This is a genomic window from Pseudomonas fulva NBRC 16637 = DSM 17717 (genome assembly GCF_000730565.1).
Taxonomy (GTDB): Bacteria; Pseudomonadota; Gammaproteobacteria; order Pseudomonadales; family Pseudomonadaceae; genus Aquipseudomonas; species Aquipseudomonas fulva.
In genome coordinates this window covers 1-57671 of record NZ_BBIQ01000010.1, presented here as the reverse complement: position 1 = coordinate 57671, position 57671 = coordinate 1, and the positions used below count along the sequence as shown (strand labels likewise).

Below are 57671 nucleotides of genomic sequence, written 5' to 3'. Positions count from 1 at the left end.
GGGATAGACCTCGGCGTTGACCAGCGCGATCAGCGCGTCGATGACCTTGCGGCGAATACCGGAGAAGCCGCGGCTCAGGCTGTTGATCTTCAGCACCATGATCAATCGGACCAGCGCGTCATCGAGCGGCGCACCGATCCCGGCGGCATGCGACAGCACCAGCGAACGCTGCAGGTTTTCCAGGTCGTGGCTGGCGATACGGGTCGACGCCAGCAGTCCGAAACCGGTGTTGATGCCGTAGGCGGTACGGTCCTGCGCGATGATCTGCTCGACGCAGGCCACGCTGGCATCGATGGCCGGGCCGGCGCTGGCGTCGAGTTGAAGCCGTACAGGGCCTGCATGCACAGTGCGCAGTTGCGCCAGGGTCAGGCAGCCGGGCTTGAGGGTAAGTTCGGTCACGTTGCTACTCCAGTTCGCGAGGCATGACCGGCAGCGCCAGCCCGCCTCTTCTTGTTGTCGAGTATCACCCTTGTGGGGTGCGTTGCAGAGGGAGGTGATCAGCCGGTGATCATCGGCAGGTCCAGCCCCTGCGCTTGCGCGCACTCAATGGCGATAGCGTAACCGGCATCGGCGTGACGCATGACACCGGTGCCTGGGTCATTGGCCAGCACGCGAGCGATACGAGCCGCCGCCTCGTCGCTGCCGTCACAGACGATGACCATGCCCGAGTGCTGGGAGAAGCCCATGCCGACACCGCCGCCATGGTGCAGCGACACCCAGGTGGCACCACTGGCGGTATTGAGCAGGGCATTGAGCAATGGCCAGTCGGAGACCGCATCGGAGCCATCGCGCATGGCCTCGGTTTCGCGGTTGGGGCTGGCGACCGAGCCCGAATCGAGATGGTCGCGCCCGATCACGATCGGTGCCGACAGCTCGCCACTGCGCACCATTTCGTTGAACGCCAGGCCCAGCTTGGCCCGCAGCCCCAGCCCTACCCAACAGATGCGGGCCGGCAAGCCTTGGAAGCTGATGCGCTCGCGGGCCATGTCCAGCCAGCGGTGCAGGTGGGCGTCGTCGGGGATCAATTCCTTGACCTTGGCATCGGTCTTGTAGATGTCTTCGGCTTCGCCGGACAACGCTGCCCAGCGGAAGGGGCCGATGCCCCGGCAGAACAGTGGACGGATGTAAGCCGGCACGAAACCTGGGAAATCGAACGCATTGGCCACGCCTTCTTCCTTGGCCATCTGGCGAATGTTGTTGCCGTAGTCGAAGGTGGGCACGCCCTGCTGCTGAAAATCGAGCATGGCCTGTACATGCACGGCCATCGACTGCTTGGCAGCCTTGACCACGGCCACCGGGTCGGTCTGGGCGCGGTCGCGGTACTGCTCCCACGTCCAGCCGGCGGGCAGGTAGCCATTGAGCGGGTCATGCGCGCTAGTCTGGTCGGTGACCATGTCTGGCCGCACCCCGCGCCTGACCAACTCAGGCAACACGTCGGCCGCATTGCCATGCAAGGCAATGGAAATGGCCTTGCCTTCGGCGGTGTAACGGGCGATGCGCGCCAGGGCATCGTCCAGGTCAGTGGCCTGCTCATCGACGTAGCGGGTTTGCAGGCGGAAATCGATACGGCTTTGCTGGCACTCGATGTTCAGCGAACAAGCCCCGGCCAAGGTCGCGGCCAATGGCTGGGCCCCACCCATGCCACCCAGACCTGCGGTCAGCACCCACTTGCCCTTGAGGCTGCCGCCGTAGTGCTGGCGACCCGCCTCGACGAAGGTTTCGTAAGTGCCTTGGACGATGCCCTGGCTGCCGATGTAGATCCAGCTGCCAGCGGTCATCTGGCCATACATGGCCAGGCCTTTGGCGTCCAGCTCGTTGAAGTGCTCCCAGCTGGCCCAGTGAGGGACCAAGTTCGAGTTGGCGATCAGCACGCGTGGTGCGTTGCTGTGAGTCTTGAACACGCCGACCGGCTTGCCGGACTGGACCAGCAGGGTTTCGTCGTCTTCCAGACGGGTCAGGGTTTCGACGATCTTGTCGTAGCAGTCCCAGTTGCGCGCGGCCCGGCCGATGCCACCGTACACCACCAGTTCCTTGGGGTTCTCGGCGACCTGCGGGTCGAGGTTGTTCATCAACATGCGCAGTGGCGCTTCGGTCAGCCAGCTTTTGGCAGTGAGCGTATTGCCACGCGGGGCACGGATTTCAACGTCACGGTATTTGTTGTTGTCGGTCACGGGAATGTCCTTTGCGGTCGGCTGCAGCAGATGTGTCGTGGAACAATACAAACACATCCTTACTTGTATGTACAAGCATGGACAAGTGAAATTCGCAGACCTTGACGCCGCAAGCGATGCCAGCCCAGGGTCAGCTCAACGGGGATCGAGTTCGATCAGGCAGCACTGCCCCTGTACGTCCAACGCCAGCAACGCTTCGTTACCTTCCAGTTGCAGGCAGTCATGACGCCCCAATTGCAGGGCCTGGTGCCCCGCCGCCACTTCTACCGCTTGGCTGGCGGCAAACAGCAGCACGGTCGAGGCCGAGGTGTGCAGACGGCTGACACCCTCCAGCCACTGCAAGCGCGCCCGATAGCGCTGCGGTGCATAGATGAGGTTGAAATCACGAATCGGCCCGCCGATCAGTTGGCAATCGACCTCGCTTGCGCCGTCGAAGGCAAACCCGTCGAATGGCAGCAGCGGCCGGCTGAGTTGGCCGTCTACCCACAGACGCATGCCATCGCCCTGCAGCACGGTGATGATCCGCTGGTAGCCGGCGAAGCTCGAAAAAGCGCCCGACGCCTGGATATCGGCAATCGACAAGCGCCAGCCAAAACCGTCCAGGCCGTTGCCGTGGTCACGGGCGATTTCCTCGGTGAAGCCAGCGCCGTTTTTCCAGGGCATGCGCGGATAGTCCCGCGCCTGCAACACATGCAATCGGCTCATTTGCCAAAACGTCCTTCCAGGCGATGGCGCGAACCGGGGTGAATCAGGCGCGCGGCCGTGACCGGCTGGCGCCCGGACCAGGTACGGCGGCGGATCAGCAGGCATGGCTCGCCGCGTTCGATTTGCAGGAGCTGGCATTCTTCAGGCTCTGCCAGGATCGCCTCGACCACATGCTCGCCCTCTGTCAGCGGAGCTACCTGGGACAGATAGGCATAAGGCGTCTGACGGGTGAAGTCCTGCAGAAGGTATTCGGGCGCCACGGCCGCATTGACGTAGCGATCTTCGATCTGCACCGGGGTATCGTTCTCGAAATGCACGATCAGCGAATGAAATACCCGTTGACCTTCGCGCATGTTCAAGGCCAGCGCTCGCTCGGAACCTGCAGCTTCCTCGGCAAGCACCACGACCTGGCAGCTATGCCGGTGCCCGCGTGCGGCGATTTCGTCGGCGATGTTGTTCACTTCGAACAGCGCCGAGCGGCCTTTGGGCTCGGCTACGAAGGTGCCGACACCTTGCATGCGCACCAACAGCCCCTCGGCTGTGAGCTCGCGCAGGGCGCGATTGATGGTCATGCGGCTGAAGCCCAGTTGGCTGACCAGTTCGCTTTCCGAGGGCACACGGTGATGCGGCGGCCAGCTACCGTCGTCGATGTGCTGCTTGATCATCTGTTTGACCCGCGCGTACAGCGGCGCCGGGCCTTCGCCCATGGGGGCAACCAGCGCGTTGGCAGGAGGTGTCGGCACGGCCAGAAATCCTTGTGCATAAGAAATGAGCGTTAGCTTGCCGGAGTTTACCCGGCAGGCAAACGCCTGTATATGTATATACAAGCTAACAAGAACAGGAGCCTGCAATGCCCGCCTATTTTGCCCAACGCGCCTTGTTGCCTACGGGGTGGGCCCGAGACGTGCGCTTAGACGTCGGTACGGACGGGTTCCTGACACGCATTGAAGCCGGCGCTTGCGCCGGCGGCGCAGAGCGTCTGGCGGGCCCCCTACTTCCCGGTATGCCGAATGTGCACTCCCACGCGTTCCAGCGGGCCATGGCCGGGCTTGCCGAGGTCGTCGGCGACCCCAATGACAGCTTCTGGACCTGGCGCGACCTCATGTACCGGCTGGTCGGGCAGATCACGCCTGAGCAGCTGCAGGTCATCGCCCGCCAGCTCTACATCGAGATGCTCAAAGCGGGCTATACCGCGGTGGCGGAATTCCATTACGTGCACCATGACCAGGCAGGCAATGCGTATGCAGACCCGACCGAGTTGTCTCGCCGGATCAGCGCAGCGGCCACGCAGAGCGGCATCGGCCTGACCCTGCTGCCGGTACTCTACAGCCATGCAGGGTTTGGCGGCCAAACGCCAAGCGATGGCCAGCGCCGGTTCATCCAGTCCACCGACCACTACCTGCGTTTGCAGGCGCAATTGGCGCCGCTGCTGGCCGCGCAACCGGCGCAGGGGCTGGGCTTGTGCTTTCACTCGCTGCGGGCCGTGACGCCTGGGCAGATCGCCGGGGTATTGGCGGCCAGTGACGACAAATGCCCGGTGCACATTCATATTGCCGAGCAGCAACGGGAAGTCGATGACTGCCTGGCCTGGAGCGGCCTGCGACCCTTGCAATGGCTGTATGAGCACGTGGCCGTGGATGAGCGCTGGTGCCTGGTGCACGCCACACACGCCCAGCCGGACGAAGTGACAGCCATGGCCCGCAGCGGCGCCGTGGCGGGATTGTGCCTGACGACCGAAGCCAACCTGGGCGACGGCATTTTCCCGGCCACAGACTACCTGGCACAGGGCGGGCGCCTGGGGATTGGTTCGGACAGCCATGTCTCGCTAAGCGTGGTTGAAGAGCTGCGCTGGCTGGAGTACGGCCAGCGCCTGCGCGACCAGCGACGCAACCGCTTGCATCGCCGCGACCAACCGATGGTCGGGCGCACCTTGCTCGACGCTGCGTGGGCAGGGGGTGCACAGGCGCTGGGTCAGCCCATTGGCGAACTGGCTGTAGGCAAGCGCGCCGACTGGCTGGTGCTTGATGATCAGGACCCCTACATCGCCATGGCCGACGGTGATGGCATTCTCAATCGGTGGCTGTTTGCCGGCGGTGACCGGCAGGTTCGCGACGTGATGGTCAATGGCCAATGGGTGGTACGCCAAGGCCATCATCTGCAAGAGGAGCAAAGCCGCGCGGCATTCGCTCAGGTACTGCGGCAGCTTTTGGGATGACCCGACCAAGGCCGCTTAGCGGCGGCCGCGATTCGAGCTGAGGCGCTACAGCAGGCCCCGGGTAGGCATGACGTTCGCTTCCGCCCACCACGCCTGCAACCCACTCAGTGCATCTTGACGATCTGCTGGTCGGAAGCTCGCCAGATCAACCGGCTGGTGTCGTAGCCCTGCTGGCGGGCCTTGGCCAGCAAGTGTTCGCGCTCCCAGGCCGGCAAGCTGGGCGTGCGTGACAGAATCCACAAGTACTTGCGGTCCGGGCTGCCGACAACCGCGGTGCGGTAGCGCTCGTCCACATACAAGATCCAGTATTCGCCCCTGGCAACGCCGGGGACCAGGCGTGTGAACCAGTTGTCGAATTCCACCCACAGCCTGTCGGTATGCCCTGGCGCCTCGATGTAGGCATGGCCTTCGGCACGCAGCCACTCGTCACCCAGGGTGCGGCAGCGGTTCAGCAAACCGAATGACCCGTCGGGTTTGAGGTTGTAATGGGCCTCCGACTGTTCGCAGCCGGCCTGATAGCGCATGGGCAAGCGTGCAAGCTCGTACCACTTGCCCTGGTAACGCTTGAGATCCACCTGCCCTGCGGTCTTCGGTGCAAGCGGGTCGTTCATCGACCCCGCGCACCCGCCGAGCAAGAGGGTCAGGCACAGGCCCAACAGTAGCCCGGCAGCCCTCATTTGAGACCCTGCCCCGAATACATCAAGACCTTGTCCGACGCGTACTGCACGCTGATGAAGCTCCGCTCGTCCCCCCACGTGCAACTGCTCATGCCCAAGGCGCCAGAACACTCGGTCGGCGTGCCGAGCAATTGCTCGACCTCGGCCTTGCTCATGCCGGCTTTGAGTTTGGAATAGTTTTCCTGATTGATCTTGCTGCAGGCGGCGAGCACGACACACAGCGACAACAGGGCGAGGGAACGCAACGACATGAAGACACTCCTGAACGAGGGAGCAGGCGAGTGGCCTGCAGTGCCCTTCGACGGGAAAATGCCTCCCAGGTTCCCTGTTGGAACTGCCCAAGACCGCTACCGCTGATCGGGAAAATGACTTATTCGAATGAGCCGCCCGGGGCTTGGTGTGTTCAATATGGGGTTTTACGTGCCTGGGCCGGGTCTGAAACAGCAGACACTAATGGGGCCGCTGTGCGGCCCCAATGGTGTCAAGTCAATCGCATTAGCCCATGGAGGGCGGCCTCAGTCATTGGACGTAGAGGGCTGCTTCAGAACCTGGAACCCGGCTCGAGCAGAAAATCCATCTCTTCACTGGTACTGGGCCTGTCCAGCACGAGGTTGCGGTGCGGGAACCGGCCAAACCGCTCGATTACCCGCTGGTGTTGCTGGGCATAATCCAGGAAGCCTTCGAACAACCGACGGTTGGCTTCAGGTTGCTCGTCAAGCAGCACCTGGTAGCGCTCGACGGACATGTTCTGCCAGTCCAGCACTTCGGCATGCTCGAGCACCAGCAGCACGAATACCCGCTGGATCGGGAGCAACTGATAATCCCAGTCCTTCTGCAACCCCTGCAGGGCGACCACTTGCGCACGCCGATCACCCTCGAACGCACGTGGCGTGTCGCGGTAGATCATGCGTGGCAGCTGATCGAGCAGTAGCAGAAGCCCAAGCCAGCCCTGAGGGCTCTGCTGCCACTCGTCGAGCCCACCTGCCAAGGCCTGGTCGACAAGCTCACCGAACAGCGCCTGGGCCTCGGCGTCGTGATGCTTGCCGAACCATTGGGCGCTCTTCTCGTCAGCCACGGCCTGGGCGCTGGTGCCCCAACCGAACCACCATTCCAGCAAAGGCTGCCAAGGTGCGAGCATGACTTACTCCTTGTGGTAGGCGGTGACGCGCTCAACCTCTTCCTTCGAGCCCAGGATCACCGACACACGCTGGTGCAGGCTCTCTGGCTGAATGTCGAGGATGCGGTCGTAGCCGTTGGTGGACGCGCCACCGGCCTGTTCGATGATGAACGACATCGGGTTGGCTTCGTACATCAGGCGCAGCTTGCCCGGCTTGCTCGGCTCACGGGCATCGCGCGGGTACATGAACAGGCCGCCACGGGTGAGGATACGGTGTACGTCGGCCACCATCGAGGCGATCCAACGCATGTTGTAGTTCTTTTTCAGCGGGCCGGTCTCGCCTGCCAGCAGCTCGCCCACGTAGCGCTGTACCGGGGCTTCCCAGTGACGCTGGTTGGACATGTTGATGGCGAATTCGGCGGTGGTTTCCGGAATGCTGATGTTCTCGTGGGTCAGCACGAAGCTACCCAGTTCGCGGTCCAGGGTGAAGCCCTTGACGCCGTTGCCCAGGGTCAGAATCAGCATGGTCTGCGGGCCATAGATGGCGTAGCCGGCCGCAACCTGCTCGGTGCCCGGCTGCAGGAAGGCATTTTCGTTCAGGGTTTCGTTCTGGCTCAGGTACTCGTTAGGGCAACGCAGTACCGAGAAGATGGTACCGACCGACACGTTGACGTCGATGTTGGAGGAGCCGTCGAGCGGGTCGAAGACCAGCAGGTAGGCACCTTTGGGGTAGCGACCCGGAATCTGGTAGGCGTTGTCCATTTCCTCGGACGCCATGCCGGCCAGGTGACCGCCCCATTCGTTGGCTTCGAGCAGGATGTCGTTGGAGATGACGTCCAGCTTCTTCTGGACTTCGCCCTGGACGTTTTCGGTGCCCATGCTGCCCAGCACACCGCCAAGGGCGCCCTTGGACACGTGATGGCTGATTTCCTTGCACGCACGCGCCACCACTTCGATCAGGAAGCGCAGATCGGCAGGGGTATTGTTGCTGCGGGTCTGCTCAATCAGATAGCGACTCAGGGTAACGCGGGACATGTATGGCTCCAACAGGATTGGGGATGGAAAACCCACGCAGTTTACAGGGAGAGCGGCGGGCTAGCGAGCGATGAGACTCGCCACGGCTGTCAGACGGCACAATGGATCGGGAGTTCAGCGCTCGCCAGGCCGACGGTCGGCACAGGGCTGCCCGGCCCCATGCTGGCGCCGGGCGGCCTGTGATCGCTGCTGCTGGCAACGTCGACGAGCCAGGTGGCGGTGCCCACCTGGCCTGCCCTGTGTCAGTCCAGCGCCTTCCAGATCTCGGTCGCGTATTCGCGGATGGTCCTGTCCGACGAGAACCAGCCCATGCGTGCCGTGTTCAGCACTGCCATACGCCACCACTGCTGCGGCTTGTGCCACAGGTCTTCCACCCGCTGCTGAGCGTCCCAGTAGGCATCGAAATCGGCACAGACCATGAAGCGGTCGTAGCCAATCAGGCCATCGATCAGACCGGTGTAACGCGAAGGGTCGTCCGAGGAAAACACACCACTGCGGATGGCCTGCAACACGTCGTTCAAGCGCCCGGAGGCCGCGATGGCAGCCGAGGCGCCGAAATCGCCGGCGCGCTTGCGCGCTTCCACTTGCTGCGCCGTCAAGCCGAAGATGAACATGTTGTCGGGGCCGACCTGCTCGCTCATCTCCACGTTCGCGCCATCGAGGGTGCCGATGGTCAGGGCGCCATTGAGGCCGAACTTCATGTTGCTGGTACCCGAGGCCTCGTAGCCGGCCGTGGATATCTGCTCGGAAAGGTCCGCCGCCGGGATGATGCTTTCGGCCAGGCTTACGTTGTAATTGGGCAGGAACACGACCTTGAGCAGGCCGCGCACGGTGGGATCGTTGTTGACCACCCGGGCGATGTCGTTGGTCAGCTTGATGATGAGTTTAGCCTGATGGTAGCTGGCCGCTGCCTTGCCCGCGAAGATCTTGACCCGGGGTACCCAGTGCGTACCCGGGTCGTGGCGAATAGCCTGGTACAACGCTACGGTGTGCAGCAGGTTGAGCAGTTGCCGCTTGTACTCGTGGATGCGCTTGACCTGCACGTCGAACATCGCTTCCGGGTTCACCGTAACGCCCACGCGATCCTGGATGATGCTCGCCAATGCACGCTTGCTGTGCAGCCGCTGCGCTGCGAACTGCTTGCAGAAACTGGCTTTGTCGGCGAACGGAACCAGCCCGGTCAGCAGGCGCTCAGGGTCGTCCAGCAGCTCGGGGCCCAACGCCTCCACCAGCATGCCGGTCAGTTGGGGGTTGGACTGATAGAGCCAGCGGCGGAAGGTGATGCCGTTGGTCTTGTTGTTGATCCGCTGGGGGTACAGCTTGTGCAGCTCGGAAAAGACCGTGCTCTTCATCAACTGGCTGTGCAGCGCCGATACGCCATTGACGCTGTGCGAGCCAAGGAACGCCAAGTTGCCCATGCGCACCCGCCGGCCGTTGTCTTCTTCGATCAAGGACACGGCACGCAGCAGGTCGAAATCATGCATGCCTTTGGCACGCAACGAATCGATATGGTAGGCGTTGATCAGGTAGATGATCTGCATGTGCCTGGGCAGCATGCGCTCCATCAGGGCCACCGGCCAGGTTTCCAGGGCCTCGGGCAGCAAGGTGTGGTTGGTGTAGGCCAAGGTGCCCACGGTCACTTCCCAGGCGGTGTCCCAGGGGATTTGATGTTCGTCGACCAGCAACCGCATCAGCTCGGCCACGGCGATGGAGGGGTGGGTATCGTTGAGCTGGATAGCCGCCGCGTCGGGCAGGTTGAGCAAGCTGTCATGCATGTTCAGGTGCCGACGCAGCAGGTCTTGCAGCGATGCCGACACGAAGAAGTACTCCTGGCGCAGGCGCAGCTCCTGGCCAGCCTCGGTACTGTCGGCCGGGTACAGTACGCGGGAGATGCTTTCGGCGCGCGCCACCTCGGCAACGGCGCCCAGGTGGTCCCCTGCGTTGAAGCGCTCCAGGTGCAGTTCCTCCAGCGCCCGTGCACGCCACAGGCGCAAGGTATTGACGCTGGAGCCTCTCCAGCCAACGACCGGCGTGTCGTACGCCACCGCCCGGACGGTTTCGCTGGGAGACCACACCTGGCGCTGGTTGCCATGCGTGTCGCTGACCGTTTCGACGCTGCCACCAAAACTGATGGGGTAGATGACTTCGGCCCGCTCGAATTCCCATGGGTTGCCGAAATCCAGCCAGTTTTCCGTCTGTTCCTGCTGCCAACCGTCCACCATGGCCTGCCGGAACAGCCCGTGCTCGTAGCGGATACCGTAACCATGCGCGGCAATGCCCAGCGTTGACATGCTTTCCATGAAGCACGCTGCCAACCGGCCCAAACCGCCGTTGCCCAGCGCCGCGTCGGGCTCAAGCAGGCGAATGCGCTCCAGGTCCACGTCCAGGCCATCCAGCGCGTCGCGCGCGATGTCCAGCAAGCCCAGGTTGCTCAGGCTGTCATACAGCAGCCGACCGATCAGGAACTCCAGGGAGAGGTAATACACCCGCTTCTGACTGCGTCGGTAGGATTGCCGGGTATGGTCCATCCAGTGATCGACCATATGGTCGCGCGCAGCCAGGGCGATGGCTTCGAACCAGTCATGGTCGAAAGCATGCTCCGGGTCCTTGCCGACGGCATAGGTAAGTTTATCCAGCACTGCAGCGCGAAAATCCGCGACTTCAGCGTCACGCGCTTTGGGTTCCTGGGACATGCGTCATCCTCGGGGCAAATGGACAAGAGCAGAAAGCAAATGTTGAGCCTAGACGCTTCGACCGGCCGCAATCACCAGTGTTCGAGTATTTGCGTGGCCGCATGCAACCGGTCATAAAATTGTTCATAAATTGAGCAATTCCGGTATCATCGCGCGCCCTATACCGTGATCCGCCTCATAAAACGATGAAAACGACCCTGATCGCCGCTGCCGAAGTCGACCGCCTGGAGACTTGGCAGCGCTATGCCAGCCACATGTGCGGCGGCTGCCATTCAACTTGCTGCACCTTGCCGGTGGAGGTCAAGATCAAGGACCTGATCCGCATCGGCGTGGTGGATGAATTCGAAAAAGACGAGCCGCCTAAAAACGTGGCCAAGCGTTTGCAGAAAGAAGGCATCATCGAGCGCTTCAACCAGAAGTCGGGCATCTTCACCCTGACGCGCATGAGCAACGACGATTGCATGTACCTGGATCGTAAGAGCCGCCTGTGCACCATTTATGACAAGCGCCCCGACACCTGCCGCAACCATCCGAAGGTCGGGCCACGGCCGGGGTATTGTGCGTACAAGCCGAAGGTGGTTGGGCGCTAAGACCCAATAGGGGTCGATAACCTGTCGGTATTTGCATACCGCTGGAGCCTAGCTGGCCACCGACAGGACAACGAGTCGCCAGACAAACAAAAACGCCCCCGGCCTTTCGACCGGGGGCGTTTTCATTCAGCCTGAGCTAACTCAGTTCTTGGCTTTCTTGGCAGCGCGGGTACGCTCGCCTTCGTCCAGGATCTTTTTGCGCAGACGGATCGACTTCGGCGTGACTTCGCACAGCTCGTCGTCCTGGATGAATTCCAGGGCCTGTTCCAGGGTGTGACGCACTGGCGGTACCAGGGCGATGACTTCGTCTTTACCCGAAGCACGCATGTTGTCGAGCTTCTTGCCTTTGGTCGGGTTCACACCCAGGTCGTTGTCGCGGCTGTTCAGGCCGATGATCTGACCACCGTAGATTTCCTGACCGTGCTCGACGAACAGCTTGCCGCGCGCTTGCAGGGTTTCCAGGGAGTAGGTCAGGGCCTTGCCGGTTTCGACCGACACCAGTACACCGTTCAGACGGCCGGACATCTGGCCCGACTTCATGGTGTCGTAGCGATCGAAGATCGAGGTCAGAATGCCTGCACCGTTGGTCAGGGTCAGGAACTGGTTACGGAAGCCGATCAGGCCACGGGCCGGGATGTTGTACTCAAGGCGCACACGGCCCTTGCCATCCGGAACCATGTTGGTCAGGTCGCCCTTACGCAGGCCCATCTCTTCCATGACCTTGCCCTGGGATTCTTCAGGGATGTCGATGGTGACGTTTTCGAACGGCTCTTGCTTGACGCCGTCGACTTCACGAATGATCACTTCCGGACGGCCCACGGCCATCTCGAAGCCTTCGCGACGCATGGTTTCAATCAGCACCGACAGGTGCAGCTCGCCACGGCCCGATACCTTGAACTTGTCAGGAGAATCGGTTTCCTGAACGCGCAGGGCTACGTTGTACAGCAGTTCCTTGTCCAGACGGTCCTTGATGTTCCGGCTGGTGACGAACTTGCCTTCCTTGCCGCAGAACGGCGAGTCGTTGACCTGGAAGGTCATGGACACGGTTGGCTCGTCAACGGTCAGTGGCTTCATCGCTTCGACGGCGGTTGGGTCGCACAGGGTGTCGGAGATGAACAGCTCGTCGAAACCGCTGATGCAGACGATGTCGCCAGCCTGGGCTTCTTCAACGTCGACGCGGTGCAGACCGTGGTGGCCCATCAGCTTGAGGATACGGCCGTTACGCTTCTTGCCATTGGTGTCGATGGCGACAACCGGGGTGTTCGGCTTGACGCGACCACGGGCGATGCGGCCAACGCCGATCACACCCAGGAAGCTGTTGTAGTCCAGTGCCGAGATTTGCATCTGGAACGGGCCGTCACGGTCAACCGAAGGCGCAGGTACGTTGTCGATGATCGACTGGTACAGCGGGGTCATGTCTTCGGCCATGTCGGTGTGGTCCAGGCCGGCAATGCCGTTCAGGGCCGAGGCGTAGACGACTTTGAAGTCCAGCTGCTCATCGGTGGCGCCCAGGTTGTCGAACAGATCGAAGATCTGGTCCAGAACCCAGTCAGGACGCGCGCCCGGGCGGTCGACCTTGTTGATGACCACGATTGGCTTGAGGCCAGCTTCGAAGGCCTTCTTGGTCACGAAGCGGGTCTGCGGCATCGGGCCGTCCTGGGCATCGACCAGCAGCAGCACGGAGTCAACCATCGACATCACACGCTCAACCTCGCCACCGAAGTCGGCGTGGCCGGGGGTGTCGACGATGTTGATGTGGTAGCCGTTCCAGTTGATGGCGGTGTTCTTCGCCAGAATGGTGATGCCGCGCTCTTTTTCCTGGTCGTTGGAGTCCATCACGCGCTCGTCGTTGAGCTCGTTACGCTCGAGCGTGCCCGACTGGCGCAGGAGTTTGTCTACCAGGGTGGTTTTGCCATGGTCAACGTGGGCGATGATGGCGATGTTACGCAGATTTTCGATCACAACTGTATCTCGATCAGAGGATTCGGTTGCCGCCAGTGTAGGCGGCGAATAAGTACGTTTGAGGCTCAGCGGGCCCGCAGGTCGGGAGGGCGATGGCGGATGCTGCCGCCATACAGCCCTGGCGTCTTATGCCGGACGATAAACACGCACATTGGCATGTCCCTCACTGAGCAGGTGGTGTGCGTGCAGACGGCTCATCACACCTTTGTCGCAATACAGCAAGTACTGGCGCGTGGGGTCCAGGTGCTTGAACTTGCTGTTGATGGCATAGAACGGAAGCGCCTGGACTTCGATACCGTCGATCGCCAGAGGCTCGTCCTCCTGGGCGTCGGGGTGGCGGATATCGATGACGATCTGGCCCGGCAATGCCTCGGCCACTTCTTCGATCTCGATGTCCTTGCCCAGCTCATCGATCACATGGTCGATGGAGATGAACTTGGCGCGCTCGATGGCGCGCTCGAGTACCTGCATCTCGAACTGCTTTTCTTCGTGCTCCATGCGGTGACGCTTGGCATGGGTAGTCGGGTTCACCGAAATCACGCCGCAGTATTCGGGCATGTGCTTGGCGAAATCGGCGGTACCGATGGCGTTGGCCTGGTCGATGATGTCCTGCTTGTGGGTCGCCAGCAGAGGGCGCAGCACCAGCTTGTCGGTGGCCGAGTCGATGATCGACAGGTTCGGCAGGGTCTGGCTGGATACCTGGGATATGGCTTCGCCAGTCACCAGCGCGTCGATCTCAAGGCGCTCGGCCATTCGCGCCGCGGCACGGAGCATCATGCGCTTGAGGGTGACGCCCATGTAGCTGTTGTCGACCTTGTTGAGGATCTCGCCGACCACTTCCTCGAAGGGTACGCTGATGAACAGCACGCGCTGGCTGCTGCCGTACTTCTTCCAAAGGAAGTGTGCCACTTCCATCACGCCCAGTTCGTGGGCACGTCCGCCGAGGTTGAAGAAGCAGAAGTGCGTCATCAGGCCGCGACGCATCATCTGGTAGGCGGCCACGGTAGAGTCGAACCCGCCGGACATCAGGACCAGGGTCTGCTCCAGGGCGCCCAGCGGGTAGCCGCCAATCCCTTGGTGCTGGTTGTGGATCACGAACAGGCGCTGGTTGCGGATTTCGATGCGTACCAGCACTTCCGGGTTCTTCAACGTGATGCCGGCCGCACCGCACTGCTGGCGCAGCTGGCTGCCAACGTAGCGGTCGACGTCCATCGACGTGAAGTCGTGGTGCCCACCGCGCTTGCAACGCACCGCAAAGTGCTTGCCGGCCAGCAGGTGGCCGAAGTGCTGCTTGCACTTGGCGACGATGTCGTCGAAGTCGCCCAGGGGGTACTCCTCGACCTGCAGGAAGTGGGTAATACCCGGTGTACAGGTCAGGCGCTCGACGATCTCGCGCTGAACCTTCTCGTCCTCGATGCGGGTGATTACCTCGAGGTTGTCCCAGACACCATCGACCACGAGCTCAGGATCCAGATCCTTGAGCACGTTGCGGATGTTCTTGGCGAGCTGACGGATGAAGCGCTTGCGCACCGGCCGGCTCTTGATGGTGATCTCTGGGAAGACTTTGACGATAAGTTTCATTGGTTTACAGCGCGCGCAGGGCCTGCCGAAAATGAGGGGCGCGAATTATATCGGAAATTGCTCAGGATTTGACCAACTTTTGAGCAGAAGCTTGCAGAAAAATGCAGGAAGCCAACTTCAGACACCGCACGTCGGGGCTTGAAGGCGGTATCTGCGATCTTGAGCAGACGGCCCATTGCATCCAGTCGGCCTCATACGTCGAGTACGATCCCATTCAACGCCATTCGACCCAATGCACCTTATTGGTGCGACAATTAAAAAAATCGCATCGTAAGGGTGCACATTTCTCCCTGCAGCCCCAGCCAGATGCCCACAAACGCCCCCTTCTGTCCCGACCTCGCCATTTTCGGGCACTGGCATGCAATTTGCTCCCTTGTGAGGCAGGTAAGCTTGGCCGACTATCCGCGCCCGGCAACACCCTTTTTCCAGGGCGGCGGCCAACCGTGCCCTAGACCATCCGGAGGACAACATGTCGAAGTCGGTTCAGCTCATCAAAGATCATGACGTCAAGTGGATTGATCTGCGTTTCACGGACACCAAAGGTACTCAGCACCACGTGACCATGCCGGCGCGTGATGCGTTGGACGAAGACTTCTTCGAAGTCGGCAAGATGTTCGACGGCTCCTCCATCGCTGGCTGGAAAGGCATCGAAGCCTCCGACATGATCCTGATGCCGGTAGACGAGACTGCCGTTCTGGACCCGTTCACCGAAGAGCCGACGCTGATCATTACCTGTGACATCGTCGACCCGTCGAGCATGCAGGGCTACGACCGTGACCCACGTGCGATCGCCAAGCGCGCCGAGGAATACCTCAAGAGCACTGGCATCGGTGACACCGTGTTCGCCGGCCCGGAGCCTGAGTTCTTCATCTTCGACGAAGTGAAGTTCCAGTCGGACATCTCCGGCTCGATGTTCAAGATCTTCTCCGAGCAAGGCTCGTGGATGACCGGTGCCGATATCGAAGGCGGCAACAAAGGCCACCGCCCAGGCGTCAAAGGTGGCTACTTCCCAGTACCGCCATTCGACCACGACCACGAAATCCGTACTGCCATGTGCAACGCACTGGAAGAGATGGGCCAGCTGGTCGAAGTGCACCACCATGAAGTGGCCACTGCCGGCCAGAACGAAATCGGCGTCAAGTTCAACACCCTGGTGAAGAAGGCCGACGAAGTCCAGGCCCTCAAGTACGTCGTGCACAACGTTGCCGACGCCTACGGCCGCACCGCTACCTTCATGCCGAAGCCGCTGTACGGCGACAACGGCTCGGGTATGCACGTGCACATGTCGATCTGGAAAGACGGCAAGAACACCTTCGCAGGTGAAGGCTATGCCGGCCTGTCCGACACCGCCCTGTACTTCATCGGCGGCATCATCAAGCACGGCAAGGCCCTGAACGGCTTCACCAACCCGTCGACCAACTCGTACAAGCGTCTGGTCCCAGGTTTCGAGGCACCCGTGATGCTGGCCTACTCGGCACGCAACCGTTCGGCTTCGATCCGTATCCCTTATGTCGGCAGCCCGAAAGCCCGCCGTATCGAGGCGCGTTTCCCAGACCCATCGGCTAACCCGTACCTGGCCTTCGCGGCCTTGCTGATGGCTGGCCTGGACGGCATCCAGAACAAGATCCACCCAGGCGATGCAGCCGACAAAAACCTGTATGACCTGCCGCCTGAAGAGGCCAAGGACATCCCACAGGTGTGCGGCAGCCTGAAGGAAGCCCTGGAAGAGCTGGACAAGGGCCGTGCGTTCCTGACCAAGGGCGGCGTGTTCTCCGATGATTTCATCGACGCGTTCATCGAGCTCAAGAGCGAAGAAGAAATCAAGGTCCGTACCTTCGTCCATCCGCTGGAATACGAGCTGTACTACAGCTGCTGATCTGATCGGCGCCTGGCGCCGATGACTGGATCGAAACGGCCTCCCTTGGGAGGCCGTTTGCGTTTTGGACTTCAGGCATTTCGGAAGTTACCTACCTCGGTGCGTTGCCCATCCCTCTCAGAATCAGACCTCCATCCCTAGGAGGCACCCTGTATGCGCAATCGACTGCTTTGTCTGTTTACAGCGTTCAGCTTGACTGGCTGCACTGCTGCTGCACCGCAACACCCTGCTCTTGAGCCGTTGTTAGCTACCATTGAGCAGCGCCTGGCCATTGCGCAGGCCGTTGCCTTGCACAAGTGGGACAAAGGGCAACCCGTGCAAGCCACTGAACGCGAGCAAGAGGTCCTGATGCGCGTGCAGGTGGCTGCACCTGTGTTTGGCCTGGCCCCGCACGATACCGAAGCCTTTTTTGCCGACCAGATGGAAGCCAACAAGCTTGTGCAGTACACCCTGCTGCACCAATGGCGCTTGGCAGGACAAGCGCCGCACCACCTGCGGGCGGACCTGCAAACGGTCATTCGCCCGCAGCTGGACAGGCTCGAAAGTCAATTGCTTGAACAGCTTGCGGCATTCAGGCGTCAGGACGGGCGGGCCTGTGCGCAGCGCGTGGCTAGCGCTATTGCAAGCCGGCCAAATGCACCGCTGATGAAGCAGGGCATGATCAGGGCAACTGGCCAGCTTTGCGATCCCTCGTAAAAGCCCTATGCTCCAAAATGGTGCAGCAATTTCCTGGTTGCACCGTTATTTATTCCAAAATGAAGCACCTGAAACGTTAATGCAGCGTCTTCTGGTGCGAATCTGGGCGAAAAGTTACAGGATCCTGTCGAATCTGCCTCTTTTCGGCGCCTTGGTTTGTTTCTTGCATTTCCAGACCAACAGCAACCACTGGATGTGTCGCGCACAGCGCGGCTCCTTTGCCAGCAAGCACCGAAAGAGGTCGACGCCGCACCATGACCATCAGTGATGCACAACACCGTCTGCTTCTGGACAACCTGACCACGGCCACGCTGCTGCTCAACGCCGAGCTGCGGCTGGAATACATGAACCCGGCCGCCGAAATGCTGCTGGCCGTCAGTGGCCAGCGCAGCCACGGGCAGTTCATCAGCGAGCTGTTCACCGAGTCCACCGAAGCGTTGAGCTCGCTGCGCCAGGCCGTGGAGCAGGCACACCCCTTTACCAAGCGTGAAGCCCAGTTGACCTCGCTGACGGGGCAGACCATCACGGTGGACTATGCCGTTACACCGATCCTGCACCTGAGCCAGACCCTGCTGCTGCTGGAGGTCCACCCACGCGATCGCCTGCTGCGCATCACCAAGGAAGAAGCCCAGCTAAGCAAGCAGGAGACCACCAAGATGCTGGTGCGCGGCTTGGCCCATGAGATCAAGAACCCCTTGGGCGGCATCCGCGGTGCAGCACAATTGCTGGCGCGTCAGTTACCCGAAGAGAGCTTGCGCGATTACACCAACGTGATCATCGAAGAAGCTGACCGCCTGCGTAACCTGGTCGATCGCATGCTGGGCTCGAACAAGCTGCCATCGCTGGCCATGACCAACATCCATGAGGTGCTGGAGCGGGTATGCAGCCTGGTGGAGGCCGAGAGCCAGGGCTGCATCACCCTGGCGCGTGACTATGACCCTAGCCTTCCGGACGTGCTGATCGACCGCGAACAGATGATCCAGGCTGTGCTCAACATCGTGCGCAACGCCATGCAGGCCATCAGCTCGCAAAATGAGCTGCGCCTGGGCCGCATCACCTTGCGCAGCCGGGCACTGCGCCAGTTCACCATCGGTCACGTGCGCCATCGCCTGGTGGCGCGCGTCGAGATCATCGACAACGGCCCCGGCATCCCTGCCGAGCTGCAGGACACCCTTTTCTATCCCATGGTCAGTGGTCGCCCGGACGGTACCGGCCTGGGCCTGGCCATTACCCAAAACATCATCAGTCAGCACCAGGGGCTGATCGAGTGTGAAAGCCACGCAGGTCACACCGCCTTCTCTATCTATCTGCCCCTGGAACAAGGAGCCACCGCCTCATGAGCCGAAGTGAAACCGTATGGATCGTCGACGATGATCGCTCCATTCGCTGGGTCCTTGAAAAAGCCCTGCAACAGGAAGGGATGACCACCCAGAGCTTCGACAGTGCCGAGGGCGTCATGGGCCGACTGGCCCGTCAGCAGCCTGACGTGATCATTTCCGACATCCGCATGCCTGGCTCCAGTGGTCTGGAGCTGTTGGCGCAGATACGCGACCAGCACCCTCGCCTGCCGGTCATCATCATGACCGCGCACTCGGACCTGGACAGCGCCGTGGCGTCATATCAGGGCGGTGCTTTCGAGTATTTGCCCAAACCTTTCGATGTGGACGAAGCGGTTGCCCTGGTCAAGCGTGCCAACCAGCACGCCCAGGAGCAGCAAGGGTTGGAAGTTCCACAAAACCTGGCGCGCACCCCTGAAATCATCGGTGAAGCGCCGGCGATGCAAGAGGTGTTCCGCGCCATCGGCCGTCTGAGCCATTCCAACATTACCGTGCTGATCAATGGCGAGTCCGGTACGGGCAAGGAATTGGTCGCCCACGCGCTGCATCGGCACAGCCCGCGCGCAGCCGCCCCCTTCATCGCCCTGAACATGGCGGCGATCCCCAAGGACCTGATGGAGTCTGAGCTGTTTGGCCATGAAAAAGGCGCTTTCACCGGCGCGGCCAACCTGCGTCGAGGGCGCTTCGAACAAGCGGACGGCGGCACGCTGTTTCTCGATGAGATCGGCGACATGCCGGCCGATACCCAGACGCGCCTGCTGCGTGTGTTGGCCGACGGCGAGTTCTATCGCGTAGGCGGCCATATTCCGGTCAAGGTCGACGTGCGCATCATTGCTGCTACCCATCAGAACCTGGAAGCGCTGGTGCAGGCCGGAAAGTTCCGCGAGGACTTGTTCCATCGCCTGAACGTCATCCGCATTCATATCCCTCGGTTGGCGGACCGCCGTGAAGACATTCCCGCCCTTGCCCGCCACTTCCTGGCCCGGGCGGCCCAGGAGCTATCGGTAGAACCCAAGGTACTCAAGCCAGAGACCGAGGAGTTCATCCGCAACCTGCCATGGCCGGGCAACGTGCGCCAGATGGAAAACACCTGCCGCTGGATCACGGTAATGGCTTCGAGCCGTGAGGTATTGATCGGCGACCTGCCACCTGAGTTGTTGAACCTGCCACAGGATGCCGCACCGGTTACCAACTGGGAGCAAGCACTGCGCCAGTGGGCGGACCAGGCACTGGCGCGCGGGCAGACCAGCCTGCTTGACAGCGCCGTTCCGAGTTTCGAGCGCATCATGATCGAGACGGCCCTCAAGCACACCGCCGGGCGGCGCCGAGATGCGGCACTGTTGCTGGGATGGGGTCGCAATACCTTGACGCGCAAGATCAAGGAACTAGGCATGAACGTAGCCGGTGGTGACGAAGAGGAAGGTGAAGACCACCAGGCGTAGACGACTGCAGAACACCTGAAAAGGGCCGCTTCGCGGCCCTTTTTCATTTAGGCGCATGGTTGCACCGTTTCTGTGCCAGACGCACCGCCCGAAGGCACAAATGGCCGCAAACACTGGCCGTTTTCCCCTTTTCACCCTGTTATAGCGGGGCTCAGAAGTTGGCACGGCACCTGCAACAGGACAAATAACATCCGTTTCGGGGGCCCTGGTACAGGCAGGCCAGGTGACCCCTCTTTTATTCGCTCACGCACACGTTTCGGGGACCTTGGTACAGGCAGGCCGGGAATCCCCTCTTTTATTCGCGCAGGTCCACCTGCACCCGCCAGCGTCCAGACACTTCTTCACTGGACCAGTGGCCCTGCAGCGTACGCGCAGCCACCACCGTCAACAGCAGGCCCTCCTGGCTGTCCTGCACCCGCCAGCTGACCGGCTTGCCACGCACGGTCAACTGCCCTCGCTGGGGGCGGCCCTTGGCCTGAAACAGCAACGCCACGGTACCTTCCACATTCTCCCCATGCAGCTTGGGTTCTGCGTTGAACCACAACACCAACCCATCTTGCGCCACGCTCACCTGCTGCAGCTCGCGCTCCACGGGCGCGGTCAGACGGCCAATCATCAAACCGATCATCACGCCCACGATTGCCAGTGAAAGCATCACCCGGGGGAAGGCTTTCGATCGCACGTCCGGTTCAGGGGTAGAATGCTCACCATCTTCATGCTTGGAGCCGTGCATGTTTCACGTCATCCTTTTTCAACCCGAAATTCCACCCAATACGGGCAACATCATTCGCCTGTGCGCCAACAGCGGGTGCGCGCTGCACTTGATCGAGCCCATCAGCTTCGAACTGGACGACAAGCGCTTGCGCCGCGCAGGCCTCGATTACCACGAGTATGCCACGCTCAAGCGCCACCCGAGCTTGGCGCACTGCCTGGAAAGCCTGGGCCAGCCAAGGCTCTTCGCCTTCACGACCAAGGGTTCGCACCCTTTCCATGAAGGGGCCTACCAGCCTGGCGACGCATTTCTGTTTGGCCCCGAAAGCCGCGGCCTGCCGACGGATGTGCTGGACAGCCTGCCCGCCGAACAACGACTGCGACTGCCCATGCGCCCCGGGTGCCGGAGCCTGAACCTGTCCAACACGGTAGCTGTGACGGTGTACGAAGCCTGGCGTCAGAACGGGTTTGCCGGTAGCTGACTAGCGTCAGGCAGCAGCGCAATGCCCTACGGGACCTCCGGCGTGAGGCTGTACGCCAGACAAACAAAAAGCGCCCCTGAGGGCGCTTTTGGTGAAGCGGGCGATCACTGCACGGTGGGTGCTTCGCCGGCTTCCTGCATACGCTGCATTTCTTGCGCATACAGCGCGTCGAAATTGACCGGCGACAGCATCAGGGCCGGGAAAGAACCACGGGTCACCAGGCTGTCCAGGGTTTCGCGAGCATACGGGAACAGGATGTTCGGGCAGAACGCACCCAGGGTGTGGCTCATCGACTCGGCATCCAGGTTCTTGATGAGGAAGATACCCGCCTGTTGCACTTCGGCGATGAAGGCGACTTCGTCACCGTTCTTGACCGTCACCGACAGGGTCAGCACCACTTCGTGGAAGTCACCTTCCAGGGCCTTCTGCTTGGTGTTCAGGTCCAGCCCGACGCTCGGCTCCCAGGTCTGACGGAAGATCTGCGGGCTTTTCGGGGCTTCGAACGACAAGTCACGCACATAGATGCGCTGCATCGAGAACTGAGGGCTGTTGTCTTCTGCAGCAGCGCCGGTGGTCTGTTGGTCAGTCATGGCAGATCCTTATCCTAATGTTTGGGAATGCAGTGCAAAAATCAGTCGGCCAGCAATGCGTCGAGCTTACCGGCGCCCTCCAGGGCATGCAGTTCATCGCAGCCACCGACGTGGGTGCTGCCGATCCAGATCTGCGGCACGGAGGTGCGGCCGGCCTTCTGGGTCATCTCAGCGCGAACCTGCGGCTTGCCATCGACCTTGATTTCCTGGAATGCCACACCCTTGCTTTGGAGCAGGTACTTGGCACGCATGCAGTAGGGGCAGTAGTCGCTGGAATAGACGATGACAGGCTTCATATCACTTCACCAAAGGCAGGTTGTCGGCTTTCCAGCTGGAAACGCCACCGCTGAGCTTGGCAGCGTTGTAACCAGCCTTGAGCAGGTCGCGGCACACGGTGCCGGCATGTTGACCCATCGCGTCCACCACGATCAGGGTCTTGTCCTTGTGCTTTTCGAGCTCGGTCATGCGGGTGGCCAGCTTGTCCTGGGGGATGCTGAGCGCACCGACGATGTGACCGGCAGCATATTCCTTGGCCGGGCGGATATCGATCACCAGCCCTTTGTCGGCGTTGACCAGGGCGGTGAGTTGCCCATTGCTCAGGCTCTGCCCGCCACGGCGGATTTCGTTGACCAGCAAGGCCGCCAGCAGAACGACGAAGATCGCCACCAGGAGGTAGTGGTTTGTCGCGAATTGAATCAGGTTAGCAACCATCTGGGGTGTTCCACGCGATTGAAAATGCCGGCCAGTATACACACCAGCCCGGTGCCACCAAAGCCTGACCGGAGCGCCGATCAAGCGCCGTTACACATTGCCGCATGGGTGCACCGGTCGGGTTCGAGGACGATTATTCGCCCATACCCGGCGCATTTGCCCTAAAATGCGTGTCTTTATCATCTTTGAACAACCGTGAGTTTGATTGATGACGAGCACGCCCAAACCCCTGGTCCTGATCATCCTGGACGGCTTCGGTTACAGCGAAAGCCCTGAATACAATGCCATCCACGCCGCCAATACGCCGGTGTACGACCGCTTGCAGGCTACCCAGCCGCACGGCCTGATTTCCGGTTCGGGCATGGATGTCGGCCTGCCGGATGGCCAGATGGGCAACTCCGAGGTCGGCCACATGAACCTGGGCGCCGGGCGCGTCGTTTACCAGGACTTCACCCGCGTCACCAAGGCCATTCGTGACGGCGAGTTCTTCACCAACCCGGTGCTCACGGGTGCGGTCGATGCGGCGGCGGGCGCTGGCAAGGCCGTGCACATTCTCGGCCTGCTGTCCGACGGTGGCGTTCACAGCCACCAGGACCACCTCGTTGCCATGGCCGAGCTGGCTGCGCAGCGTGGTGCCGAAAAAATCTACCTGCACGCCTTCCTCGATGGCCGCGACACCCCGCCGCGCAGCGCCCAATCCTCCATCGAGCTGCTTGACGCCACCTTCGCCCGGCTGGGCAAAGGCCGCATCGCCAGCCTCATCGGCCGCTACTTCGCCATGGACCGCGACAACCGCTGGAACCGGGTGAGCGCCGCTTACAACCTGATCGTCGACAGTGACGCGCAATACACTGCCGATACTGCCCTGGCCGGCCTTGAAGCAGCCTACGCCCGCGATGAGAGCGATGAGTTCGTCAAGGCCACGCGCATCGGCGAGCCCGTCAAGGTCGAAGATGGCGATGCGGTGATCTTCATGAACTTCCGCGCCGACCGCGCCCGCGAGTTGTCGCGCGTGTTCGTCGAGCCTGACTTCAACGAGTTCCCGCGCGCGCGCCTGCCGAAAGTGGCGGCGTACATCGGCCTGACCCAATACTCGGCCAAGATCCCGGCGCCGGCCGCCTTCGCGCCGGCCAGCCTGCACAACGTACTGGGCGAATACCTGGCGAACAACGGCAAGACCCAGCTGCGCATCGCCGAGACCGAAAAGTACGCGCATGTCACCTTCTTCTTCTCGGGCGGGCGCGAAGAGCCATTCGAAGGCGAAGAGCGCATCCTCATCCCATCGCCCAAGGTCGCCACCTATGACCTGCAGCCGGAAATGAGCGCGCCCGAGGTCACCGACCGTATCGTCGAAGCCATCGAGCAGCAGCGTCACGACGTGATCGTGGTGAACTACGCGAACGGTGACATGGTTGGCCATACCGGTGTGTTCGATGCGGCAGTCAAGGCCGTCGAGGCCCTGGATGGTTGCATGGGCCGCATCGTCGCGGCGCTTGAAAAGGTCGGTGGCGAAGCGCTCATCACGGCCGACCATGGCAACGTCGAGCAAATGGAAGACGAATCCACCGGCCAGGCGCACACCGCGCACACCACCGAGCCAGTACCGTTCATCTATGTAGGCAAGCGCAACCTCAAGGTCCGCGAAGGCGGCGTGCTGGCAGACGTGGCACCGACCATGCTCAAGCTGCTGGGGCTGGAGAAGCCTGCCGAGATGACAGGCACTTCCATCCTGATCGACGCCTGACGGTCATGCCACACGCCACACGAAGCACGTGCCGGTTCACGGCCCCTTCCTGTGGCGTGTAGCGTGCAGCCTGCCGCTCATTCATACTAGGCCAGTCTCCATCCCCGGTATGCCAAACCCATGCTTCGCGCCCTGATCCTTCTCGCCTTGTCTTGCCTGCTCACCCCGGCGTTCGCCGATGAGCGGGCACAGACCCAGCAGCAACTGGACGCCACCCGCCAGGACATCGCCGAACTCAAGAAAACCTTGGGCAAGCTCCAGGAAGAAAAGGCAGGTGTGCAGAAAGACCTAAAGGCCACCGAAACCGACATCGGCAACCTGGAAAAGCAGGTGGAGGCCCTGCAGCAGCAACTAAAAAAGACCGAAGGCGAGCTGGAGCGCCTTGATACCGAGAAAAAAAAACTCCAGAGCGCCCGCGTTGAACAACAGCGGCTGATCGCCATTCAGGCCCGTTCGGCCTATCAGAACGGCCGTGAGGAATACCTCAAGCTGCTGCTCAACCAGCAGAACCCCGAAAAATTTGCGCGAACGCTCACCTACTACGATTACCTCAGCAAGGCACGCCTGGAGCAACTGCGCGCCTTCAATGACACCTTGCGCCAACTGGCCGGTGTGGAACGCGACATCGGCAGTCAACAAGCGCAATTGCTGGCCCAGCGCGCCGACCTCGACACCCGCCGTCAGGCGCTGGAAGTCGAACGGGGCAAGCGCCGCGAGGTGCTAGCCAAACTCAACGGCGATGTGAAAGACCGCGACCAGAAGTTGCGCGCCCGCGAGCAGGACCAGGCCGACCTCTCCAAGGTGCTCAAGACCATCGAGGAAACCCTGGCCCGCCAGGCGCGTGAAGCCGAGCAGGCTCGTCAACGCGCACTGCTGGCCCAGCAGGAAGCGGAAAAACGCCGCCAGCAAGAGGCCCTCGCCGCCGCCGCCCGTGACAAGGCACCCGAGCCGGTCGAGCCACCTCGCAAGGCCCGCGCGACCCTCGGGCCCATGGTTTCGAGCGACGGTGCCAGTTATGGCGGTGCATTTTCTGCTTCCCGCGGAAAACTTCCATGGCCAGTCAATGGTCGATTGCTGGCACGCTTCGGGGATGCCCGCGGCGGTGATTCACGCGCCAAGTGGGACGGGGTGATGATCAGTGCCAACCCCGGTACCCAGGTGCGGGCTGTCCATGGAGGCCGTGTGGTGTTCGCCGACTGGTTGCGTGGCGCCGGTCTTCTGGTCATTCTCGACCATGGCAATGGTTACCTGAGCCTGTATGGCCATAACCAGAGCCTGCTCAAGAGCGCCGGTGACGTCGTCAAGGCGGGCGAAGCCATTTCGACAGTCGGCGACAGTGGTGGCCAGGAGGCTGCCGGTCTGTATTTCGCCATCCGCCAGCAGGGCCGGCCTTCCGACCCCTCCCAGTGGTGCCGCGGCTAGTCAAACTTATGTGGCGCAGCGTGTGCTGTGCCCATGCTCCGAAGGGAGCGTCTACAGGATCAGGAGTTCGTTCGACATGCTGCACTCGCCCCGTCTTACCCAGCTGGCCCTGTCCATCGCCCTGGCGGTCGGCGCACCCCTGGCCGTTGCCGCAGAGCCGACCAAGGCGGCAGCCGTGCCGGCCACAGAGGTAACGGCCAAGGCGCCGCTGCCGCTTGAAGAGCTGCGCACTTTTGCTGAAGTCATGGACCGCATCAAGGCGGCCTATGTCGAGCCTGTCGATGACAAGACCCTGCTGGAAAACGCCATCAAGGGCATGCTCAGCAACCTTGATCCCCACTCGGCCTACCTGGGCCCTGAAGATTTCCAGGAGCTTCAGGAAAGTACCAGTGGTGAATTTGGCGGTCTGGGCATAGAAGTCGGCCAGGAAGACGGCTTCATCAAGGTCGTCTCGCCCATCGATGACACGCCTGCGTCCAAGGCAGGTGTCCAGGCGGGGGACCTGATCGTCAAGATCAACGGCGCACCGACACGTGGCCAGACCATGACCGAAGCCGTGGACAAGATGCGCGGCAAGGTGGGCGACAAGATCACCCTGACGCTGGTGCGCGACGGGGGTACGCCGTTCGATGTGACGCTGGCCCGTGCAGTCATTCAGGTCAAGAGCGTCAAGAGCCAGCTGCTTGAGAACGACTACGGCTACATCCGCATCACCCAGTTCCAGGTCAAGACCGGCGACGAAGTGGGCAAGGCCTTGGCCAAGCTGCGCAAGGACAACGGCAAGAAGCTGCGTGGCGTGATCCTGGACCTGCGCAACAACCCGGGGGGCGTGTTGCAGTCGGCGGTAGAAGTGGCTGACCATTTCCTGACCAAGGGCTTGATCGTGTACACCAAAGGGCGGATCGCCAATTCCGAGCTGCGCTTCTCGGCTGACCCCGCCGATGCCAGCGAAGGTGTGCCACTGGTGGTGTTGATCAACGGCGGCAGTGCCTCGGCCTCGGAAATCGTCGCAGGCGCCTTGCAGGACCAGAAGCGCGGCGTGCTGATGGGCACCGACAGTTTTGGCAAGGGCTCGGTCCAGACAGTGCTGCCACTGGCCAACGACCGTGCGCTGAAACTGACCACTGCCCTGTACTTCACCCCCAACGGTCGCTCCATCCAGGCCCAGGGTATTGTGCCGGACATCGAGGTCCGCCAGGCCAAGCTTACGGCCGAAGCGGACAACGACAACTTCAAGGAAGCCGACCTGCAAGGGCACCTGGGCAACGGCAATGGTGGCGCCGACCGCCCCACAGGCAGCAGCAAGCGCAAGGAGCGGCCCCAGGACAACGACTTCCAGCTGAGCCAGGCCCTGAGTCTGCTCAAGGGCCTGAACATCACCAAAGGCAGCTGAGCCACCCATGCGTTATTTGCTGTATCTGCTGATCGGGCTGGTGGCGGGCGTGGCGCACGCAGCGCCCACCGGCCAGGCGTACATGAGCATCATCATCGATGACCTGGGTCAGAGCCCCGAACGCGACAGCCGAACCCTGGCGCTGCCGGGGCCGGTGACCATGGCCATCATGCCTGACACCCCGCATGCCACCGACTTCGCCCGCCAAGCGCACAAGGCGGGTAAAACCGTCATCCTGCACATGCCCATGGACCCGGCCACCGGGCCCTATGCCTGGCACCCCGGCGTGCCGCTGGCCGAGCTTGCCAGGCGTCTTGATGCAGCCCTGGCCAAGGTGCCTTATGCCGCTGGTGTGAACAACCACATGGGCAGCCGTATGACTGCACAACGCGACGCCATGACCTGGTTGATGGGCGAGCTACAGCGACGCGACCTGTTCTTCGTCGACAGCCGCACTAGCGCCGCGACCGTGGCCGCGGCACAAGCTCAGGCACAGGGTACTGCGAACGTGTCCAGGGATGTGTTTCTGGATGACGAGCGCACGCCAGAGGCAATCACGCGCCAACTGCACCAAGGCATCGCCCTGGCGCGCAAGCAGGGGTCAGCGGTGCTGATTGGCCACCCGTATCCACAAACCCTCGAAGTGCTGGAGCGCGAGCTACCCACCCTCGCGCGACAGGGTGTGAAGCTGATCAACCTGCAACAGATGATTGCCGAACGAAGCAACCTGGCCATGCCCGCCCACGGCAAGCAAGGCCGTTACAGCAATCGTTGAGCGGCGTCGCGTGCGGGCCTGCGAAGCGAGTCGAGCGCGTGCCTTCATGCCAGCGCAGGCACGTCGGTGACGTCTGGACCCTGCCCCCCGGGCGGCGAGCAGAGCACAGGCCATCACAGTCAACAGCGTTACCCGAATGGAATGATGCCCTCTACATCGCCTTTGCGTAGCTGGCCACGGTAGATGGAGAGCACTTCCTGTTTCTTCGCGGCCCGCAACACGGCTTGATGCCCAAGCCTGCGCTGCTCCCACAATTTCAGATGCCCTCGAGAAAATTCTCGATCCGGCGTGTCGACGGCGGGGTAGTGAAAGTGAGCCTCCCAGATAGGCTTGCCTGACGCCCGTTTGATCTCGTAGGTGTCCAAGTAATCGTTTGCCCCCAACGGCACCCTGCGATCGGCTTGACTAATGCTGATCTCACCCAGTCCGTGAAGGAACTTGAGCGCGTTCAAGGTAGGGGTCTTGCAGGTCAGGTAATACGTTTTGAGCAGCTCCTGACGATGGTCTTCGAGCTCGGTGATTGCATGCTCGATTCGCCCTCTCAACGCACTCTCGGCATCCGTTCGGGGCAAAAGCGCCAGATTGCTTTCGAGGTCTTTGACGTGCTGGTCGACAATCGTGGTCAATCCCAGGGGCTCATTCTTGGCGAAAAATTTCTTTGCCATCGCAACCGTGGCATCAACGCCATCGATCAGCTTCTGCGCTTGTCGGCGCAGTTCGCTTAGCCTTATGGCAGGGCCAGGCGAATGTTCGGTCGTGCCTAAGGGCTCGACCTCTTGCCACTGGCTATTCTGCCGGCGAAAGGTTCTCAACACCTTCGCATGACTGTCCACTTGCTGCACCACGGGCAGGCCTGCGTCGTCGACGCTCTCGACACCCACAACGTTACGTCCCTGCTGGGTCCTGACCATTCGACGCACACCGCCGCGCGGCGCATAGACGGGAGCGCGTGGTGCAGAGGTCTTGGTCTGCTCGACCTCACGAAGATTGGCCTGCATTTCCTCGTTGGCCAACAGCTTCAACCGGCGTAGCTCTTCCAGATACTGCTGGAGCTTATCGAGCCGGATAGCTTCAGGTTTGGCGCCGGCCAGGTATTGCGCCATGCCAATGGTCTCTTCGTACGCATCGATCACGTCATTGAGCACAGCGACTCGCTCTTCGCCAGACAGGCTACTGCCAGCCAATTCACCATGTGCACTGCCCGCACTCTTGAGTGCCTTTCCAACCAACATTTCGTTGTACTCGTTGATCTGCTTTTCAGAGGCGCCCCGGAGACGATCAACTGACAGTTCGCCAAGGTCTTCAAGCAGTCGAAACTCAAGATCAATGGCGTTCAATTGGCGCTGTTGAATGATTCTGGTCAGTTCAAGATGCTTGTTTTCGCTCTTGCCATCCTCGTCCTGGAACACAATGTCATTGTCGGCTCGGGTGCTCTCAAGTAGAGGATCAAGTTTAGCGGCCAAGGCCAGCATGTCTTTGGCCCACTGCGTCACGCGTTCGAGCGAGGCGGTCAATTGCTTGTAGCGTTGCTGCTCCTGCTCAGTGGTAGGGAGGACTGCGATTTCCTCAAGCTGTGCGTCTATGGACTCCTCATTGATCATATCCGCCAGCAAGTTGTAATACATCTCGCAGGACCTCAACAGGCCACGTCGGATAATACTGCGTTGATACGCTACCGTGGTCGAGACGAGCTGACTGGAAGGTCTTACCGATCCGCCCGACATGAGCAGAGCGTCGTGCTCGCTGTCGTGTTTGATGAGTGCGTCCAGGTCTTTGCACACATACTGGCGCTGCCTCCTTCTGACTTGGCGCAGTAGACTGATCATTTCCAGCTGCTGTGCATCGGGCGTTTCGACTCGCTCGAGTTCCTCAAGTTTTTCGGTGGTCTTATCCACTTCAGAAGCATGTCGGTCATAGGTCTCGGCCAATGTTTCGCGCGCATACGTCAAGCGCGCATCCTCTTCACGCATGCTCTCTTCGCGGCGCATGTTCTCTTCGCGCACAAGCTGAAGACGGCTCTTGGGCATACCGCCGAGCAAGCGTTGGCCCGAGTCGATACGCCACGCTCCCCCCACATACCTCAACCACGGGCCAGGCTGGCCCTGCGCATCAACGATCCGCACACCTTCGGTATCAACCGATACAGCAAAGGTGCCCATCAGCATTTTTGCGTAGCGCTGCCCATCGACCGTGTAAAGACCTGCGGCCTCCCCGCTGGAAGCGGGCGAGTGCTCTTCCAGATCGATCTGAACGCGCAACCCCAAGACCTTGCTGCGCATTTCGGCCGGCAAGGCATTGAACCCTTCCCCACCAGAGAAGGAGAAATCCATGATCGCCTGCGGCTTGGTGACCGGCCCAGGAAGGTAGACTTTGCCTTGCGTGGGCATATCGGCATCGGCCAGCACTGGGAGTGTAGACCCCGGCGCCAACGTTGAAGGGCGTATGGCATCGGGTAACTCTACCGGCTTGGCGGCAGTTTTTGGTCCGAACACATGCCCCAGTGCCATTACCAGGTTGAGCACGATATCCACAATGGCAGCCGAGCGCTCGAACGCCGTACCTTCTCGGATGGCTTTTTCGTCGGCCGCCGCGGCATTGAGCGTTTGGACCATCCAGGCTATGGCGCCGACGGGCCCTGTTACCACCATAGAAGCGACATCGAACAGCAACCAGGCACCTTGAGTGAGAATCGCCCACTGGCTTTCTGCGTTGGAAACCGAGCTGCGCTCGGCCAAATCGACCAGCAAATCGCGGTTGGCTCTGTACAGCTTGAGATCGACAGCATCCAACCAAGGCTTGGCCCAGAACTGAGCAGGCGCTACACGCCCGGGCAAGATCGAGGTATCGATGATCGAATGCCCCAGATGAGGCTCGCTGAAGCCGCCGTGGTCGTAGACCGGGCGCACTTCAGGCGTGAGCCAGTCAAGGATGCTGGTCTGCAGCTCAGCATCGTCGCGCACCTGAGCCATCAAAGCGTCCGTACTGGTGAATTCCAGCACGGCCTTCCCGCCGTAGAGGGGCCTGTACAGCACAACGGTCCCTGGGGTTTGATTGACCAGGACATACATGCCATGCACCCGATCGTATTGCTCACTGTCCGGCGCACGTCGCAATGCGAACGGCATCAGTGTGCTGGCCGGTTGTGCTGCGTCCAGCCTACCGCCGCAATAATCGGAAATAGCCTGCAGGCCGATTTCGCTCAACTGTTGCGTCAATTTCGCCAGCAAGGCGCTATTGAGCAATGCGCTTCGCCATTCTCCTGCGAAGCGTTTGACCCGCTCAGGTTGGCGCTGCGCGTCGTCGAGATGGGTGACCACATACGCTGGGTAAGTAGCACCGATGTCTACTCGCCAGATAAGCTGCTTGAGGTAATCAACGGTCAACCAATCCATGATCAGCTGATCTTCACGGTGGCCGATGGCGGTGATGGTCGCTTGCCCGAGCGAACTCAGGTTACCAATGGCAAACTCCGTCAACGTGATAGTGCGCTTTTCCACAACGCCGTCGCCGGCGCCTGTACCTGCCCCGCCAGGAACCCCGTAGGCAGTGCTCAATTCCAGAAGCACATCATCGGGAAAGTAATTGGCATCAACCGGATGGTCCTGCAACAGCTGCTTTCGCAATTGCTGACTGGTGTAGCTGTGAAGATCGAGAATCCCGGACAGTGCCCCTTCCCCGTCCGAGTCGGCCTGGGCCAGGGCAATTTCGAAAAAGGCGCTCTGGCAAGCGAAGCTATCGGCTGCTGCCACCCGAAATACACCTACCGGCGCTTTCTTGAAATCGGACGGGTCGACATAACCTTCGATGAACCATTGCGCAGGATCGCTCAATGCAAAGTAGCCGTTTTCCAACTGCGTGACGTCGGTCAATGGCGCCTTGTACAGGTCGTTCACTTGCCCCAGCATGAGTTCCTGCATCATGGCCGTTTGCTGCGCAAAGGGATCCCCTTCAAGCTCATGCCGATGCCAGGCCATCTCTAGCTCGTCCACAAGGCCGGGATATTCCTGCTGCAGGGCCTGCGCGAACTCATCCAGCGTGTCGAACGCCCAGACCACGCCGGACGGTTTGCACCACAGCACTGTCTCACCCTCATCCCACTGCCCTTGCACGATAAGATCGGGCAGGAATCGGCTAACGGTGGTGTTCTGATAGGGGCGGGTCATCTCCACCATGAACACCGTCGGCCGCTCACTGGGGCTGCCCAAGAGTCCACGCAAACATGCCTGCTGCCGAGCGCTCAAGCCTTGAAGTGACAGGTTGTGCAGCAGCGCCGTCTTCAAGACCAGTTGCAGCCAGCGGTCACGGCTGACCCCCATGCTGCCGACAGCACGCCAGTACTCGACCTGCGCCGCGTTGAAGTAGCCATCCAGTAAAAGCAGCAGGTCTTCGAAGGCAGGTTGCAGAGCGAAGAGATCGATTTGATCGCCCTCTGCTGTCTCGAACGGATCTGGGATGGCGAAGAAATGTTTGCCGTCGAGCAGCAGATACTGGTTGAAATTGGCCACTGGCGCGAAGTCCAGCACCCGGTTGTGCAGCTTTGCCTTGAGGATCTCGTCCACGAGCGGAAGGGTCGATACGCTTTGCCCATCGGGGTTAGCTCTGACCAGGCTCAGCTGGTTGGCATCCTTGAGCGTGGGGCGATGGACGGCGATCAGGGGGTAGTGCTCGATCAGCAGACCCATGATCTGCCGGCTGGCTACTTGCCGTAATGTAGGCCTGCCTGAAAATTGCGCGTTGACCTGGGCTTTGAGGTCGTATGAAGCGGCTCGAGCGGTGGGCATGGTGGGCCTCCTTGAATCGGGAGACCCACCGTAGCCACGCACGTGTGGTCATCGGCCGTACATATTGCTAGGCCAGGACCAAGCGTCAGCTGTATACCCGCCCCAACACTTGCCGATGGCTCTCGAACTGGTCCAGTACATCGCGCACGATCTGTTCAGGCGCAAAGCCCATCAGGTCATACTCCTGGCTACCGTCGTGCAAATACACTTCGGCACGGTAGAAGCGTTGCCGTACCTCGGGCTCACCTTCGACCGGGGCTTCTGTCGGTGCAGCCATGTAGCCGTCGAGGCTGACTTCATAGACGAAGGGGTTGCCTTCTTCCATCATCACCCGCAGGCCCATCATGTTGCGCGATTGGCCGACCCGGGTCTCGACGTCGAATCCCTGGGTTTGCAACTGAGCCGCAGCATCCTTCAGCGCAGGGCTGACCTGCTTGTCCATGAAGCGCTGCACCACAGCCTGGGTCGGTTGCAGTTCGAGCTGGGTCAGGCGCTCACTGAAGCCTCGACGGCCACGTGCGGCCAGTTCGGCCCGCTCCTGCTCCATGGCCACGTCCTGCCGCATGGCCTTGTACAAGCCGAACATGAACAGCACCAGCACCACCGAGAACGGCAGGCCTGCCAGTACCACCATGGTCTGCATGGCTTCGAAGTTGCCGGCGAACAACAGGCCGATGGTGACCAGGGTGATGATCACCGACCAGAACACCACCATCCAGTGCGGGGCGTCCTCGTCGACCTTGCCGCCTTTGCACGACAGGTTGGCCATCATGACTGCGCCGGAATCCGCTGGGGTCAGGAACAGGACGAAGCCCACGAACACGGCCACGCCGATCACGATCTTCGCGGCCGGGAAATATTCCAGCAGCTGGTAGATCGACATGGACGGCTGCTCGAGGGCGGTCTTGCCCAGTTCGACGGCGCCATGGTTGATCACCAGGTCCAAGGCTGTGTTGCCGAAGATCGACAGCCACGCCAGGGTGAAGCCCAGCGGGATCAACAGCACACCGCTGACCAGCTGGCGCACGGTACGGCCCTTGGAGATCCGGGCAATGAACATGCCCACGAACGGGCCCCAGGAAATCCACCAGGCCCAATAGAACACTGTCCACAGGCCCAACCAGCGCTCTGACTTGCCCGACTCACCCTCATACACATAAAGGTCGAAGGTTTTCAGCACGATGCCGTTGAGGTAGTCGCCCACGTTCTGCACGAAGCCGTTGAGCAGGTGCAGGGTCTGGCCGCCCAGCAGTACGAAGATCAGCAGCCCGCTGAACAGCGCGATGTTCAGGTTGGACAGGCGGCGGATGCCGTTTTCCACACCCGAGACCGCCGCCACCGTGGCAACGCCAGCCATTACCAGGATCACTACCAGCAGGTTGGTCTTGCTGTGGTCCATGCCGAACAGGTATTCGAGCCCCGATGCGACCTGCATCGAGCCGATCCCGAGGTTGGTGACCAGGCCCAGCAGGGTCACGAACATGCCGAAGATATCCACAGCGTTGCCGGCAGCGCCCTTGACCCAGCGCTCGCCTACCAGTGGATAGAGTGCCGAGCGCAGTGCTAGCGGCTGGTTGTGACGGTAGGCGAAGTACCCCACGGCCAAGCCCACCAGGGCGTAGATCGCCCAGCCGTGCAGGCCCCAGTGCAGGAACGTCAGCTGCAGGCCCTGACGCGCCGCTTCCAGGCTGGCCGGCGTGCCTTCGGGCGGATTGAAATAGTGATCCAGTGGCTCGGATGCGCCGAAGTACAACAGCGAAATACCGATGCCCGACGAGAACAGCATGCCGGCCCAGGCGCCATAGCTGAAGTCAGGCTGATCTTCCTTGCCGCCCAGCTTGAGCTTGCCGTAGTCGGAAAACGCCAGGTAGATGACGAACAGCAAGTAGCCGCAGATCACCAGCATGTAGTACCAGCCGAAACTGCGCGTCAGCCACTGCTGGGCGACGCCCAGTACGCGGCCGGCAGTTTCAGGAACAGCGATAAGCAAGGCAGTCAGAACGAGGATCATCAGCGCCGAGGTGTAGAACACCACGCGGTTGACCCGTACCCTCTCGGCGGGGGGTTTGGTTAGTGAGGCAGAACTCATTGCAAGAAGGCTCCGGGCAGAACGGCAGTGGAGGCTAATCGGTCTTCCTGAGCATTTGGTGGAATACCCCCACTGCATCAGGTGTTATAAAAGCACCCTGGGAATCGCGGTTTCGAACCGATCCGCTGCAACACATACGCCGTTACCACCGCTTCAAACTGCTGCGCACGGTTGCACATGCGCGCATTGGTCACAGGGATATCGCCCGATCCTGAGGCATGTCGCAGGTTGTTCACGCTGCGACGGCGTCTGCGTCCTTTATCGATCGCCCCCGTACAAGCCTTGCCGGCCCTGGGTTTGCGCGATTTCCTAAGGTTTTAATCGATGCCGCTGGCGCCGCCACATGGGCTGTCAATGGCACAAATTGTCGCAGAGCTTATTCTTTATTGATTGAACGTTCAATCAAAACAAAATAGACTGGTCTTCGCCGAGTCAGACGCTTGTCGTCTGCTGGTAGACCTGAGGAGAAAGCAAGATGCCCAAGGTCGGTATGCAACCCATCCGCCGTCAGCAGTTGATCGAAGCCACGCTACAGGCGGTCGATCAGGTCGGTCTGGGGGACGCCAGCATTGCGCTCATTGCCCGTTTGGCCGGCGTGTCGAACGGCATCATCAGTCACTACTTTCGGGACAAGAACGGCCTGATCGCAGCGACGATGGGTTACATCATGAGCATGCTCAACGAAGGCGTGCGAGCGCGCCGCCAGGCGTTGACGGACGATGCGCCGCGCGCCCACCTGAAAGTGATCATCGAGGGCAACTTCGATGCCAGCCAGGTGAATGGCCCGGCGATGAAAACCTGGTTGGCTTTCTGGGCTTCCAGCATGCACCAGCCCGATCTGCACAGATTGCAACGGATCAATGACCACCGTTTGTACTCCAATCTGTGTTGCCAGTTTCGCCGCGTGCTGCCGCTTTACCATGCACGCAAGGCAGCCCGCGGGCTGGCGGCCCTGATCGACGGCCTGTGGCTGCGTGGCGCCTTGTCGGGGGATGCCTTCGACACTGACCAGGCGATACGGATCGCTTACGAATACATGGATCTACAACTGGCCAAGCAGCACACACTGGGCACCGACCCCGCTGCTGAAAAACGGCGCACGGCCTCTGCCAGCACGGCAGGAGCGTGACGCCCGGCCTACTCACACATTGCACTTGCGAGGACACTATGGCCCGTTTCGGAACGCAAAAACTCTACATCGATGGCGGTTATGTCGACGCTGGCACCGATGCCACCTTCGAAGCCATCAACCCGGCTACCGGCGAAGTGCTTGCCCACGTGCAACGCGCCACCGAAGCTGACGTCGAGAAGGCTGTCGAAAGCGCCGAGCGCGGCCAGAAAGTGTGGGCGGCCATGACCGCCATGCAGCGCTCGCGCATCCTGCGCCGCGCCGTGGACATCCTGCGCGAGCGCAACGACGAGCTGGCCATGCTGGAAACCCTGGACACCGGCAAGTCCTACTCCGAAACACGCTACGTCGACATCGTTACCGGCGCCGACGTACTGGAATACTACGCAGGCCTGGTCCCTGCCATCGAAGGCGAGCAGATTCCGCTGCGCGAATCGTCCTTCGTCTACACCCGCCGCGAACCGCTGGGCGTGACCGCAGGTATCGGTGCCTGGAACTACCCGATCCAGATCGCCCTGTGGAAATCCGCACCGGCCCTGGCTGCCGGCAACGCGATGATCTTCAAGCCGTCGGAAGTCACTTCGCTGACCACCCTCAAGCTGGCCGAGATCTACACCGAGGCCGGCCTGCCGGACGGCGTGTTCAACGTACTGACCGGCAGCGGCCGCGAAGTCGGCAGCTGGCTGACCGAGCACCCGCGCATCGAGAAGATCTCCTTCACCGGCGGCACCACCACCGGCAAGAAGGTCATGGCCAGCGCCTCGAGCTCCTCGCTCAAGGAAGTGACCATGGAGCTGGGCGGCAAGTCGCCGCTGATCATCTGCGCCGACGCCGACCTGGACAAGGCCGCCGACATCGCCATGATGGCCAACTTCTACAGCTCGGGCCAGGTATGCACCAACGGTACCCGCGTGTTCATCCCAGCCGAGCACAAGGCCGCTTTCGAAGCCAAGATTCTCGAGCGCGTGGCGCGCATCCGTGCCGGCAACCCGGAAGATGAAAACACCAACTTCGGCCCGCTGGTCAGCTTCCAGCACATGGAAAGCGTGCTGGGCTACATCGCCAAGGGCAAGGAAGAAGGTGCCCGCGTACTGTGTGGCGGCGAGCGCCTGACCGAAGGCGACTTCGGCAAGGGTGCCTTCGTGGCCCCGACCGTGTTCACCGATTGCCGCGACGACATGACCATCGTCAAGGAAGAGATTTTCGGCCCGGTCATGAGCATCCTCAGCTACGAGACCGAGGAAGAAGTGATCCGCCGCGCCAACGACACCGAATACGGCCTGGCAGCCGGCGTGTGCACCAACGACCTGAACCGTGCCCACCGCATCATCCACCAGCTTGAAGCGGGCATTTGCTGGATCAACGCCTGGGGCGAGTCCGCAGCCGAAATGCCGGTGGGTGGCTACAAGCAATCGGGCGTTGGTCGCGAGAACGGCATCAGCTCGCTGGCCCAATACACCCGCATCAAGTCGGTACAGGTCGAGCTGGGCGACTACGCGTCGGTCTTCTGACCGCCCGTAGCACGCCAGCCCATGCTGCAGGACAGCGCCGGTCGTTGACCGACCGGCCCTTGCAGCACTCATCCATTTGCGCGTGAGGCCAGGCTGCACCCAGGTGCAGCGCCAGACGCGCAACTGCTTCCGGAGGAAGCTTCCCCATGGAATACGATTACATCATCGTTGGTGCCGGCTCTGCCGGTAACACCCTGGCTACTCGCCTTACCGAAGACGCAGGCACCACCGTACTGCTGCTCGAAGCGGGCGGCCCTGACTATCGCTTCGACTTCCGCACCCAGATGCCAGCCGCCCTGGCCTTCCCGCTGCAAGGCCGTCGCTACAACTGGGCCTACGAGACCGACCCGGAGCCGCACATGGACGGCCGCCGCATGGAATGTGGCCGTGGCAAGGGCCTGGGTGGCTCCTCGCTGATCAACGGCATGTGCTACATCCGCGGCAACGCCCTGGACTTCGATGGCTGGGCTGAGCTGCCAGGCCTGGAAGACTGGGCCTACCTGGACTGCCTGCCGTACTTCCGCAAGGCCGAAACCCGCGACATCGGCCCCAACGACTATCACGGTGGCGACGGCCCGTTGAGCGTGGCCACGCCCAAGGCGGGTAACAACCCGCTGTTCAACGCCATGGTCGAAGCTGGCGTACAGGCCGGCTACCCGCGCACCGAAGACCTCAACGGCTACCAGCAAGAAGGCTTCGGCCCGATGGACCGTTCGGTGACCAAGAATGGCCGCCGCTCCAGCACTGCCCGCGGTTACCTGGACCAGGCCAAGAAACGCCCCAACCTGACCATCGTGACTCACGCCCTGAGCGACCGCGTACTGTTCGACGGTAAGCGCGCCATTGGTGTGAGCTACCTGGTGGGCGACAGCGAAGAGCGCGTCGAAGCACGCGCGCGCAAGGAAGTGATCGTCAGCTCCGGCGCCATCGCCACGCCGCAACTGCTGCAGCGCTCCGGTGTAGGCCCGCGCGCCCTGCTCGAAAGCCTGGACATCCCGGTCGTTCACGACCTGCCAGGGGTTGGCGAAAACCTGCAGGATCACCTGGAACTGTACCTTCAGTACGCGTGCACCCAGCCCGTATCGCTGTACCCATCGCTGCTGTGGTGGAACCAGCCGGCCATCGGCGCGGAGTGGCTGTTCAACGGTACCGGCATCGGGGCCAGCAACCAGTTCGAGGCCGGCGGTTTCATTCGCTCGCGCCCTGAATTCAAATGGCCGAACATCCAGTACCACTTCCTGCCGGTTGCCATCAATTACAACGGCTCCAAGGGCGTCAAGGAACATGGCTTCCAGGCGCACATGGGCTCGATGCGCTCGCCTAGCCGCGGCCGCGTGCAGGTCAAGTCCAAGGACCCACGCCAGCACCCGAGCATCCTGTTCAACTACATGGCCACCGAGCAGGACTGGGAAGAGTTCCGTGACGGTATTCGCCTGACCCGCGAAATCATGGCCCAGCCGGCGCTGGACCCGTACCGCGGTCGCGAAATCAGCCCAGGCGCGCATGTGCAGACCGATGAAGAGCTGGACAAATTCATCCGGGAGCACGCCGAAACCGCCTACCACCCATCCTGCTCGTGCAAGATGGGTACCGACGACATGGCGGTGGTCGATGGCGAAGGCCGCGTGCATGGCATGCAGGGCCTGCGTGTAGTGGATGCGTCGATCATGCCGATCATCATCACCGGCAACCTCAACGCCACCACCATCATGATTGCCGAGAAAATCTCGGACAAGATCCGTGGTCGCAAGCCGTTGCCGCGCAGCACTGCCAAGTACTACGTGGCCAACGACGCGCCGGTCAAAGGCAAGCCCATGCGCGAAGTGAAGCAGGGCTGATCAGCAAAAGGGGCTGCCTGGCAGCCCCTTTTTTTTCGGATCAGCGAACGACGATTCCGCGCGCTGCCATATAGGCCTTGGCCTCAGGCACCGTGTACTCCCCAAAATGGAAGATGCTGGCAGCCAACACGGCACTGGCATGCCCTTGCAAGATGCCATCGGCCAGGTGCTGAAGGTTACCCACCCCGCCCGAGGCGATCACCGGGATGCTCAACGCATCGCTGATGGCACGGGTCACGCCCAGGTCGAACCCGTTCTTCATGCCATCCTGGTCCATGCTGGTCAGCAGGATCTCGCCCGCGCCCAGGCCTTCCATCTTCTTGGCCCACTCTACCGCGTCCAAACCGGTCGGCTTGCGTCCGCCGTGGGTGAAGATTTCCCAGCGCGGCGTTTCGCCAGGGCCGGATACCTGCTTGGCATCGATGGCCACGACAATGCACTGCGAGCCGAAACGATCGGCGGCCTCGCCCACGAATTCCGGGTTGAACACGGCGGCAGTATTGATCGACACCTTGTCGGCACCGGCATTGAGCAGGTTGCGGATGTCCTGCACGGTACGCACGCCACCACCGACGGTCAGCGGGATGAAGACCTGGCTGGCCATGCGCTCGACGGTGTGCAGCGTGGTGTCGCGGCCGTCAACGCTGGCCGTGATATCGAGGAACGTGATTTCGTCCGCACCCTGCTCGTTGTAGCGCCGGGCGATTTCAACCGGGTCACCGGCATCGCGGATGTTCTCGAACTTGACGCCCTTGACCACACGGCCGTTGTCCACGTCCAGGCAAGGGATGATGCGTTTAGCTAAAGCCATGAGAGGGCTCCTGGGAAGCAACTGCAAGCTTGGGGCGACAAGGGATACGCACCGAACGGGCCCCTTGCCGCAGACGCTTAGCGCTGGCCAATGCTCGGGTAGGTGTCACAGAAGGCCTGGGCCTCGGCGACGTCGAGGGTGCCCTCATAGATGGCACGGCCGGTGATGGCGCCAATGATGCCAGGCGCATTGGCCTGTAGCAGTGCCTTGATGTCGCCCAGGTTGTGAATGCCGCCCGAGGCGATTACCGGTATCGACGTGGCTTCTGCCAGGGCCTTGGTGAAGGGCACGTTGCAGCCCTGCATCATGCCGTCCTTGGCGATGTCGGTGTAGACGATCGCCGAGACGCCATCGGCCTCGAAGCGCTTGGCCAGGTCAATGACCTGCACCGTGCTCACCTCAGCCCAGCCGTCGGTGGCGACGAAACCGTCCTTGGCGTCCAGGCCGACGATGACCTTGCCGGGGAAGGCCTTGCAGGCCTCGGCCACGAACTCAGGCTGCTTCACCGCCTTGGTGCCGATGATCACGTAGCTGACGCCAGCCTTGACGTAGTGCTCGATGGTTTCCAGCGAGCGAATGCCGCCACCGATCTGGATCGGCAGGGTCGGGTAGCGCTTGGCGATGGCGGTGACCACTTCACCGTTGACCGGCTGGCCTTCGAAGGCACCGTTGAGGTCGACCAGGTGCAGGCGACGGCAGCCGCCCTCGACCCACTTGGCGGCCATGCTCACCGGGTCATCGGAAAATACCGTGGAATCTTCCATACGGCCCTGGCGCAGACGCACGCAGGCACCGTCCTTCAGATCGATAGCGGGGATAATCAGCATCTTGGGAACCTGTCCGTTCTTGGGGTTTCAGGGCTTCTCGAGCGCCCACAGATCGCTTTCGATGCTCTCGAACCGCTCCTTGAGGTGCAGCTGAACATCGGCGATCGCCCTGTTGTAGTAATGGGGTGCAATGTGATGGGTGAACAGTTCGAGTACCTCGGCGACTTCGAACGACCCCAGCTCCAGCTCGAAACGGTCTTCGAGAAAGCGCTTGAGCGTATCGAGCGCTTCACGCTCCTGCTCGGGGGCCAACGTGAGGATCGGCGCCTTGGTCTTCGAACGGCTCATTTACCAGCGCCCGTCCCAGGCCACGAAGTTCTGCAGCAGCTGCAGGCCATGGGTATGGCTCTTCTCCGGGTGGAACTGGACCGCGAAGCGCGAACCATCAGCCAGCGCCGCGGCGAAATCGACGCCGTAGTGACCGCGCCCGACCACCTGGGTGGGTTTGCCGGCGGCAATGTAGTAGCTGTGCACGAAATAGAAACGCGCCCGGTCGCTGATGTCGTGCCACAGGGGGTGGTCGACGCTCTGGCTGACTTCGTTCCAGCCCATGTGCGGCACCTTCAGGTGCTCGCCCTCTTCTTGCAGGCCTTTGCCGAAGAAGCGCACCTGGCCCGGGAACAGGCCGATGCAGTCGACGCCGTCGTTTTCTTCGCTGTGCTCAAGCAGTGCCTGCATGCCCACGCAGATGCCTAGAAACGGGCGATCCTGGCTCACTTCACGCACCAGGCTGTCAAAGCCCAGGCGGCGAATTTCGGCCATGCAGTCGCGAATGGCGCCAACGCCTGGGAACACCACCCGGTCCGCTTCGCGGATCACCGCTGCATCGCTGGTGACCAGTACCTTGCCGGCGCCGACGTGCTCGAGCGCCTTGGCGACCGAGTGCAGGTTGCCCATGCCATAGTCGATTACCGCTACCGTCTGCATTTACAGGCACCCTTTGGTGGACGGCATCTGCCCGGCCATGCGCTCGTCGAGGGTAACAGCCATGCGCAGTGCGCGGCCGAAGGCCTTGAACACGGTCTCGATCTGGTGATGGGTGTTGTGCCCACGCAGGTTGTCGATGTGCAGGGTGACCAGGGCGTGGTTGACGAAGCCCTGGAAGAATTCCTGGAACAGGTCGACGTCGAAGCCGCCTACGCTGGCACGGGTGTAAGGCACATGCATCTGCAAGCCAGGGCGGCCGGAGAAGTCGATGACCACGCGTGACAGCGCTTCGTCCAGCGGCACGTAGGCGTGGCCATAACGGAAGATGCCTTTCTTGTCGCCGATGGCCTGGGCAAACGCCATGCCCAGGGTGATACCGACGTCCTCGACGGTATGGTGATCGTCGATATGCAGGTCACCCTTGCACTCGATATCCAGATCGATCAGCCCATGGCGAGCGATCTGGTCCAGCATGTGTTCAAGGAACGGCACGCCGATATCGAATCGGGCCTTGCCACTGCCATCGAGGTTGATCGAGCACTTGACCTGGGTTTCCAGGGTATTGCGCTCGACGGAAGCCTTACGTTCGACCATCACCAGCTCCGCAAAATCATTAGGCGAAAGGGCTGCATTATAGGCGCAGATGGCCGCTGCTTGGAACGCGCAAGATAGATGGCAAGCCCAGCAATGACGGGCTCGGATACCGCTACAGGTCTATACAACCGGGAGCGGGGGATCGCTCGTGGGGTGCCTGAAGGGCCGCCATTGAACGCGGCCCTGTTGCACGTGCTGGTAGCATCGACGCCAAGGGGCCAGACGCGACGGCCCCGTGGCAAGGCTTGGATCGGCCCGGATCAGTGGAACAATACGGCGGTCTTCTGCAGGGTCACCCAGACGCCCCAGGCCAACGGCACCACCACCACGGCCCAGGCCAACAGCACCAGCGGCAGGCTGCCAGGCGCAGCCTTCCACTCGAGGGACCGCGCCCCGTCAGCGCCCTTGTCGTGGCTCAACGCACGTTCGGCGGCCAGTTGCGCATCGGACATGAAGTACTTGTCGGCCACCGGGCGGATCAGCATGTTGCAGATGAAGCCCAGCACCAGCAGGCCGGCGAGGATGTACAGGGTCATGTCGTACGCTGCCGCACGTTCAACGCCAGCCGCCAATTGAGATTCTCGCAGGTAGGTGATCAACACAGGCCCCAGCACCCCGGCGGCCGCCCAGGCTGTCAACAGACGCCCGTGGATGGCGCCGACCATCTGTGTGCCGAACAGGTCGGCCAGGTAGGCGGGTACCGTGGAGAAGCCACCGCCATACATCGACAGGATGATGCAGAACGCCGCCACGAACAGCGCCACGTTGCCCAGGTGACCCATGTTCGGGATCAGGCTGTACAGGCCAACGCCCAAGGCGAAGAAGGCGAAGTAGGTATTCTTGCGTCCGATGTAGTCGGAGAACGACGCCCAGAAGAACCGCCCGCCGATGTTGAACAGGCTCAACAAGCCGGTAAAGCCCGCCGCGATGGCGGCAATCTGCGCCAATTGCGCGGCATTGAGCTGGCTGAAGGTGAGTTCATTGCCCAGCAACTTGCCAGCGAACACTTCCTGCAACAGCGGCGAGGCCATGCCGAGAATGCCGATACCGGCCGACACGTTCAGGCACAGCACCAGCCAGACCAGGACGAACTGTGGGGTTTTCCAGGCTACGCTGACGTGCACATGGCGATCGGTGACCATGCCGTTGCCCGCCTTCTTGGCCGGCGCGGTCCAGCCTTCAGGCTTCCAGCCGGTGGGCGGAATGCGATAGGCCAGGGCGCCGGCCGTCATGAACACGAAGTAGATCGCGGCCATGACCACGAAGCTCTGCCACACGCCCACTTCTTGCGCGCTGCCAAAATGACCCATCAGCGCCGTGGCCAACGGTGCACCCACCATGGCACCGCCGCCGAAGCCCATGATGGCCATGCCGGTGGCCATGCCGCGCTTGTCCGGGAACCACTTGATCAGGGTGGACACGGGCGAAATGTACCCCAGGCCCAAGCCAATACCGCCAATCACGCCGGAACCCAACCACATCAGCCACAGCTGATGGGTTTTCACCCCGATGGCGGAGATCAGCATGCCGCCACACCAGCACAGCGCCGAGACCAGCCCGGCCTTGCGCGGGCCGGCGTGTTCCAGCCAGCCGCCCAGCACGGCGGCCGAACAGCCGAGGAAGACGAAGAACAGGGTATAGATCCAGCTGAGCATCGAAATGGGCCAGTCGCACTCGGCGCTGAACAATCGGGCGACGAAGCTCATGTCTGGCGCGCACGCCACTGGCGCCGTGATGCCCAGGGCTTGGGACAACGGCAGCCAGAACACCGAAAAGCCGTAGGCCATGCCGATGCACAGGTGGATGGCCAAAGCAGCCGGAGGCACCAGCCAGCGGTTGAAGCCCGGCCGGGCGATGATGCGTTCCTTGGAGAGGAAGCCTGGCGCACTGGCCAAGGCATCCGCCGTCATGGTGCGGCTCATGGGGATGATCCTTTTTTATAAGTTGTGAAGGCAGGCAAAGCGGCGCAAGGGTAGCAGTATCCGATCACATGAAAGCAATCTGATATCGCCTATTTTAGTTCGGCTGAAACGGTAACGCGCTGTAGCCGATCTTTCTGAACTGCCAAGATCACCGCTGTCGAAAGCCGTAGCATCTACTGAGCACGTGGGAAATGGCCGGTATATCCAGCCGAATCAGCAGGGACGGCCGCTGCGGCGCTATACTCTCGCGCTTGAATTCACATTCCGATAGTTAAGGACTCGCCCATGAAAGCGTTCGGCAAAATCCTGGGCCTAGGGCTTCTCGGGTTGTTGCTGATCATCGTGGCGCTGGGCTTTGCCCTGACCCACCTGTTCGATCCCAACGACTACAAAGACGAGATTCGCCAGCTGGCGCGCGACAAGGCTCACGTGGAGCTGACTCTCAACGGCGACATTGGCTGGAGCCTGTTCCCATGGCTGGGGCTTGAGCTGCATGACGCCAGCATCGCCACCTTGAATGCGCCCAAGGCGCCGTTTGCCGACTTGCAGATGCTGGGCCTGTCGGTGCGGGTGCTGCCGCTGCTGCGCCGCGAGGTGCAGATGAGTGATGTGCGCGTCGAAGGGCTGAACCTGATCCTGACCCGTGACGAACAAGGGCATGGCAACTGGGAGGACATCGGCAAGCCTTTGCCTGCGTCGGCCGAGGGCGAAACCCCTGCACCAGGCAATGCGCAAGGCCCCGAAAACACCGATCAGCGCTCCGGCACTGCCAACGCAGACCGACCGGTCAAGCTCGATATCGACAGCCTGACCGTGAACAACGCACGCGTGCAGTACACCGACGCACGCAGCGGCGTCAGCTACAACGCCGAAAGCATTCAACTCAGCACCGGCGCGGTACACGAAGGCGCCAATATTCCACTCAAGGCCAGCGCATTCATCAGCGCCAGCCAGCCCAATATCAAGGCGCGCACCGAAGTGGCCGGCGAGCTGCGTCTGGACCGTGCGCTCAAGCGCTACAGCTTCGAAGACATGCGCCTGTCGGGCGAAACCTCTGGAGAGCCCACTGGCGGCAAGACCGTAACCTTCGCCGCCCAGGGCCAGTTGCTGCTCGACCAGGCCGCCAACGTGGCGTCATGGAACGGCCTGAAACTGTCGGCCAACCAGCTGCGCGCCCTGGGCGAACTCAACCTGCGCGAGCTGGACAAGACGCCGCAGCTCAGTGGCGGCCTGTCCATTGCCCAGTTCGACTTGCGTACCTTCCTGGACGGTATCGGCCACCCGCTGCCTACCACTCAGGACCCGGCTGCCTTCGGCAAACTCGAGCTGGTCACGCGCCTGCAAGGCACGCCTGCCAGCATCGCCCTGGAAGACCTGTCGGTGAAACTGGACAGCAGCACCTTCACCGGACGCGTGGCGGTTGAAGATTTCGCCAAGCAAGCCCTGCGCCTGCAACTGAAGGGCGACAGCTTCGATGCAGACCGGTACCTGCCGGCCAAGAGCGAAGAGGCCAAGGGCGCCACTGCTGCGCGCAAGGCCCAGGTACAGCAGCAAGAAGCCAGTGCCGTGGCCGGTGCAGGCAGCACACCCCTGCCCGACGCCCCCACCCAGGGCGCCTGGAGCACTGACAAACTGCTGCCGGTGGACCGTCTGCGCGCCCTCGACCTGCAGGCAGACCTGAGCTTCGGTTCGCTGACGCTGGACAAGCTGCCCATCGGCAACGCCCGCCTGACGGCCAATGGCCAGGGTGGGCTACTGACCCTGCAAACCTTGCGCGGTGACCTGTACAACGGCACGTTCGAGGCCAAGGGTACGGTCGACGTGCGCCCCGCCGTGCCACAGCTGGGGGTCAACACCCGCATCCAGCGAGTACCCGTCGAGCATTTCATCAAGACCGACGACAAGGACAAGACGCCGCCGGTCAAGGGTTTGCTGACCCTGTCCAGCGACCTGACCGCCACCGGCAACAGCCAGAAAGCGCTGGTGGACACGCTCAACGGCACGGCCAACTTCACCATCAATGACGGTGTGCTGGTCAACGCCAACCTCGAACAACAGCTGTGCCAGGCCATTGCCACGCTCAACCGCAAGTCGCTCAGCGGCGAGCCGCGCGGCAAGGACACCCCGTTCCAGGCGCTGCATGGCAGCGTGGTGATTCGCAATGGCGTGGCCAGCAACCCTGACCTCAAGGTGCGAATTCCAGGCCTGACCGTCAACGGCCATGGTGACGTGGACCTGCGGGTACTGGGCATGGACTACAACGTGGGTGTTATCGTCGAGGGCGATCAGCGGGCCATGCCCGACCCGGCCTGCCAGGTCAACGAGCGCTACGTGGGCGTGGAAGTGCCGCTGCGCTGCCGTGGCCCGCTGGAGCTGGGCGCCAAGGCCTGCCGTCTGGACAAGGACGGCATGGGCAAGGTCGCCGCCAAACTCGCAGGCAACCGCCTCAAAGACAAGATCGACGAAAAACTCGATGAAAAACTCGGAGACAAAGTGAGCCCGGAACTCAAAGACGCGCTCAAGGGGCTGTTCAAGCGATGACACCCGAGCAGTTTTCCAGCGCTGTGCTGGAGTGGTACGACACGCACGGCCGGCACGATCTGCCCTGGCAACAGGGCATCAACCCGTACCGGGTGTGGGTGTCTGAAATCATGCTGCAACAGACCCAGGTCAGCACCGTGCTGAACTATTTCGACCGCTTCATGCATGCGCTGCCGACCGTGCAAGCGCTGGCCGAGGCGCCCGAGGACGAGGTGCTGCACTTGTGGACGGGCCTGGGCTACTACACCCGCGCCCGCAACCTGCAGAAGGCTGCACGCATCGTGGTCGAGCAGCATGGCGGGGTGTTTCCGCGCAGCGTCGAGCAGCTCACCGAGCTGCCCGGCATCGGCCGCTCCACAGCCGGGGCCATCGCCAGCATCAGCATGGGCATCCGTGCGCCGATCCTGGACGGTAACGTCAAACGAGTCCTGGCGCGCTTCACCGCCCAGGCCGGTTACCCAGGTGAGCCGAAGGTAGCCAACCAGCTGTGGGCCACTGCCGAGCGTTTCACGCCCATGGTTCGTGCCAACCACTACACCCAGGCGATGATGGACCTGGGCGCGACGCTCTGCACCCGCAGCAAGCCCACCTGCCTGCTCTGCCCGGTCCGGCGCGGCTGCGAGGCGCACCTGCACGGCGAAGAAACCCGCTACCCCGAGCCCAAGCCGCGCAAGGCGCTACCCCAGCGGCGCACGCTGATGCCGCTGCTGGCCAACGACGACGGCGCCATCCTGCTGTACCGTCGCCCGTCCAGTGGCCTGTGGGGCGGGCTGTGGAGCTTGCCGGAGCTCGACGACATCGCCCAGCTTGACGACTTGGCCGACCAGCACGGCCTGCGCCTGGGCCGCAGCCGCGCCCTGGACAACCTGACCCACACCTTCAGCCACTTCCAGCTGGCCATCGAGCCTTGGCTGGTGCACGTCGACCCGGTTGGCGAGCACATGGTCGAGGCCGACTGGCTCTGGTATAACCTGGCCACCCCACCGCGCCTGGGCCTGGCCGCCCCGGTGAAGAAGCTGCTCAAACGCGCAGCCGACGAACTGATTGCAGGAGATGCCTGATGACCCGCACCGTGATGTGCCGCAAGTACAACGAAGAACTGCCCGGCCTGGACCGCCCACCCTATCCAGGGGCCAAGGGCCAGGACATCTTCGACCACATCTCGCAGAAGGCCTGGGCCGATTGGCAGAAGCACCAGACCATGCTGATCAACGAAAAGCGCCTGAACATGATGAATGGCGAGGACCGCAAATTCCTCCAGGCCGAGATGGACAAGTTTTTCGCTGGCGAAGAATACGCTCAGGCAGAAGGCTACGTACCGCCCTCGCAATGACCCGGGGGCACGTAAGCGACGGAATTAATTTAATATTTTTTTCAAAAAGTCGTTGACGAGCGGTCTGAAAGTCTATTTAATTCACCTCGTCGCCCAGATAGCTCAGTCGGTAGAGCAGAGGATTGAAAATCCTCGTGTCGGCGGTTCGACTCCGTCTCTGGGCACCACCTTCAGCTTCTGGTGGTTGCAAAGTTACCCGAAGCGACACAAGAAACCCGCCCAGTGCGGGTTTTTTGTTGCCTGTCGAAAAGTGCTGGTGGGTCGCCCTTCGTCGTGGGTAGCCTTCGGTCAGCAGCACTCATCCCGGCCGGGTTGATCAACATCAAAGAGCCAGCGCCCTGTGGTCCTTAGCATTCAAGGTGAACATTCGAACCACCTTGCAAGGACCTCCATGAGCGACGACGCCCCTCTCCAGACTTCCCCACCCCCCAAGAAGGCTACCCCCACGGCCAAGCCCCGCACTCGCCGCCCCCGCCCGCGCAAACCCGAACCGGCCATCACCGCGATCAGCCAGGCACCGACCGCACTTGAAGTGGCCAGCGCTCCCAAGGGCAGCAGCGAAGACAGCACATCGGCGCGCTTGCCATCCGGCTACCCCTACCCGCAGCGCCTGCGTCGACAGGAGTACGAAAGGGCCAAGCACGCCCTGCAGATCGAGTTGCTCAAGGTGCAAAGCTGGGTGAAAGAAACCGGGCAGCGGGTGGTGATTCTGTTCGAAGGGCGGGACGCTGCAGGCAAGGGTGGGACCATCAAGCGGTTCATGGAGCACCTGAACCCCCGGGGCGCTCGCATCGTGGCGCTGGAAAAGCCGTCGGAACAAGAGAAAGGCCAGTGGTATTTCCAGCGCTATGTGCAGCACCTGCCCACGGCGGGGGAAATGGTGTTCTTCGACCGCTCCTGGTACAACCGCGCGGGCGTCGAGAAGGTGATGGATTTCTGCTCGCCCCTTCAATACCTGGAGTTCATGCGCCAGGCACCGGACCTTGAGCGGATGCTGTGCAACAGCGGCATACTGCTGTTCAAGTACTGGTTTTCGGTGAACCGCGAGGAACAACTGCGCCGCTTCATCTCGCGCCGGGACGACCCCCTCAAGCACTGGAAACTGTCGCCCATCGACATCAAGTCTCTGGACAAGTGGGACGACTACACCGCCGCCAAGGAAGCCATGTTCTTCCACACCGACACCGCCGACGCGCCGTGGACGGTGATCAAGTCAGATGACAAGAAGCGTGCGCGCATCAACTGCATCCGCCACTTCCTGCATTCGCTGGACTACCCGGACAAGGACTTAAGCGTGGCCTACGCGCCGGACCCACTGCTGGTCGGGCGGGCATCGCGCGGGTTCGAGGAGGACGACGCGATCGCCAGCTGACAGCCGGCGCTGCGTGCATGGCACTTGGGTTTCGCGGGCAACTGCGCTTCAATACGCGCACTTTCAAGCCCCACCCAAGGATTGCCCATGGCCACCTCCAGCAAGCAACAAAAACGCGCCAAGCGCGCCGCCACCAAGGCCAAGCAGAACCGCATGGTGCGCAGCGGCCAGGCCGTGAAGGCCAGCGCAGGCGATAGCGCCAGCGTCGAGCAGGTGTTCGACAAGGCCATGGCGTCGGCCAGTTACGACCCGTTGTTCAAGAAGATGAAGGAAGCCCAGGAAGGCGGCCTGGTGCCGATGATCTCGGTGTTCCTGGTTGATCCGCTGCTGGCTCTGGTGCTCAAGGGCCACAAGGAAGAACACGCGACCGACTATATCGTGATGGTATTCAACGCCTACCGTGCATGGCTCGATGGCGCGGACGAAGACACGACCATGGCGTGGCTGGAAAGCGATGAGTTCCAGGAGGCTTACCTGGCTGCGTCCGAGCTGGTGGCCAAGCAGCAGCAACAGCAGAAGCAGTTTGGTTGATTGGGTGGCTGGGCTGACGGTTTGGAAACAGCCGACCTGCCCCGCTCCTGAAGACTACCGAATACCTGCGTGAGCGGCCTTGCCGGGGCGCTGGACCGGCCGCGATGGCCGGCCCTGCACACGGGCGAATGGAGTGGCAGCCTTACTTGGCCACCGCTGCCCGTCCACCGGCTTCGCGCTTGCGGTGCACCAGCAGCCCCGCAGCCACCACGGCGATGCTCAGCAGTGCCGTCGCGATGATCTCGATGCGGTGGTCCTCACGCAGTGCCATTACCCCCAGCACCGCCACAATGAAGGCGATGGTCGCCCAGGTCAGCCCTGGGAACAGCCACATCTTGAACGCGATCTGCTCACCACTGGCCTCGCGCTTGGCACGCATGCGCAGTTGCGAAACGGCAATCACCAGGTACACCAGCAACGCGATGGCGCCGGAGCTTGCCAGCAGGAACTCGAAGACCTGGGCTGGCGCAAGGAAGTTGGCGAAGACGCACAGGAACGCCGCCGCAGTGGACAGCAGCACCGCCACGTAAGGGGTAGCCGCCTTGGTGGTGCGTTGGGCCATGGCCGGGGCATCGCCACGCTTGCTCAGCGAGAACAGCATGCGCGAGGACGTGTACAGCGCCGAGTTCAGGCAGCTGGTCACGGCGATCAGTACCACGATATCGACGATCAGCTTGGCGTTGGGTACACCGATGCGGCTGAGCACGGTCTGGTAGGAACCGACTTCGGCCAACGCCGGGTCATTCCATGGCACCAGCGCCACGACCAGGAAGATCGACACCAGGTAGAACAGGCAGATACGCCAGATCACCGAGTTGGTGGCACGGCTGATCTGCTTGCCCGGGTCCTTGGACTCGGCAGCGGCGATGGTGACGATCTCGGTGCCCATGAACGAGAACATGGTCGTCAGCATGGCAGCCAGCACGGCGCCGAGGCCGTTTGGCATGAAGCCTTGGGTATCGAACAGGTGGCTGGCACCGCTGACCTGGCTGTTGGGTACCAGGCCGAACATGGCCACACAACCGACCACGATGAACGCGATGATGGCCAGCACCTTGAGCAGGGCGAACCAGAACTCGAACTCACCATAGTTCTTCACGCTGAACAGGTTGGTCACGGTCAGTGCCAAGGTGATCAGCAGGGAGAACGCCCATAGGTCCACGGCTGGGAACCAGGCATGCAGGATGGCTGCAGCGGCGTTGGCCTCAAGTGGAATCACCAACACCCAGAACCACCAGTACAGCCAGCCGATGGTGAAGCCGGCCCAGCGCCCGATGGCGCGGTCGGCGTAGGTGGAGAACGAACCGGTGTCAGGCGAAGCCACTGCCATTTCACCGAGCATGCGCATGACCAGCACCACCAGCGTACCGGCGGCGGCATAAGCCAGCAGTACCGCCGGGCCCGCCGCTGCAATGGCGTGTCCGGAACCGACGAACAGGCCTGCGCCGATGACGCCAGCAATGGACAGCATGGTCACATGCCGTTGTTTAAGCCCCTGAGCGAGGTCATTGGAATTGTTGCCGCTCATAAAACTACCTTTGCAAGGAGTAGATCACATCGGTTGCGCAAGCGCGGCTCGCGTCTGGAGCATGCACAGCGGCAACCATTGATTGGACACTGGCAATAACCGCGCCATGTGCTACGCGCACTCGGCCCGACCACGCCGGAAGCCAATAACGGCGGGGGCCACGGCAAAAAGGGCCATTAAATGGCCGATTAGCCATCAAAAGCGCTCATTACCGAAATACTCACTTACAAATGCACCAAAGGTGCCCCTCGGTAACACCTGCGCACCATCACAAGGCAAACAGGGCGCAACCCTTCGGTACAACCCTGGACCGCGGCGGGGTTCAGAAAGGCTGCACCGGGGCGCCTCGACAGGCTGCCCGGACAGTCAGGTTTGACGGGCACATGGTCCGAAAGCGCTTCCCTGAGACCGTCAAAACTGGCACCATCGCGCCTTTTTTCATCATGGCTCTGGTGCCGGGCAACCTCCCTTGTGGACATCTGCGCGACGTTGCGCTGCAACGATGCGACAAACTGCCCCACCAATGCCCAGAGTGCCCGGCGACCCTGTTGGCCGTCATAATGCCGCTATGCTAGCTTGGCGCACGCCAGGAAGGCCGCCAACAGCTGGGAACGCACCCGAACACATGAGGACCGCACATGGCTCAGGCCACGCCCGCGCTGGAAATCCGCAACCTGCACAAACGTTATGGCGAGCAGGAAATTCTCAAGGGCATTTCGCTGACCGCACGCGACGGTGACGTGATCTCCATTCTGGGGTCGTCCGGCTCCGGCAAGTCCACCCTGCTGCGCTGCATCAACCTGCTGGAAAACCCGCACCAGGGCGAAATCCTCGTGGCCGGTGAAGCCCTCAAGCTCAAGGCCGCAAAGAACGGCGACCTGATGGCTGCCGACAACCGCCAGATCAACCGACTGCGCAGCGAAATCGGCTTCGTCTTCCAGAACTTCAACCTGTGGCCGCACATGTCGATCCTCGACAACATCATCGAGGCCCCACGCCGCGTACTTGGCCAAAGCAAGGCCGAGGCCGTCGAGGCAGCCGAAGCGCTGCTCAACAAGGTGGGGATCTGCGACAAGCGTCACAGCTACCCCGCCCAGCTGTCCGGTGGCCAGCAGCAGCGCGCCGCCATTGCCCGTACCCTGGCCATGAAGCCCAAGGTCATCCTGTTCGACGAGCCCACCTCGGCCCTCGATCCGGAAATGGTCCAGGAAGTGCTTAACGTTATCCGCGCATTGGCCGAAGAAGGCCGTACCATGCTGCTGGTGACGCACGAGATGAACTTTGCCCGCCAGGTGTCCAGTGAAGTGGTCTTCCTGCACCAGGGCCTGGTCGAAGAGCAGGGATCGCCGCAGCAGGTCTTCGAGAACCCGACCTCGGCGCGTTGCAAGCAATTCATGTCCAGCCACCGCTAACGGAGCAATACATGCACACCTACAAGAAGTTTCTCCTGGCAGCCGCTGCCACCCTGGTCATGTCGGCCAATGCCATGGCCGCGGAAAAACTGCGCATGGGTATCGAAGCCGCCTACCCACCGTTCAACAACAAGGACGCCAGCGGTAATGTCGTCGGTTTCGACAAGGACATCGGTGATGCCTTGTGCGCCAAGATGAAGGTCGAGTGCTCGGTCGTCACCTCCGACTGGGACGGCATCATTCCGGCCCTGAACGCCAAGAAGTTCGACTTCCTGGTCTCGTCGCTGTCGATCACCGACGAGCGCAAGCAGGCGGTGGACTTCACCGACCCGTACTACTCCAACAAGCTGCAGTTCATCGCACCGAAGAACGTCGACTTCAAGACTGACAAGGACTCGCTCAAGGGCAAGGTCATCGGCACCCAGCGCGCCACCCTGGCTGGCACCTACCTGGAAGACAACTACAGCGGTGTGGACATCAAGCTGTACGACACCCAGGAAAACGCCTACCTGGACCTGGTTTCCGGCCGTATCGACGGCATCCTGGCCGACAAGTACGTGCAGTACGAGTGGCTCAAGAGCAAGGACGGCATGAACTACGAGTTCAAGGGCGAGCCAGTGATGGACAGCGACAAGATCGGTATCGCCGTGCGCAAGGGTGACACCAAGCTGCGCGACGACCTGAACAAGGCCCTGGCCGAAATCAAGGCCGACGGTACGTACAAGAAGATCAACGACAAGTACTTCCCGTTCAGCATCGAATGATCCGCCCCGATTGGCGCGCCCCGGTGGCGCGCCTCTCCCTAGAATGACCTGCCCATGAATATCGACTTGCACGGATTCGGTCCGGCCATGATGGCCGGCACCCTGATGACCGTAAAACTGGCGCTGTGCGCCTTGCTGTTAGGGCTGGTGCTGGGCCTGCTCGGCGCCCTGGCCAAGACTTCCCCGCTCAAGCCCTTGCAGTGGCTTGGCGGTTTCTACTCGACCCTGGTACGGGGTATTCCCGAACTGCTGTGGGTGCTGCTGATCTACTTTGGCACCGTGGGCCTGATGAACGCCCTGGGCGAAGCCCTGCACATGCCAGGCCTTGAGCTCAGCGCCTTTGCCGCAGGCGTCATTGCCCTGGGCCTGTGTTTTGGCGCCTACGCCACCGAGGTGTTCCGGGGCGCTATCCTGGCCATCCCCAAAGGCCACCGCGAAGCCGGGCTGGCGCTGGGCATGTCCAAGGGCCGCATCCTGTCGCGGATCATCCTGCCGCAGATGTGGCGCATCGCCCTGCCCGGCCTGGGCAACCTGTTCATGATCCTGATGAAGGACACCGCGCTGGTGTCGGTGATCGGCCTTGAAGAAATCATGCGCCATGCCCAGATTGGCGTGACCGTGACCAAGGAGCCGTTCACCTTCTACATGGTGGCGGCCTGCATCTACCTCAGCCTGACCGTCATTGCCATGACCGGCATGCATTTCCTGGAACAACGCGCCGCTCGCGGCTTCGCGAGGGCCGAACAATGAACTGGGAAGTGATCATCAAGTGGCTGCCGCGCCTGGCCCAGGGCGCCACCCTGACCCTGGAGCTGGTGGCCATCGCGGTGGTGGCCGGCTTGATCCTGGCCATCCCGCTGGGTATCGCCCGCTCTTCGCGGCACTGGTACGTGCGCGCCGTGCCGTTCAGTTACATCTTCTTCTTCCGCGGCACCCCGCTGTTGGTGCAGCTGTTTCTGGTGTACTACGGCCTGGCCCAGTTCGACGCCGTGCGCGCCAGCGCGCTATGGCCGTACCTGCGCGACCCGTTCTGGTGCACCGTGCTGACCATGACCCTGCACACCGCCGCCTACATCGCCGAAATCCTGCGCGGCGCCTTGCAGTCCATTCCCAAGGGCGAGATCGAGGCTGCGCGGGCACTGGGCATGTCCCGGGCCAAGACGCTGGTCTACATCATGCTGCCCCGGGCTGCCCGCATCGGCCTGCCGGCCTACAGCAACGAAGTGATCCTGATGCTCAAGGCTAGCGCGCTGGCCAGTACGGTCACCCTGCTGGAACTGACCGGCATGGCGCGAACCATCATTGCCCGCACGTACTTGCCGGTGGAGATCTTCTTTGCCGCTGGCCTGTTCTACTTGCTGATCTCGTTCATGCTGGTGCAGGGCTTCAAGCTGCTGGAGCGCTGGTTGCGCGTGGACGCCTGCCAAGGGCGCTGATCCGTTACCGGCTGCAGCCGGTTGGCCCGTTTTACCCGGCTGGGTGAAAGCGGGTTCAGCCGGCAGCAAGGCCTGACCACCCTTTATCGACAGCGCTCCCAATGCCTACCTCCCTCCACAGCCACCTTTTGCTCGAACGCTTTCAGGCGCTTGACCGGTTTTTGACCGAGCATCAGGCGCTGTGGAAACCCAGGCCGTTCACCCATCTGCACCTGGATTGGGAAAGCACCTACCCGGAACTTGCGCGGCATCTGCGCCAAAGCACCTTGGCCGAGGCCGAAGGTGACGTCGACCCACACGCACTGCCCGCACCTTATCCACAGTTGGCTGATGCCGCCCAGGCGCTCAGCGCGCTGGGTGCCCTGCCCACCTGTGCGCTCCCCGCCGCCGCCCACCGGCTTGACGTCAATGTACCCGGCCGCAAATGGCACCAGATCGAAGCCTTCGCCCGTCACCTCGCCTTCCGCGCGCCCTCGCGCCACTGGCTGGACTGGTGCTCGGGCAAAGGCCACCTGGGCCGGCGTTTGCTGCACCCCGGCCAGCGCCTGACCTGCCTGGAGTACGACACCGCGCTGGTGGCTGCCGGGCAGGCGCTCAGTGCCCATCACCATTTGCCCGTGCAACACATCCATCAGGACGTGATGGCCCCTGGCAGCGTCGAGCATCTGGATGCAGACACCAGCGTGGTCGCCCTGCACGCCTGCGGCGACCTGCATGTCCGGCTGCTGCGCCTGGCCAGCCAGCAACATTGCCCACAACTGGCCGTGGCCCCGTGCTGCTACAACCGCATTGCCACCGCCCAGTACCAGGCGTTATCCACAGCTGCTCGCGCCTCGGCCTTGCACCTGTCGCTGGATGACCTTGGCCTGCCCCTGAGCGAAACCGTCACCGCCGGCGCCCGCGTACGCCGCCAGCGCGACACGTCCATGGCCCGCCGCCTGGGCTTCGACCTGCTGCAACGCCAACAGCGCCAGACCGACCAGTACCTGCCCACGCCATCGCTGCCGGTGGCCTGGTTGGCCAAGCCCTTCGAGCGGTATTGCCGTGACCTGGCTGCGCTCAAGCAACTGGACCTGGATGGGGATATCGATTGGGCGGCGTTGGAATCGGCAGGATGGAATCGCCTGGCGCAGGTACGCAACCTCGAACGCCTGCGCAACCTCTTCCGCCGCCCACTCGAACTCTGGCTGGCACTGGACCGTGCCCTTTTTCTGACCGAACAGGGCTATGACGTACGTTTGGGCGTGTTTTGCGACTATGCCCTCACCCCACGCAACCTGATGATCCTCGCCGAGCGCGACAGATAGCCGCAGAAAAGCCTGTGGATAAGTCTGTGAACAAGCTTGGGGTTACCTGTTGGTGTACGGGGCCATTCGGACGGATTGGCTTATTCCAAAATGACGTTCAAGACCAGCAAAAACAGGCATTTGCGCAAATTTGGTTTATTGCGGGCGGGGTTATGCCATTGGCACAAACATTCGATGCCGCTTGTGCATAAGCAATTTTTCAGGGGCGATTTTTTGTTGATTTCAGAGACGTTTGGTGCGTAGGGGATCGAGCTGCCATGCCGGAACTGTGAATGCTTCAGTACTCGCGTGTGGCTTTGAAATTCCGAAGTCTGTTTTCCTTGAGCAGTGATGAAAGCATTGGACGGGTGCCTGAGAACGGTTTGTCTATCCGCTTGGCACCCTGGCCCATTGTCATCCATGCCGCCGAGGTTCTGGTTGGCTAGGGGCGTTTGCCTTTGGCGATTTCGATGTCATTCAGCAAGGCGTTGGCCATGTCACAGAGGTAATCCGCCGCACCGAGCAGCTTGTGGTCATCCTCCATGTCCCCCTCACGCACCAGGTGCTTGATGTAACCCATCAGGATGGAGACGTGCTCGTACGCAGCATCCACCGGGATGCCGGGCTGTACGCGAAGGAGGTTTACGGGTGGGGTGCCGGCTTGGAGGAAGGTTTCTACGCCTGCGGTGGTGATAGGGTCCGAATTGCTCGTATCCATGACTTGGTTCCTTATTCGAAAACAGGAGCCGCCACGCAGACCTTCTCACGGATAGGGTGGCAGCCGTACGCAGGGTGAGAAACCGAGTGAATAAGGAACCCCGGCCAGACCAAAGCCTGCCCGCGCACGGCCACCATTGCAGGTAGCGCTTATTCGAAGTCGGGTTCTCACACCCGGTCGCCAGAGCGACGGGGCAAAGGTATCCGTGAGGTATTTCCCAGACAACGGCGATACTTCGGCAGAGCGCGTAGGATACGTCCGATACGTAAATTTGCAGAAGCCTCCAGCAGAAGAGTCCAGACATTTCCTACAAAACCAAGGCCCTCAGACTACAAACCACTCATCCCGTACCATCAATCAAACACAAAACTCCAGCCCAACGTATCCCGGTGTGGG

At 61.7% G+C, this 57671-nt stretch carries 49 protein-coding genes and 1 tRNA gene (1 of these 50 running past the window's edge); 25 read left to right on the top strand and 25 right to left on the bottom strand.

Going from position 1 to position 57671, the window contains the following annotated elements:
• From hutH to hutC, 4 genes are all read right to left on the bottom strand, one after another.
• A protein-coding gene (hutH, locus tag PFU01S_RS11855) for a histidine ammonia-lyase (RefSeq protein ID WP_028687269.1) crosses the window boundary here: on the bottom strand, positions 1–399 show its 5' portion. 1134 nt of this gene lie to the left of the window's left edge; 399 of the gene's 1533 nt are visible here — the first part of the coding sequence; its start codon is at positions 397–399; its stop codon lies beyond the left edge, outside the window.
• A 98-nt stretch (positions 400–497) separates the two neighbouring features.
• Complete coding sequence (gene hutU, locus PFU01S_RS11850) at positions 498–2171, bottom strand: urocanate hydratase (RefSeq protein WP_027914063.1); 1674 nt, start codon at positions 2169–2171, stop codon at positions 498–500.
• A gap of 135 nt (positions 2172–2306) precedes the next feature.
• Positions 2307–2876, bottom strand: a complete 570-nt coding sequence (locus PFU01S_RS11845; protein WP_028687270.1) for a HutD/Ves family protein — start codon at positions 2874–2876, stop codon at positions 2307–2309.
• Complete coding sequence (gene hutC, locus PFU01S_RS11840) at positions 2873–3583, bottom strand: histidine utilization transcriptional repressor HutC (protein WP_173645899.1); 711 nt, start codon at positions 3581–3583, stop codon at positions 2873–2875. Before hutC ends, PFU01S_RS11845 begins: the two co-directional genes overlap by 4 nt.
• Positions 3584–3726: 143 nt before the next feature.
• On the opposite strand from hutC, the gene PFU01S_RS11835 reads away from it, so the two are divergent.
• Positions 3727–5091 carry a formimidoylglutamate deiminase gene (locus PFU01S_RS11835; protein ID WP_028687271.1) on the top strand — a complete coding sequence of 455 codons (1365 nt, stop codon included), beginning with the start codon at positions 3727–3729 and terminating at the stop codon, positions 5089–5091.
• A gap of 104 nt (positions 5092–5195) precedes the next feature.
• On the opposite strand, the gene PFU01S_RS11830 is transcribed toward PFU01S_RS11835, so the two are convergent.
• The 5 genes from PFU01S_RS11830 to PFU01S_RS11810 form a co-directional block, all read right to left on the bottom strand.
• Positions 5196–5768, bottom strand: coding sequence for a lipocalin family protein (locus PFU01S_RS11830; protein WP_028687272.1), 573 nt, complete (start codon positions 5766–5768; stop codon positions 5196–5198).
• A complete protein-coding gene (bamE, locus tag PFU01S_RS11825) occupies positions 5765–6019 on the bottom strand; it encodes an outer membrane protein assembly factor BamE domain-containing protein (protein ID WP_027914068.1) in 255 nt (84 codons plus the stop codon). Before bamE ends, PFU01S_RS11830 begins: the two co-directional genes overlap by 4 nt.
• Positions 6020–6309: 290 nt before the next feature.
• Complete coding sequence (locus PFU01S_RS11820) at positions 6310–6906, bottom strand: DUF924 family protein (RefSeq protein WP_027914069.1); 597 nt, start codon at positions 6904–6906, stop codon at positions 6310–6312.
• A gap of 3 nt (positions 6907–6909) precedes the next feature.
• Positions 6910–7920 (bottom strand): class 1 fructose-bisphosphatase, encoded by a 1011-nt coding sequence (locus PFU01S_RS11815; protein ID WP_023532920.1) that lies wholly within the window; start codon positions 7918–7920, stop codon positions 6910–6912.
• A gap of 242 nt (positions 7921–8162) precedes the next feature.
• The gene (locus PFU01S_RS11810) at positions 8163–10613 is read right to left on the bottom strand and encodes a glycogen/starch/alpha-glucan phosphorylase (protein WP_028687273.1); all 2451 of its coding nucleotides are present in this window, start codon (positions 10611–10613) and stop codon (positions 8163–8165) included.
• 185 nt (positions 10614–10798) lie between these two features.
• Here PFU01S_RS11810 and PFU01S_RS11805 point away from each other — a divergent pair, with 185 nt between their 5' ends.
• The gene (locus PFU01S_RS11805; RefSeq protein WP_016712459.1) at positions 10799–11203 is read left to right on the top strand and encodes a YkgJ family cysteine cluster protein; all 405 of its coding nucleotides are present in this window, start codon (positions 10799–10801) and stop codon (positions 11201–11203) included.
• Between the two features lie 141 nt (positions 11204–11344).
• Here the strand turns inward: PFU01S_RS11805 and typA are convergent, their stop codons facing one another.
• The gene (gene typA / locus PFU01S_RS11800; protein ID WP_023532979.1) at positions 11345–13165 is read right to left on the bottom strand and encodes a translational GTPase TypA; all 1821 of its coding nucleotides are present in this window, start codon (positions 13163–13165) and stop codon (positions 11345–11347) included.
• A 126-nt stretch (positions 13166–13291) separates the two neighbouring features.
• Positions 13292–14746, bottom strand: a complete 1455-nt coding sequence (gene thiI, locus PFU01S_RS11795; RefSeq protein WP_027914071.1) for a tRNA uracil 4-sulfurtransferase ThiI — start codon at positions 14744–14746, stop codon at positions 13292–13294.
• Between the two features lie 469 nt (positions 14747–15215).
• On the opposite strand from thiI, the gene glnA reads away from it, so the two are divergent.
• The 4 genes from glnA to ntrC all read left to right on the top strand — a co-directional run bounded on the left by glnA (position 15216) and on the right by ntrC (position 20097).
• Complete coding sequence (glnA, locus tag PFU01S_RS11790) at positions 15216–16622, top strand: type I glutamate--ammonia ligase (protein WP_023532915.1); 1407 nt, start codon at positions 15216–15218, stop codon at positions 16620–16622.
• A 153-nt stretch (positions 16623–16775) separates the two neighbouring features.
• Positions 16776–17318 (top strand): chorismate mutase, encoded by a 543-nt coding sequence (locus PFU01S_RS11785; protein ID WP_028687274.1) that lies wholly within the window; start codon positions 16776–16778, stop codon positions 17316–17318.
• Between the two features lie 254 nt (positions 17319–17572).
• Positions 17573–18658 carry a nitrogen regulation protein NR(II) gene (gene glnL / locus PFU01S_RS11780; protein ID WP_027914073.1) on the top strand — a complete coding sequence of 362 codons (1086 nt, stop codon included), beginning with the start codon at positions 17573–17575 and terminating at the stop codon, positions 18656–18658.
• The gene (gene ntrC, locus PFU01S_RS11775) at positions 18655–20097 is read left to right on the top strand and encodes a nitrogen regulation protein NR(I) (protein ID WP_027914074.1); all 1443 of its coding nucleotides are present in this window, start codon (positions 18655–18657) and stop codon (positions 20095–20097) included. The genes glnL and ntrC overlap by 4 nt, the downstream gene beginning before the upstream one ends.
• A 295-nt stretch (positions 20098–20392) precedes the next feature.
• Here the strand turns inward: ntrC and PFU01S_RS11770 are convergent, their stop codons facing one another.
• The gene (locus PFU01S_RS11770) at positions 20393–20830 is read right to left on the bottom strand and encodes a hypothetical protein (protein ID WP_027914075.1); all 438 of its coding nucleotides are present in this window, start codon (positions 20828–20830) and stop codon (positions 20393–20395) included.
• Here PFU01S_RS11770 and trmL point away from each other — a divergent pair.
• The gene (gene trmL / locus PFU01S_RS11765; RefSeq protein WP_028687275.1) at positions 20829–21290 is read left to right on the top strand and encodes a tRNA (uridine(34)/cytosine(34)/5-carboxymethylaminomethyluridine(34)-2'-O)-methyltransferase TrmL; all 462 of its coding nucleotides are present in this window, start codon (positions 20829–20831) and stop codon (positions 21288–21290) included. The two genes, PFU01S_RS11770 and trmL, sit on opposite strands and share 2 nt — an antisense overlap.
• 104 nt (positions 21291–21394) lie before the next feature.
• Here the strand turns inward: trmL and secB are convergent, their stop codons facing one another.
• Genes secB through PFU01S_RS11750 form a run of 3 tightly spaced genes read right to left on the bottom strand, consistent with a single transcriptional unit; the run spans position 21395 to position 22591 of the window.
• The gene (secB, locus tag PFU01S_RS11760) at positions 21395–21880 is read right to left on the bottom strand and encodes a protein-export chaperone SecB (RefSeq protein ID WP_023532907.1); all 486 of its coding nucleotides are present in this window, start codon (positions 21878–21880) and stop codon (positions 21395–21397) included.
• Between the two features lie 41 nt (positions 21881–21921).
• Complete coding sequence (gene grxC, locus PFU01S_RS11755; protein WP_027914077.1) at positions 21922–22176, bottom strand: glutaredoxin 3; 255 nt, start codon at positions 22174–22176, stop codon at positions 21922–21924.
• A gap of 1 nt (position 22177) precedes the next feature.
• Entirely contained in the window at positions 22178–22591 is a 414-nt protein-coding gene (locus tag PFU01S_RS11750) for a rhodanese-like domain-containing protein (protein WP_023532978.1), read from the bottom strand.
• A 208-nt stretch (positions 22592–22799) separates the two neighbouring features.
• Between PFU01S_RS11750 and gpmI the strand changes: the two genes are divergently transcribed.
• From gpmI to PFU01S_RS11730, 4 genes are all read left to right on the top strand, one after another.
• A complete protein-coding gene (gpmI, locus tag PFU01S_RS11745) occupies positions 22800–24335 on the top strand; it encodes a 2,3-bisphosphoglycerate-independent phosphoglycerate mutase (protein WP_028687276.1) in 1536 nt (511 codons plus the stop codon).
• A gap of 120 nt (positions 24336–24455) precedes the next feature.
• Positions 24456–25757 carry a murein hydrolase activator EnvC family protein gene (locus PFU01S_RS11740; protein ID WP_028687277.1) on the top strand — a complete coding sequence of 434 codons (1302 nt, stop codon included), beginning with the start codon at positions 24456–24458 and terminating at the stop codon, positions 25755–25757.
• 76 nt (positions 25758–25833) lie between these two features.
• Entirely contained in the window at positions 25834–27150 is a 1317-nt protein-coding gene (locus PFU01S_RS11735; RefSeq protein ID WP_023533072.1) for a S41 family peptidase, read from the top strand.
• A gap of 7 nt (positions 27151–27157) precedes the next feature.
• Positions 27158–27925 carry a divergent polysaccharide deacetylase family protein gene (locus PFU01S_RS11730; protein ID WP_027914080.1) on the top strand — a complete coding sequence of 256 codons (768 nt, stop codon included), beginning with the start codon at positions 27158–27160 and terminating at the stop codon, positions 27923–27925.
• A 128-nt stretch (positions 27926–28053) separates the two neighbouring features.
• Here PFU01S_RS11730 and PFU01S_RS11725 read toward each other — a convergent pair whose 3' ends face one another.
• On the bottom strand, positions 28054–32607 hold the full coding sequence (locus tag PFU01S_RS11725; RefSeq protein ID WP_154665196.1) for a dermonecrotic toxin domain-containing protein: 4554 nt from the start codon (positions 32605–32607) through the stop codon (positions 28054–28056).
• A gap of 184 nt (positions 32608–32791) precedes the next feature.
• A complete protein-coding gene (locus PFU01S_RS11720) occupies positions 32792–34795 on the bottom strand; it encodes a BCCT family transporter (protein WP_027914082.1) in 2004 nt (667 codons plus the stop codon).
• A gap of 475 nt (positions 34796–35270) precedes the next feature.
• Between PFU01S_RS11720 and betI the strand changes: the two genes are divergently transcribed.
• From betI to betA, 3 genes are all read left to right on the top strand, one after another.
• The gene (gene betI / locus PFU01S_RS11715; RefSeq protein ID WP_023533018.1) at positions 35271–35924 is read left to right on the top strand and encodes a transcriptional regulator BetI; all 654 of its coding nucleotides are present in this window, start codon (positions 35271–35273) and stop codon (positions 35922–35924) included.
• 38 nt (positions 35925–35962) lie between these two features.
• Positions 35963–37435 (top strand): betaine-aldehyde dehydrogenase, encoded by a 1473-nt coding sequence (gene betB / locus PFU01S_RS11710; RefSeq protein ID WP_023532870.1) that lies wholly within the window; start codon positions 35963–35965, stop codon positions 37433–37435.
• A gap of 146 nt (positions 37436–37581) precedes the next feature.
• Positions 37582–39273, top strand: a complete 1692-nt coding sequence (betA, locus tag PFU01S_RS11705; protein ID WP_023532909.1) for a choline dehydrogenase — start codon at positions 37582–37584, stop codon at positions 39271–39273.
• Between the two features lie 40 nt (positions 39274–39313).
• Here betA and hisF read toward each other — a convergent pair whose 3' ends face one another.
• From hisF to PFU01S_RS11675, 6 genes are all read right to left on the bottom strand, one after another.
• Positions 39314–40084: an imidazole glycerol phosphate synthase subunit HisF gene (hisF, locus tag PFU01S_RS11700; protein WP_027914085.1), complete on the bottom strand. Its 771-nt coding sequence runs from the start codon at positions 40082–40084 to the stop codon at positions 39314–39316.
• A 77-nt stretch (positions 40085–40161) separates the two neighbouring features.
• Entirely contained in the window at positions 40162–40911 is a 750-nt protein-coding gene (hisA, locus tag PFU01S_RS11695) for a 1-(5-phosphoribosyl)-5-[(5-phosphoribosylamino)methylideneamino]imidazole-4-carboxamide isomerase (protein ID WP_023533011.1), read from the bottom strand.
• A 27-nt stretch (positions 40912–40938) separates the two neighbouring features.
• A complete protein-coding gene (locus tag PFU01S_RS11690; RefSeq protein ID WP_027914086.1) occupies positions 40939–41199 on the bottom strand; it encodes a DUF2164 domain-containing protein in 261 nt (86 codons plus the stop codon).
• Positions 41200–41838 (bottom strand): imidazole glycerol phosphate synthase subunit HisH, encoded by a 639-nt coding sequence (hisH, locus tag PFU01S_RS11685; protein WP_028687279.1) that lies wholly within the window; start codon positions 41836–41838, stop codon positions 41200–41202.
• On the bottom strand, positions 41839–42432 hold the full coding sequence (hisB, locus tag PFU01S_RS11680) for an imidazoleglycerol-phosphate dehydratase HisB (protein ID WP_023532883.1): 594 nt from the start codon (positions 42430–42432) through the stop codon (positions 41839–41841).
• A 260-nt stretch (positions 42433–42692) separates the two neighbouring features.
• A complete protein-coding gene (locus PFU01S_RS11675) occupies positions 42693–44354 on the bottom strand; it encodes an OFA family MFS transporter (protein WP_028687280.1) in 1662 nt (553 codons plus the stop codon).
• Between the two features lie 285 nt (positions 44355–44639).
• Here PFU01S_RS11675 and PFU01S_RS11670 point away from each other — a divergent pair, with 285 nt between their 5' ends.
• The 6 genes from PFU01S_RS11670 to PFU01S_RS11645 all read left to right on the top strand — a co-directional run bounded on the left by PFU01S_RS11670 (position 44640) and on the right by PFU01S_RS11645 (position 50131).
• Positions 44640–46895, top strand: coding sequence for an AsmA family protein (locus PFU01S_RS11670; protein WP_028687281.1), 2256 nt, complete (start codon positions 44640–44642; stop codon positions 46893–46895).
• Entirely contained in the window at positions 46892–47956 is a 1065-nt protein-coding gene (mutY, locus tag PFU01S_RS11665) for an A/G-specific adenine glycosylase (protein WP_027914089.1), read from the top strand. Before PFU01S_RS11670 ends, mutY begins: the two co-directional genes overlap by 4 nt.
• Positions 47956–48228, top strand: a complete 273-nt coding sequence (locus PFU01S_RS11660) for an oxidative damage protection protein (RefSeq protein WP_027914090.1) — start codon at positions 47956–47958, stop codon at positions 48226–48228. Before mutY ends, PFU01S_RS11660 begins: the two co-directional genes overlap by 1 nt.
• 91 nt (positions 48229–48319) lie before the next feature.
• A tRNA-Phe gene (locus PFU01S_RS11655) sits at positions 48320–48395 on the top strand.
• A gap of 224 nt (positions 48396–48619) precedes the next feature.
• Positions 48620–49600: a polyphosphate kinase 2 gene (gene ppk2, locus PFU01S_RS11650; RefSeq protein WP_028687282.1), complete on the top strand. Its 981-nt coding sequence runs from the start codon at positions 48620–48622 to the stop codon at positions 49598–49600.
• Between the two features lie 87 nt (positions 49601–49687).
• Positions 49688–50131, top strand: coding sequence for a hypothetical protein (locus PFU01S_RS11645; protein WP_027914092.1), 444 nt, complete (start codon positions 49688–49690; stop codon positions 50129–50131).
• A gap of 142 nt (positions 50132–50273) precedes the next feature.
• Here the strand turns inward: PFU01S_RS11645 and gabP are convergent, their stop codons facing one another.
• Positions 50274–51659 (bottom strand): GABA permease, encoded by a 1386-nt coding sequence (gene gabP, locus PFU01S_RS11640; RefSeq protein ID WP_023535725.1) that lies wholly within the window; start codon positions 51657–51659, stop codon positions 50274–50276.
• Between the two features lie 638 nt (positions 51660–52297).
• Between gabP and PFU01S_RS11635 the strand changes: the two genes are divergently transcribed.
• The 5 genes from PFU01S_RS11635 to PFU01S_RS11615 all read left to right on the top strand — a co-directional run bounded on the left by PFU01S_RS11635 (position 52298) and on the right by PFU01S_RS11615 (position 56578).
• Entirely contained in the window at positions 52298–53071 is a 774-nt protein-coding gene (locus tag PFU01S_RS11635) for an ABC transporter ATP-binding protein (RefSeq protein WP_028687283.1), read from the top strand.
• 11 nt (positions 53072–53082) lie between these two features.
• Positions 53083–53835 carry an ABC transporter substrate-binding protein gene (locus tag PFU01S_RS11630; protein ID WP_023535762.1) on the top strand — a complete coding sequence of 251 codons (753 nt, stop codon included), beginning with the start codon at positions 53083–53085 and terminating at the stop codon, positions 53833–53835.
• Between the two features lie 54 nt (positions 53836–53889).
• A complete protein-coding gene (locus PFU01S_RS11625; RefSeq protein WP_023535794.1) occupies positions 53890–54585 on the top strand; it encodes an ABC transporter permease in 696 nt (231 codons plus the stop codon).
• Positions 54582–55271: an ABC transporter permease gene (locus PFU01S_RS11620; protein ID WP_023535781.1), complete on the top strand. Its 690-nt coding sequence runs from the start codon at positions 54582–54584 to the stop codon at positions 55269–55271. Before PFU01S_RS11625 ends, PFU01S_RS11620 begins: the two co-directional genes overlap by 4 nt.
• A 101-nt stretch (positions 55272–55372) precedes the next feature.
• Complete coding sequence (locus PFU01S_RS11615; RefSeq protein WP_028687284.1) at positions 55373–56578, top strand: methyltransferase; 1206 nt, start codon at positions 55373–55375, stop codon at positions 56576–56578.
• Between the two features lie 421 nt (positions 56579–56999).
• On the opposite strand, the gene PFU01S_RS11610 is transcribed toward PFU01S_RS11615, so the two are convergent.
• On the bottom strand, positions 57000–57275 hold the full coding sequence (locus tag PFU01S_RS11610; RefSeq protein WP_028687285.1) for a DUF3077 domain-containing protein: 276 nt from the start codon (positions 57273–57275) through the stop codon (positions 57000–57002).
• Between the last annotated feature and the right edge of the window lie 396 nt (positions 57276–57671).

Bases quoted from the DNA above. Each gene is read 5' to 3' on its own strand.
- PFU01S_RS11845 (WP_028687270.1), bottom strand. From the start codon at position 2,876: ATGAGCCGATTGCATGTGTTGCAGGCGCGGGACTATCCGCGCATGCCC.
- hutC (WP_173645899.1), bottom strand. From the start codon at position 3,583: ATGGGCGAAGGCCCGGCGCCGCTGTACGCGCGGGTCAAACAGATGATC.
- PFU01S_RS11835 (WP_028687271.1), top strand. From the start codon at position 3,727: ATGCCCGCCTATTTTGCCCAACGCGCCTTGTTGCCTACGGGGTGGGCC.
- PFU01S_RS11830 (WP_028687272.1), bottom strand. From the start codon at position 5,768: ATGAGGGCTGCCGGGCTACTGTTGGGCCTGTGCCTGACCCTCTTGCTC.
- bamE (WP_027914068.1), bottom strand. From the start codon at position 6,019: ATGTCGTTGCGTTCCCTCGCCCTGTTGTCGCTGTGTGTCGTGCTCGCC.
- PFU01S_RS11820 (WP_027914069.1), bottom strand. From the start codon at position 6,906: ATGCTCGCACCTTGGCAGCCTTTGCTGGAATGGTGGTTCGGTTGGGGC.
- PFU01S_RS11815 (WP_023532920.1), bottom strand. From the start codon at position 7,920: ATGTCCCGCGTTACCCTGAGTCGCTATCTGATTGAGCAGACCCGCAGC.
- PFU01S_RS11810 (WP_028687273.1), bottom strand. From the start codon at position 10,613: ATGTCCCAGGAACCCAAAGCGCGTGACGCTGAAGTCGCGGATTTTCGC.
- PFU01S_RS11805 (WP_016712459.1), top strand. From the start codon at position 10,799: ATGAAAACGACCCTGATCGCCGCTGCCGAAGTCGACCGCCTGGAGACT.
- thiI (WP_027914071.1), bottom strand. From the start codon at position 14,746: ATGAAACTTATCGTCAAAGTCTTCCCAGAGATCACCATCAAGAGCCGG.
- glnA (WP_023532915.1), top strand. From the start codon at position 15,216: ATGTCGAAGTCGGTTCAGCTCATCAAAGATCATGACGTCAAGTGGATT.
- PFU01S_RS11785 (WP_028687274.1), top strand. From the start codon at position 16,776: ATGCGCAATCGACTGCTTTGTCTGTTTACAGCGTTCAGCTTGACTGGC.
- glnL (WP_027914073.1), top strand. From the start codon at position 17,573: ATGACCATCAGTGATGCACAACACCGTCTGCTTCTGGACAACCTGACC.
- ntrC (WP_027914074.1), top strand. From the start codon at position 18,655: ATGAGCCGAAGTGAAACCGTATGGATCGTCGACGATGATCGCTCCATT.
- trmL (WP_028687275.1), top strand. From the start codon at position 20,829: ATGTTTCACGTCATCCTTTTTCAACCCGAAATTCCACCCAATACGGGC.
- PFU01S_RS11770 (WP_027914075.1), bottom strand. From the start codon at position 20,830: ATGCACGGCTCCAAGCATGAAGATGGTGAGCATTCTACCCCTGAACCG.
- secB (WP_023532907.1), bottom strand. From the start codon at position 21,880: ATGACTGACCAACAGACCACCGGCGCTGCTGCAGAAGACAACAGCCCT.
- grxC (WP_027914077.1), bottom strand. From the start codon at position 22,176: ATGAAGCCTGTCATCGTCTATTCCAGCGACTACTGCCCCTACTGCATG.
- PFU01S_RS11750 (WP_023532978.1), bottom strand. From the start codon at position 22,591: ATGGTTGCTAACCTGATTCAATTCGCGACAAACCACTACCTCCTGGTG.
- gpmI (WP_028687276.1), top strand. From the start codon at position 22,800: ATGACGAGCACGCCCAAACCCCTGGTCCTGATCATCCTGGACGGCTTC.
- PFU01S_RS11740 (WP_028687277.1), top strand. From the start codon at position 24,456: ATGCTTCGCGCCCTGATCCTTCTCGCCTTGTCTTGCCTGCTCACCCCG.
- PFU01S_RS11735 (WP_023533072.1), top strand. From the start codon at position 25,834: ATGCTGCACTCGCCCCGTCTTACCCAGCTGGCCCTGTCCATCGCCCTG.
- PFU01S_RS11730 (WP_027914080.1), top strand. From the start codon at position 27,158: ATGCGTTATTTGCTGTATCTGCTGATCGGGCTGGTGGCGGGCGTGGCG.
- PFU01S_RS11725 (WP_154665196.1), bottom strand. From the start codon at position 32,607: ATGGGTCTGCTGATCGAGCACTACCCCCTGATCGCCGTCCATCGCCCC.
- PFU01S_RS11720 (WP_027914082.1), bottom strand. From the start codon at position 34,795: ATGAGTTCTGCCTCACTAACCAAACCCCCCGCCGAGAGGGTACGGGTC.
- betI (WP_023533018.1), top strand. From the start codon at position 35,271: ATGCCCAAGGTCGGTATGCAACCCATCCGCCGTCAGCAGTTGATCGAA.
- betB (WP_023532870.1), top strand. From the start codon at position 35,963: ATGGCCCGTTTCGGAACGCAAAAACTCTACATCGATGGCGGTTATGTC.
- betA (WP_023532909.1), top strand. From the start codon at position 37,582: ATGGAATACGATTACATCATCGTTGGTGCCGGCTCTGCCGGTAACACC.
- hisF (WP_027914085.1), bottom strand. From the start codon at position 40,084: ATGGCTTTAGCTAAACGCATCATCCCTTGCCTGGACGTGGACAACGGC.
- hisA (WP_023533011.1), bottom strand. From the start codon at position 40,911: ATGCTGATTATCCCCGCTATCGATCTGAAGGACGGTGCCTGCGTGCGT.
- PFU01S_RS11690 (WP_027914086.1), bottom strand. From the start codon at position 41,199: ATGAGCCGTTCGAAGACCAAGGCGCCGATCCTCACGTTGGCCCCCGAG.
- hisH (WP_028687279.1), bottom strand. From the start codon at position 41,838: ATGCAGACGGTAGCGGTAATCGACTATGGCATGGGCAACCTGCACTCG.
- hisB (WP_023532883.1), bottom strand. From the start codon at position 42,432: ATGGTCGAACGTAAGGCTTCCGTCGAGCGCAATACCCTGGAAACCCAG.
- PFU01S_RS11675 (WP_028687280.1), bottom strand. From the start codon at position 44,354: ATGAGCCGCACCATGACGGCGGATGCCTTGGCCAGTGCGCCAGGCTTC.
- PFU01S_RS11670 (WP_028687281.1), top strand. From the start codon at position 44,640: ATGAAAGCGTTCGGCAAAATCCTGGGCCTAGGGCTTCTCGGGTTGTTG.
- mutY (WP_027914089.1), top strand. From the start codon at position 46,892: ATGACACCCGAGCAGTTTTCCAGCGCTGTGCTGGAGTGGTACGACACG.
- PFU01S_RS11660 (WP_027914090.1), top strand. From the start codon at position 47,956: ATGACCCGCACCGTGATGTGCCGCAAGTACAACGAAGAACTGCCCGGC.
- ppk2 (WP_028687282.1), top strand. From the start codon at position 48,620: ATGAGCGACGACGCCCCTCTCCAGACTTCCCCACCCCCCAAGAAGGCT.
- PFU01S_RS11645 (WP_027914092.1), top strand. From the start codon at position 49,688: ATGGCCACCTCCAGCAAGCAACAAAAACGCGCCAAGCGCGCCGCCACC.
- gabP (WP_023535725.1), bottom strand. From the start codon at position 51,659: ATGAGCGGCAACAATTCCAATGACCTCGCTCAGGGGCTTAAACAACGG.
- PFU01S_RS11635 (WP_028687283.1), top strand. From the start codon at position 52,298: ATGGCTCAGGCCACGCCCGCGCTGGAAATCCGCAACCTGCACAAACGT.
- PFU01S_RS11630 (WP_023535762.1), top strand. From the start codon at position 53,083: ATGCACACCTACAAGAAGTTTCTCCTGGCAGCCGCTGCCACCCTGGTC.
- PFU01S_RS11625 (WP_023535794.1), top strand. From the start codon at position 53,890: ATGAATATCGACTTGCACGGATTCGGTCCGGCCATGATGGCCGGCACC.
- PFU01S_RS11620 (WP_023535781.1), top strand. From the start codon at position 54,582: ATGAACTGGGAAGTGATCATCAAGTGGCTGCCGCGCCTGGCCCAGGGC.
- PFU01S_RS11615 (WP_028687284.1), top strand. From the start codon at position 55,373: ATGCCTACCTCCCTCCACAGCCACCTTTTGCTCGAACGCTTTCAGGCG.
- PFU01S_RS11610 (WP_028687285.1), bottom strand. From the start codon at position 57,275: ATGGATACGAGCAATTCGGACCCTATCACCACCGCAGGCGTAGAAACC.